Here is a 55,299-nt window from a genome sequence, read left to right on the forward strand (position 1 = left end):
GCGACCAGCATCGCGGCTCCTCCCTCTCTATACCGAGCGCGGCCGCGGATGGACCGCTTCAGGCGGAAGGGTCGCGCAGATCGGGCGGGGAATCAAATGATGTCGGCCGCGGGCGGAACAGGCTGGACCACGGGCCGATCAGCAACGCGCCGGTGACAAAGCCGAAGGCGTGGGCCTCCCACGCCACGCGGGCCCCTTCCGCGCCGGGAGCCAGGCCGATCAGGCCCACCACCATATTGATCGCCATAACGACGGCGGCCATCAGCAGGAAGCGGCGGTCCGTCAGGGCGCGCAACGTCCCGTTCCGTCGCCCCAGCAATCGGAATGCGGCGCCCATCAGGCCGAACACCGCCCCTGACGCGCCCACCAGCGGATCGAAGGTGTCCGGATGGATCAGGCCGTAGCCGGCGGTTCCGACCAGGCCTGTCACAAGATAGAAGCCAAGGAAGCCGGCGACGCCCCTGGCGCCGGCCATCAATCGGGCGACGGGCGGCGCGAAGGCGAACACGCCCAGGGCGTTCATCGCCACATGCCCCCATCCCCCGTGCATGAACATCGAGGTGAACAGCCCCGGCCACCAGTCGCCCCTCCACAGCGACGCCGGCCGAAACGCCAGCGACAGCCCGCCATCCGGCAGCATCGTCTGTATCAAGAACAGAATCGGCAGCGACGCGGCGAGAAGCATCGTCACCGGAGGGGCCGAAAATATCCGCTCGGACGGCTGGTCGGTCAGGGCTGGGCTCCGGGTGTTGCGAAAGGCCGCTCATCGCCGCCGCACGCGATCATCGCAAGCGGTTCTTAATAACCATGATCCAGATTGGCACGGGGGTTGCTTCCCTGCCCGAAGACCATGTTCGCATGTGGAGGTTCGCCTTGCCCACCCGGCTGAAGACCATCGCCGCGCTGACCGGCGTCGCCATTCTCGCCCTGCCAGCCGTCTCGGCGGCCCAGTCGGCAGGCTCCTCCGGCATGGGGACCTACCAGGCGGGCTATGGCGGATCGCGCTACACCACCGCCCAACCGCAGACCGGCTCGACCCGTGATGCGAACGGCAACCGCCTGATCGTCGACGGCATCATCCAGGCCGGCGCCAACACCTATTCCAGCGCCACCGGCGGCGTCTCGTCGACCTTCTCCGGCGCCGGCGGCAACGGCGGCACGGCGATCGGGGGCTCCACCGCGATCGGCAACAGCCTGAACGTCGTCGTCCAGGGCAATCACAACACCGTCATCGTCAACTCGACGCAGATCAACAACGGCAACGTCACCGCCGGAACCAGCCTGAACGGCACCCTGAGGCTTCCATGATTCACGGCCAGAACGCCCGGCGTCTGAAGACCGTCGTCGCCGCGTGCGCCATCGCCGCGCTTCTGGGCGGCTGCATCTCCGCGTCGGCGGGGCCCCAGGGCATGTACGCCACCCCGATCGGCAACGCGCCGGTCACGGCCAACCCGACCCCCTACTCCGCCGCCCTCTACTGCATGGCGGATTACGCCCGCCGGTATGACCTGCCCTCCCCGCGCATCGCTGTGGGCCGGATCAGCGACTACACGGGCACGGTTTCGGCCGACGGCGGCCGCCAGATCACCGGCGGCGCCTCCATGATGGCCATGACCGCCCTGGCCAAGTCGGGCGCCCGGATTCTCGAGCGCTACGACACCTCGGTCTCCGAGATGGAACTGCGCTACGCCAACAACCGCCTGATCGGCGACGCGGGATCCGGCAGCGCCGACGACGTGCAGTACCGCCGCATCCTCGCCGGCTCGGTGCCCGGGACCGACTTCTACATCATCGGCGGCATCACCGAGGTGAACTACAACATCCGCTCCGGCGGGTTCGACATGGCTGCGGGCCAGGCCAGCACGGACACGCCGCTGTCCACCGCCTTCGCCGGCAAGGCCTTCGTGATGAACATCGCCATCGACCTGCGCCTGGTCCAGACCACCACGCTTGAGGTGGTCGACGTGGTCTCGTACCAGAAGCAGATCATCGGCCGCGAGATCTCCGCCGGCGTCTTCGACTTCCTGAACGGCAACGTCTTCGACATCTCGGCCGGCGAGGGCGGGCTCGAGCCGGTCCAGCTGGCGGTGCGCGCGCTGATCGAGCGGGCGACGGTCGAGTTCATGGCCAACCTTTACGGCGCGCCCGGTCCGGAAATCTGCCTGTCGGCCGGTCCCGATCCGCTGGGTGGAACGACCGGCCCCACCGGCGGCTATTACCCGGCTTACCCCAACACGGACACGAACAATGGCGAAACCCGCGCGGATCCGTCTCGCTGGCACGATCGCCGCGACGACGCTGTGCGTCGCAGCCGTTACTGAGGCTGCCGCGCAGACCCCGCCGCCGGGCGGGACCATCGTCCTGAACGAACAGCTGCAGCTGGGCGACGTCTTCTCGCACCAGACGCTGAACGTGGTCGACGCCCAGGAACAGGTCACGGTCAGCACCTCGGCCCAGGGCAACAGCGCCTCGGGCGCGGTCGAGAACGACTCCATCACCGTCCAGTCCAACCAGGACATGCGCGGCGACGCCGTCGCCACCACCGACATGACCCTGGGCGGCGACACCCACGGCCTCGTTACGGCCACCACCCAGGCCGGCGGCAACTATCTGGCGGTCAGCGCCTATGACGCCGATCTGACCGTCGACGCCACCCAGTCCAACACCGGCGGCCTGGTCAGCGCGACCTCGCAGCTGGGCGAGGACGACGCCCGCCTGCTGGGCGGCGCGGTGATCAACGCCTCGGCCATCTCCAACACGGTCGCCATGTACGGCGAAGGCTCGTCCATCGGCGGCTCGATCGACCAGGCCTCCTCGGCCACGGTGCGCGCCTACGATCGCATAGAGACCCAGTACATCCCGGCCGAGGCCAGCGTCTCCAGCCAGGCCATCGTCAACGCGGTCCAGGTGACCAGCGGCCAGACCTCGGGCCAGAATCTGGCCATCGTCCAGACCTCGACCGGCGACTTCGTCGAGGCCGAGTCCAGCGCCAACGCCGGCAACGCCTGGGATCTGGCCGGCCGCGCCCGCGCCGCCGCCAACCAGGCCGTGCTCTACAACGAGGGCGGATCGGTCGTGGTGGACTCCAGCCAGGACAACACCGCCTTCGTCCGCGCCGCCGCCACCACCACCGCCTACGACTACGGCCGCGCCGAGGCCCATGCCCGGGGCGCGGCCAATGAGCTGTCGGTGGGCAACAACGACATCTACGTCGAGATCGACAACAGCCAGTTCAACTCGGGCGGCGTCGACGTGACCGCCACCTTCTCGGGCACGAACGGCTACGACGTCTATGTCGGGGCCGACGCGGTGGGCAACAGCGTCACCGGCTACGCCTGCTCGGAATGCGAAGGCTATCTCGAGGCCCGCAACAGCCAGACCAACAGCGGCGACGTCTCGGCCACGGCCAATACGACGGTGGCCGGCTCGACCCGGGCGGTGATCACCGGCGCCAACGCGGTCGGCAACTCCGCCACCTTCTACGTCTCGCGGCCTTCACATTAACCTTCTGTAACTTGAGCGGCCCTGTCGGGACGCTGAAAGGTTGCAGGGGGCGTGGGCGATCGAAAGATCGCCACCCCTGAACCTTGTCCGGCGCGGCCCTGACCCGGGAGCTTCGCGCCCATCGGAAAGATGCCGAACATGCGGTCTCCTCGTCGTCTGCTCCTGCTCGCCGCCGCCTCCATGGCCGTTCTCGCGACGGCCTCCCCGGCCCTCGCCCAGGCCCGGCCGAACGAGCCATGGGCCCAGAGCGCCAGCGACGTGCCTGCTGACTCCGATGTCCGCTTCGGCCAGCTGTCCAACGGCATGCGCTACGCCATCATGCGCAACGCCACTCCGCCCGGTCAGGCGTCGCTTCGCCTGCGCATCGACGCCGGCTCGCTGATGGAGAACGAGAACCAGCTGGGCCTCGCCCATTTCATGGAGCACATGGCCTTCAACGGCACGACCAACATCCCGGAGAACGACCTGCTCCGGATTCTCGAGCGGCTGGGCCTGGCCTTCGGCGCCGACACCAACGCCTCCACCGGCTTCGACCAGACCGTCTACATGCTCGAGCTGCCCCGAACGAACGACGAGACGGTCGACACCAGCCTGCGGATCATGCGGGAACAGGTTTCGGAAGCCCTGATGGCCCCGGAGGCCGTCGACGCCGAGCGCGGCGTGATCGTGGGCGAGGAGCGGCTTCGCAACACCCCCGGCCTGCGCTCGATCAAGGCCCAGTTGGCCCTGCTTGCCCCCGGCCAGCGCATCTCCCGGCGTCTGCCGATCGGAGATCTGGAGATCATCCGCACCGCCCCACGCGAGCGCTTTGTGGAATTCTATGAGGCCTACTACCGCCCCTCACGGGCCACGATGGTCGCCGTCGGCGATTTCGACGTCGATCAGATGGAGGCCAAAATCCGGGCGGCCTTCGAGAGCTGGGAGCCCAGAGGCGCTGAAGGGCCGGAACCGGACCTCGGCACCGTCGCGCCACGTGGTCCCGAAACCCGCATCCTGGTCGAACCTGGCATCCAGTCGTCGATCCAGCTGAACTGGATCAAGGCCCCGGACACGGATCCCGACACTGTGGCCGAGCGCCGCGACGACCTGCTGCGCAATCTGGGCGTCGCCGTGCTCAACCGGCGTCTGGGCGAGATCGCCCGCGCCGACAATCCGCCCTTCATCTCCGCGGGCGGTGGGCAGTCCACCCTGGCGGAGAGCCTCGACATCGCCTCGGTGTCCGCCCAGTTCAATCCGGGCGAATGGAAGCGCGCGCTCGAGACGATCGAGCAGGAGCAGCGCCGTCTGGTCGAGTTCGGCGTCTCCGACGCCGAGCTTCAGCGCGAGATCACCGACACCCGCGCCGCGCTCGAGAACGCCGTGGCCGCCGCCGCCACCCGCCGGACGCCCGCCCTGGCCAACGGCCTCGTGAGCACGGTCAACGACGAGCGCGTCTTCTCGTCGCCGCAGACCAACCTCGATCTGTTCAACGCCTCTGTCGAAGGCCTAACCGCCGCCCGGGTCAATCAGGCCATCAAGCCGGTGTTCGAGGGCGGCGGCCCGCTGGCTCTCGTCGTCACCCCGGTCGAGATCGAGGGCGGCGAGGCCGCCGTCACCGCCGCCCTGGAGGCCTCCCGTCAGGTTCCCGTCACCGCTCCGGCCGCCCAGGCCGAACTCGACTGGCCCTATGCCAGCTTCGGCCCCACGGGCGCGGTCCGGGACCGCCGCGAGATCGCTGAGCTGGGCGCCACGGTCGTCACCTTCGCCAACGGCGTCCGCCTGACCGTCAAGCCGACCGATTTCCGGGACGAGCAGATTCTCGTCAATGTGCGGACCGGCATCGGCGAACTGGGCCTGCCGACCGACCGGTCGGACCCGCAGGCGCTGGCGCCGTTCGTCTTCACCCAGGGCGGACTCGGCAAGCTGACGGCGGACGAACTCAGCCGCGTGCTGAACGGCCGGATCTATTCGGCGAGCTTCGGCGTCGACACCGACACCTACACCCTGTCCGGCGCCACCCGGCCACAGGACTTCGCGCTCGAGATGCAGGTCCTGACGGCCTACCTGACCGATCCGGGCCTGCGCCCGGCGCCGTTCCAGCAGATCAAGGCCTTCTTCCCGCAGATCGTCGCCCAGCAAATGGCCACCCCGGGCGGCGCCTTCCAGCTGCAGGCGTCCGGCCTGCTGGCCAGCGGCGACAGGCGCCAGTCGTTCCCCGGCCTGGAGGATGTCGCGGCCTGGACCGTCGAGGACCTGCGCGCCGGCGTGACGCGCGGCCTGTCGTCCGGTCCGATCGACGTCGTCGTCGTCGGCGACGTGACGGTCGAGGACGCCATCGCGGCCGTGGCCCCGACGTTGGGCGCCCTTCCGCCCCGCGGCCCGGACGCCCCGCCGGCGCCCGGCGCGACCGAACTCCGCTTCCCGGCGGGCGGCGGCGAACCGGTCCAGCTGACCCACACCGGACCAGCCGAACAGGCCCTCGGCTATATCGCCTGGCCGACCACGGACGCCGTCGGCGACCGCACCGAGTCGCGCCAGGTCGCCATCCTGGCGGAGGTGCTGAAACTTCGGGTTCTCGAGGAGATTCGCGAAAAGCAGGCTCTGGCCTATTCGCCCGGCGTCGGCTCCAGCGCCTCGGACGTATTCGAGGGCTATGGTTCGATCTCGATCACCGCCCAGACGGCCACGGACGCCCTGCCCGCCTTCTATGCGGCGGTCGAGTCGATCGTCGCCGGCCTGAGGGACGCGCCGGTCGAGGAGGACGAGTTGAACCGCGCCCGTCTGCCGGTCATCGAATCGCTGCGCCGAAGCCAGGCGGGCAATGAGTACTGGCTCGCCCAGCTCGCCGATGTCGCGGACAGGCCTGGGGATGTCGAGCAAACCCTCACGCACATCTCGGACCTGGAGGCGATCACACCGGCCGACATCCAGCGGCTGGCCCGCCAGTACCTGCGCTCCGAAACCGCCTGGCGCGCGACGGTGACCTCGTCGCGCCCGCCCGCCGAAGCCGCCCCGGCCGCTCCGGCCGCGCAGTAGGGCAAAAAAGGCCCCGGTCCTTGCGGATCGGGGCCAGTTCGCTTCTCAGGATCGTCGACAGAGCCGACGAACATCACTCTATCCGGGATCGGATGACGCCCGGCTGAACGCCGGCGCCCGGTCCCCTGTCAGAATACCCGGCCGCCGACGCCGCCATCGAGGGTGATGGATGCGCCGGACACCGCGATTCCGGTCTGCTCGACCACTTCCTCGCGGTACTCGGTGTAGATCTCTTCCCGAACCATGGTCAGGATCTTCACCCCGGCGCCGTAGCGGCGCAGCAGCGAGCGTTCGTTGCATTCGCGCTCGGCCTTTTGCGGGCGGCATTCGACCTGGCCGCCACGGCCGTGCCACAGCGCCTCGCCCTTGCGGCAGTCCATCGTCTCGCCGCGGCCGAAGTCGGCCTCGCCCGTATACTCAGCCCAGGTGTATTGCAGCCACGTTCCGGCCAGGCAGCGATACAGCTCGCCCTCGTAATCGCCGTGGACCTCCCGGTCAGGGCGCACCTGCGAGGCGGGGTGGGGCACATTGCGGTCGTCGATGCAGAAGGCGCGGATGACCACCCGCTTCTCCCACCTGCGGCGCGCCTCATAGGGCACACGGATGGTCTGGCGCACGCGCGCGCCTTCGACGGTCAGTCCGTTGATGGTGGTGGGATAGGGCTGGTCCACCGTCACATAGGCCGAGCCGCCGCCCGACACCCAGACGCTGCCGCCGGCCCGCGCGTTCAGGCCCGCGCGACTGCGGGCGCCGGCTTCGGCGCTCACATTCACATTGACGTTGATGTTCCCACCGCCGCCGCAGCAGGGCGGAGGCGGCGGCTGCTGGCAGCACGGCGGGGGCGGAGGCGGAGGGGGCGGCGGGGGCGGCGGGTCGCAGCACGGCGGCGGCGGGGGCGGGCACACGGGCCCGCACTGGGCCTGCGCCTCGTCCGAGACGACCGCCACAACGACGAACGTCGCCACGGCTGGCAACCAGTTCATGATCCGCACCCGCATGGGCCGACCTCCAGGTGAAAACTTCTGCGGCCCGTGCAAGACGCGGGCCGCTCCAGATTGCATCTGAACCGCAAAAGCCTTTCGTTTCCGTTGCGTTTCGCCCGGCCCGACCCTTGCGACAGACGTGTCAGAGGCCAAGGCGATGTTTCACCCTGACACGCAGTTCCTGATCGACCACTGGACGACGCTGTCGCGCCGGCCGGAGTCGCGCGGGGGAATCCCGGACCGGACGGCTTTGGAGCCCGACATGCTGGGCCTGCGCCTGCCGCGCGCGTTCGTCGCCCGCCGAACCGGCGACGACGCCGTGATCCGCCTCGCCGGAAGCTGGATCGAGGGTTTCCATGGCGAAGCCCTGAAGGGCCAGGCGCTGCTGTCCCTGTGGCGCACCGCTTCGCGTCCGCTGATGTTCACCGCCCTGAGCCAGACGGTGCGCGAGGGTCGGCCGGTCGTGGTCGTCGCCCTCGCCGGCAGCGTCGCGGCCCAGATCGAGGTCACCCTGCTGCCGTTGCGCGGTCCGTCCGGACGGCCGGATCGCCTGCTCGGCCTCTATGCGCCGGCCGCCACGCTCACACTCGCGACCGACGAGCCGAGACTGCTCACCGCCCGCGTCTCGATCGGCGTCGGAGACGCGGTCCGCGCCCCGCTCAGCCTCGCCGCGGTCGGCGGTCGCCGGATCGCCTGATCCCTGATGGCCTGATTGCCTGAGCGGCGCGCTTACGCCGGCTTCAGGCCTTCGACATAACGTTTCCAGTTCTGGACATAGTGGGCGGCGGACGCCTTCAACGCCTCGATCTGGCCGGGCTCCAGCTGCCGCACCACCTTGCCCGGCTGGCCCATGACCAGCGAACCGTCGGGGATTTCCTTCCCTTCGGTGATCAGGGTGTTGGCGCCGATCAGACAGTTCTTCCCGATTTTGGCACGACCCAGCACCACCGCCCCAATGCCGATCAGGGTGTTGTCGCCGATTTCGCAGCTGTGGAGCATGACCATATGCCCGACAGTGACGCCGTCGCCGATGGTCAATGGCTCTCCGGGATCGGAGTGCAGCACGCTGCCGTCCTGGATATTGGTGTTCCGGCCGATCGTAACCGGATCGTTGTCACCGCGGACCACGGCTCCAAACCAGACACTGGCGCCGGGTTTGAGAATCACGTCTCCTATGACGGTTGCAGTCGGCGCTACCCAGTATTCGCCCTCGGGCGGAAGCTGCGGTTTCTTGTCACCGAGACTGTAAACATTCATCACGACACCGTCATTTCTGAACAGAACGAGGGCTTTAAGCTCTCGTAAACCACGCTAGCATCATAGTGCAGATGCGATTCGAGGCCGCCATTTCGGCCCCGGATCCGAAGCCGGATCAAGCCCGGTCCGGTCAGACCCAGGAGGACGCGCGTGACGCGTTCCGGTCGGCGGGTGTTCCCGCTGGAAGCCAAGTCCCTGCAAAGGGGACCTTCCTCCGACCCGGGCGGGTGCGTCGCATCCTCCGTCTCCCACCTCCCCCTGTTCGTTCGAGGCGATGCTTTTGCGGCATCGCCTTTTTTCATGCCCTGGAGGCGTCCATGACCAAGCGTGCGGCAATCAAGCGTCAGACCCGCGACATGTCCCGTGAACACGGGGTTCTGGATTCACGGCAGTTCATGGACGACGCCAAGGTACGGCGTCTCCCCACCCACGCCGGCTGGTCCCCCTACCCCTCCAACGACGATCGCGACCAGGCCTATCTGAAGACGCTGAAGCCGAAATCGGACGGCCAGGCCGAGATGATGAGCGCCATCGACAACCACAACATGGTTCTGGCCCTCGGTCCCGCGGGCACCGGCAAGACCTACCTGGCCGTCGCCAAGGCGGTCGAGGCGCTCGAGGCGGGCAAGATCGGGCGCATCGTCCTGTCCCGTCCGGCGGTGGAGGCGGGCGAGTCGATCGGGTTTCTGCCGGGCGATATGGAAGACAAGCTCGCGCCCTATCTGAGGCCGCTCTACGACGCCCTGTCGGACCGGCTGTCGATGAAGCGGGTCAAGACGCTGATGGCCGAGGGGCTGATCGAGATCGCGCCGATCGGCTACATGCGCGGCCGCACCCTGAACAACGCCTTCATCGTCGTCGACGAGGCCCAGAACTGCACCTACGTCCAGCTCAAGATGCTGCTGACCCGGCTCGGCTGGCATTCGACCATGGTGGTCACCGGCGATCCGCAGCAGTCCGACCTGCTGCCCGGCATCTCGGGCCTGTCCGACATCGCCGAACGCCTCGCCCCGGTGCCGGACATCGCGGTGATCAAGCTGGCCGAGCGCGACATCGTCCGCCATCCGCTGGTGGCGTCCATGATCGGGGTGCTCTGAGCACACACGACGGAATCCGACGCAGGTCCATGCCGTTCCTGCACGGGCCTGCGTCAGACCATGACCGGACGCTCGGACTGTAACTCCGCCGGACCAGGTCGCATCAGCGGCCCGCGGCGCCTCCGGGGCCAGGCGCGCGTCGACGCGACACGATTGCCCCTTCGCGCCCGGGGCCGGGGCTGCTAACCGGGACGGCCTCATCTTTCAGCGACCCGAATGAAAATCCCACGCATCGCCCTGGCCGCCTACGGCTTCGCCATCCTCATCGTCATCGTCGACCAGTTGACCAAGGCCTGGGTCCTGGAGGGCCTGGGGCTGCGCTTCGAAGGCCAGTCGCACCCGGTTCTCGATCCGTTTTTCAACATCACGCTGGTCCACAACGAGGGCGTCAGCTTCGGCCTGTTCGGGGACGGCTCGGCGCGATGGATGCTCAGCGCCTTTTCGCTGGTCGTGGCGGGGGTGCTCGGCTGGTGGGCGCTCAAGGCCGACCGCCGGCTGCTGGTGACCTCGTTAGGCCTGATCATGGGTGGCGCGATCGGCAACGTGATCGACCGGATCCGGTTCGGTTTCGTGGTCGATTTCCTCAACTTCGAGGGGACCGGCTTCTTCCCCTGGGTGTTCAACGTCGCCGACAGCGCCATCACCCTGGGCGTGATCCTGCTCATCCTCGACAGCGTGTTGTCCGAAAGGGCCGCCAAGGTTGGCGTCGCCGCCGAAAAGTCGTAATCAGCCGCTTCCTCTAGGGTTTACGCGCGCCTCCGGGCGCGCCCAGCCGAGATTGACCATGCGCCTTACCCGCACCGCCGTCCTGACCCTCGCCGCATCAACCCTGGTGCTCGGCGCCTGCGGAAGCCTGCGGCAGGGCATCGGCCTGACCAAGGTGACCCCGGACGAATTCCTGACTGTCTCCACCGCGCCGCTGACGGTGCCGCCGGAATACGGCCTGCGCCCGCCCGCGCCGGGCCAACCGCGTCCGCAGGAACTGGCGCCCGAATCCGCCGCCCGCCAGATTCTTCTGGGTCAGCGCCAGGCCGTGACCCGTTCGCCCGGCGAGCAGATCCTGGTCGCCCAGGCCGGCGGCGACCGGGCCGATCCCCTCGCCCGCTACGTCGTCGACGACGAGTTCGGCGACCTCGCGCACAAGGAAGAGGGCTGGGCCAACCGCATCCTGTTCTGGCGTCGCGATGACGCGGCCACCCAGGCGCCGACCACGAGCCAGACCGCCAACGGCGCCGTCACCATCGACGCGGCCAGCGAATACGCCCGGCTGCAGGCCCTGACCGGGGGTCAGACCGGCATCGTCATCGCGCCGCGCCGCGACACGGGCTTCAAGCTCCCCGGCCTGTAGGACCAGGACCAGATTTCATGGAAAGGCCCGGATGCGAAAGCGTCCGGGCTTTTTCGTTTCACCTGGCGGCGCCGGCCCTGAGACCGCGTTCTGCCAGGGCGACCACCGCCACGCCGCCGATGGTCAGCGCCGCCCCGGTGAGAATCTGCGGCGTCAGCACGTCGCCCATGAACAGCCAGCCGATCAGGATCGAGACCACCGGCGTGGCCAGCAGATAGGGAGTGACCCGCCCGGCCTCGCGCTTCTGGACCAGCCAGAACAGCATGGTGGTGGCCAGCACCGACGAAGCGAGACCCGCCCAGATCATGCAGGCCCAGACGAGCGGCGTCGCCTGCTGGATCGCCTCGACCTGGCCGCGCTCGAATATGGCCGAGGCGAAGGCGAGGCTGGGCAGCGCGGTCAGGGCCAGCAGGCCCTGCATCTTCAGGGGCGGAATGGATATCGTCCTGCGCGCCACGACGGTTGTCACCGCCCATGCCGCGCTGCCGCCGATGCACACCAGGATGGCCTTCCAGTCGGCGATGGCGTGGGGGTCGAGCGTCATCCACGCCACCCCCGCGAACGCGACCCCCATGCCGATCAGCGCGAAGCGCGAAAGCCGCTCGCCCAGCAGCAGGAAGGCGAAGAGGGCCGTGAACGGCACCCACAGCTGGGCCGCCACCGATACGGGGCTGACGTCCTGGGCCAGCCAGAACGCCAGATAGATGAGTCCGTAATGGATCGGTCCGCCGAGCCCGACGATGATCAGCAGGCTCTTCCAGTTCGGGAATGGTGGGCGCACGAACGGAACAAGGCAGGCGGCGGCGATGGCGAATCGGAGGGCTCCGACCAGCAACGGCGGCACGGTCTCGGTCGCCAGCTTGGCCGCCGCGTTGTTGACGCCCCAGATCACCACGACCGCGACGATGGCGGCGATCTCGATCAGGGAGAGCGGGCTGTGCGGCTTGTCCGGCGTGGTCACGGAAGGGGCTTAGCGCGGGCCATCCTCTTTTGCCCGTCACGATAGGTGACGCCAGGTTTCGCCATCAATCCCACCAGAAGAACCACCAGTCGCTGACCATCAAGATCGCGGCCAACGTCGCCAAGTCATCAGTCCCCTGGTCGACGATGTCCGGACAGTAGGCGAACAGTTCCCGCGCCAGCGCCAACGCAGCCTCCCGATCGGCAGGTCGTCGCGTCACACGGCCCTCAATGATGTCATGACCGACGCAGACCGGCTCGAATCCGAATCTTTCGCGCCAGCTGCGGAACGCAGCCACATGCTCTTCCGGAGGCGGGCAGGCATTCCAGCCGCCATACCGGAGCATGGCGATGGCCTCAGCCGAATCCTGGGCCGGCAAAACGATGATCACCACTTCCGGGTGAGGGGCTTGTGACAGGACGTCCCGCATCAACTCGCCGCCACGGTTGGGATCGACGCGAGATGGCCAAGTCCCCACGCGGAAGGTGTCATCGTAGGGCTGGCCGAACTCGGCCGCGGCCGCCTTCAGCTCGGCGCCATGCCTGTCCAACAGGTCTTGCGGGAAATTCACAGCCTCCGCGGCGGCCAATACGCTCGCGGTCGTTCCTCCGTTCAGCTCGGCGACTTCCGCAACCAGTTCTGCAGAGTCGGGCGGACCAACGATAAGGGGATAGCCGTCACCCGACTCTTTTAGCCGCGCCCACGTCGACAGAGCCTCCGCCCCCGCAACCTTGTAGGTCGGGTAGGGAAAAGATCTGGACGCTAACGGGCCATCGATCACAGACGCCAGCCCCTTCCCCGAGGATCCGAGACCCAACATCGACAGCAGAACGGCCAACCACGAGCGTCGGGTCATGACGCGGACCTAGAACGGGATGTCGTCGTTCAGATCGTAGCTTTCCTTGGGGCCGCTCGGCTTGTTGGCGCCGCCGGTCGAGAAGCCGGAAGAATAGTCGTCGTCACCCCCGCGCGACGCGCCGCCGGCGCTGTCGGCGCGGCCGCCCAGCATGGTCAGTTCGCCGCGGAATTTCTGCAGCACGATCTCGGTGGTGTATTTCTCGACCCCGGCCTGCTCGTATTTGCGGGTCTGCAGCGAACCCTCGATGTAAACGGTCGAGCCCTTCTTCAGGTAGTTCTCGACCACCTTGACGATGTTTTCGTTGAAGATGACTACGCGGTGCCACTCCGTCTTCTCCTTGCGCTCGCCGGTGGCCTTGTCGCGCCACTGCTCCGAGGTCGCGAGCGACAGGTTGGCGACGCGTTCGCCGGAATTGAGCGTGCGGATTTCCGGGTCCTTGCCCAGATTGCCGACCAGAATGACCTTGTTGACGCTGCCCGCCATCATCGAATCCTTTTTGTGGGCCTGCCGTGCGTCGCACTGGCTTGAGGCCGGTTGTTCATGGACCCGGCGCCTGACACCGTCAGGGCCGGGTTGACTTTGTGGTCGCAACCTAGCCGATCGCGGACCGATGTTCCAGTTTTGTTCGCTACTGAGTCGGGGTGGGGGCGGGCGCCGGTTCGACCGGCGCCGCCACGCCGACCGGCCGGCCGGATTCGTCCCTGGTGATCGCACCCGGCACCGCCAGGCGACCGTCGCCGGTCCGGGCCATGAAAATGAAGCGGGAGCCGTCGAGCGACTTGCCGATCCATACGCCCTCCCGGTCGATGAAGATGTACTGGCCATTGTAGGCGCCGGTGACTTCCTGCCGGCTGCCGCCCTGGCGAAGGAAGCGCAGCCGCATCTCCTCAAGCCGCGCCGCGCAATATTCGATCTGCGGCTGGTCCTCGGCCAGCTTGTTGAAGACCGGCGCCTCGCCCGCCTCGCCGACTTCGACGACGAAGCAGACGCCGCGCTCATACGGAGCCTCGACCGCCCGGCTGCAGGCGGCGAGAGCCAGGACGCCGGCGCCGAGGGCCAGTAAAAACGGTACGCGGTTCATCAACGGAGGTCCGGGAACTGGCAGCTGCGGTCCTGTTCGACCAAGGTGCGGAAGCGATCGTTGTCGGGCGACTGCTCGACGCGGCGGGGGACGAGCCGCAGGGTCGTATTGCCCCAACGGCCATACAGGGCGTCGCCTGGCCGGACGCAGGTGCCGGAATAGAGGGCCCGCACACAGGCGTTCAGGCTCATGTTCGACGACAGGGAGCGCCAGTCGGAGCCGGTATGACGCAGGCATTGCGCGCCCGCGGCGGCCTGCGCCTGCGGCTGTTCGGGCTGGCCTGGCTCGACCGTCTCAGGCACGGGCAGCGGGCTGGCGTCCACCACCTCGACCGGCGGTTCGATGACCGGGGCCGCCGGCAAGGCGACCAGCGCGCCGGTTTCGTCGACGCCCACGTCGAGAGCGTCCGTCGCCACCCCGTTGCGGCGCGCGCAGTCCGCCAGCGTCGCCATGCCGACGAACTGGCCGTCGACGTAGCAGCGCAGTTCGCGGGTCGTGCTCAACTCGGGCGCGTCGGCGACATCGACCGTCAGCCCGCCCTGCGCGGCGGGCGGCGGCGCGGGATCGCGGTCGCGGCCGCCGGAGAAGACCAGGGCGATCACCACCGCAGCGACAACCGCGAGGCCGGCGCCGATGGCGATGAGAATGCGGTTGTCCTGGGGCATGAAAGGCTCGCGCGGCTGGAGAGTCCAATAACCCCGCCGGGCCATGCCGCGTCAACGGCCTTCGGCGAGCCTACCCACCCAACCGCGCGAGCGCGGCCTGATAGTTCGCCAACTGGTTCGTCAGATAGGCCGGAACGGGGCCGTTGGCCGACGAGGCGGATGTAGCGGGGTTCAGCGCGCGGTAAGCATCGCGAACCGCCTTCATCGCCGCCTGGATGCGTTCGCCGGCGGTCTTGGCGGCCGCGGCGTCTCCAAGCCGGAGATTCCCCGGCAGGTCGAGACCGAAGGTCTTGCGCACATCGTCGCCGGCCGAGGCGCCGATATAGCCGGACGACAGCCCCAGTCCCGCCAGGGCGTCCCGCCCCGCCTCGCCGGGGGTCAGCACGGCCCCCGCCTTGCCGTCTCGCGCCATGATCGACAGGCGCTGGAAGCCGCCGGTGGTTGTGGTCGTCTCGCCGACCTTGCCCGTCACCGAGCCGCCTTCGGACGCCACCGTGACCTTGAGCTTGCCGTTCGAGGCGATCTCGATCTTGCGCGCCAGCGTGGCCAGGGTGTCCTTGGCGGCGATGGTGACCGACACCGACCGGCCGCCGTCCGCCGGGCTGATATAGAACCGGTCGCCGGCCCGCAGCGAGGTCGCGTCGACCAGACGCTTGGAATCGCTCTGGTCGATCTCGCCCCTGGGCAGGCCCAGCCGGTCCAGCACGCTGGCGCCGCCCGACGCCACCGCCAGGGTCAACGGGCTGGCCTGATCGCCGTCTCCGGACCAGGTCTTCTCGTACTCGACAGCCCCGCTCAGCGGATCGAGCCGCACCAGATAGCCTCTCGTCGGATCCGTCTCGTCCGCCGCCGGGTCGCGATCGGCGACGCCCGTGATCCAGACCTTGCCATCGTGCACCTTGACGTCGGCCGCGCTGTCATCGCCCGCCCCCCCGTACCAGGTCATCCGGTCGGCGGCGGAAGCGGTGAGATCGCCGGACAGGGTCGCGACGAAGACGTCCTTGCCGCCTGAGTGGGCGGTGGTCGTGGTTCCCGCCGACAGGCCGCTGTCGCGGCTCGTGCCGGTCAGGATGACCTGTCCGCCGGAGACCGAGACGCCGGCGATGTCGCCGCTGATCGTCCCGAGGTCGCGCGTTGACGCCAGGGTCGGTACGCCCTCTGCGTCAAGGGTGAAGCGGCGCACGACGGCGCGGCCGTTCTCGACGCCGGCGGTGTAGAGATTCGAGCCGTCGACCGTCATGGCGTCGACACTGTCGTCGCTGATGGAGCCGAACTGGGACGTCGCCGTCGCCCTGGCGACGATGCCGGCGGTCGGATACGGCTCCCCGGCCTTGAAGACCTGGACATAGCCGTCCCAGCCGCCGACCGCGACGCCGCCGGGCACGGCGGATTTCGCGCGGCCGCCGATATAGACGGAGCCGTCGGCGCCGAAACTGACCGAGGTGGCCTCGTCCGCAGCGCGGGCGCCCCGCCGCTGCGTCCAGACTTCCTGGCCGTCCTTGTCGAACACGGTGACGAAGCTGTCGGCGACATCCGCGACGTCGCCGGTCTTTCCGGCGTCCGTGGCCGTCGTGTTGAGCGCTCCGGTGACCGATCCCGCCACGGCGATATCGCCATTGGCGTTGATGGCGATGGCGTAGCCGCTGGCGGTCGATGCGGCCCCCAGCGTCCTCGTCGCCACGAGCCGGCCCACCGAATCGTATTTCATCAGGGCCACGTCCTGGACGCCCTTGATCGGCTGGGTGTCAGGACCCGCCGTGACGTTCGCCACGATCCACAGCGAGCCGTCAGGGCCGACGGCGCTGGCGCGGACGGTCTCGACCCCGTCCGGCAAGGCGTCCTGCGACAGGCGGCCGTCAACCCACTGGGTCTCGCCGACGCCTCCGCCCGTGGGCTGGGCCGCCGTGCCGATGTCGCTCTGGAACTTCAGCAGCTGGGCGCCGCCGGCGGCTCCGGACGACTGCACCACATAGACGGCGTCCGAGGTCTCGGGCGCCGTGAAGCCTACCGTCTCCGTCGACGTGCCGCGGATGGCGAGGGCCCATTTGTCCGGCCCGGCCGGCAGGGTCACCGGCTTGCCGTTCACCTGGATCGTCTTGGCCTCGGCCTTGATCTGCTCGCGGCCGATGCGGGTCTGGAAGCCGGCCGCTTCCAGCTTGCCGTTGATGTGGTTCAGGACGTTGTCGAGCGTGCGGGGCGTGGCCCCCATATCGGCCAGGTCGATCGGCACCGCGGTGGTCTGCGAGTCGGTGACCCCGACGGGCACCTTGATGGTGATGCCGAAGCGGGTGTCGCCCTGGAAGGCGGCGACCGCCGTGTCGACGGAGCCTTCGTGAATCGGACCGGTGATAGACCGGGCGCTGTCCCGCGGCACGGCGGCCGTGGTCTTGCTGGTCATCTTCGACGTGCCCTGCACCATGCGGATGGCGTCGAACTCGGAGCTGGACAGCCACGAACCGACCTCGGTCAGGCCGGAGGTGAAGCGTTTGCTCAGCTGCGTCAGCTCGAGGCTGCTGATACCCTTGGTGGCCGACCGGTTGACGAGGGCGTTCAGGGTATCGAGCCCCTGATAGAGGGCGAAGAGCTTCCGGTAGTCCGCCGAGGCGGACTTGATATCCAGCTGGGCCGCGTCTTCGTTGATGAATTTCCGGCCGCCGAGGGCCGCGCGCACGAGCGCGTCCTGCTTCGGCGGTTCGACGCTGGTGGACCACGGCGGCGTGGGCTGTTTGCGGGCGGCCTGGTTCAGGGCGGCGGCCGTCGTCGAGTCGAGCGCCAGAGGCGCCGCGCCGCCGAACAAACCGAGAAGATAGCTGTTGTTGATCACAGGTCGCTCCCGGCCGCGAGTGTGACGGCGTGACCGTAACGAGGCCTTAACGTCCGCGACCGGAGCGACTCCGAACGCGACTCAGGGAACAATGGCCGTCGGCGATGGTTGAGCCCTCGCCGTTGAAGCAGGAGACGTGCCTCATGTCTGCCTTCGTCGAAGCCCTGAGATCGCTGCTCGCCCTGTACGGATTCGGCCAGCGCGGTCAGCGGCGGCGGCCCGCGCCCGTCTATATCGGCCGCTCCGGAGCCGGGCGAATTTAGGCCTAGCCGCCCCGGAACAGCGACAGGATGATCTGCGGCGCCTGGTTGGCGATCGACAGCGACTGCGCGCCCAGCTGCTGCTGGACCTGCAAGGCCTGAAGCCGGGCGCTTTCCTTGGCCAGGTCGGCGTCGACGAGGTTGCCGATCCCCGATTCCAGCGTGTCGATCAGCTTGGTCACGAAGGTGTTGTGGGCCTCGATCTGCTTGGCCTGGGCGCCGATCTCGCCGAGCGCAGCGTTGAGCTGGCCGATCGAATCGTCCAGGCGCGTCAGGGCCTGGGTCGCGCCGGTCAGCGTCAGCAGGCTGTCCGACATCGTCAGTTCGATGATGGCGCCGCCCAGGCTGAGGTCCTTGGCCGAGAGGGTCACGAACGAGGTGGCGTCGGCGTTGGCCAGGAACTGGATCCCGGTCGTCAGCGACCCGTTGAGGATGTTGCCGCCGTCGAAGGTCGCGTTGTCCACGCCCGAGGCGATGGCCTTCAGCAGGGCCTTGAAGTCTGCGTTCAGGAGCTCGCGCGACTGGGTCTTGAGCGAGGAGTCCTTCGCCGCGGAGACCTTTTCCTTGAGCTGGTTCAGCAGGTCGGAGACCGATTCGCCGGCCGACAGGGCCACGTCGGCGATCGAGGTCGCCCGGTCGAGGCTCTGCTTGACCGCGCTGAGGGCGCCGACATCCGCCCGCTGCTGCTGGGCGATGGCCCAGATGGCGGCGTTGTCCTTGGCGCCCTGGACCTTCAATCCGGTCGAGATGCGGCTCTGCACATCGCCGAGGCGCTCATTGGTGCGCGTCAGGTTCTGCAGCGCGATCGCGGCGGAAGTGTTGGTATGGACGCTGTTCGTCATCCGACTCGGCCCCTTCAAGGTTTGGCCGAAGCTATGGGGCGAACAGTGCACACATGGTTAACAGCCGCTAACCACGCATTTTTACCGCGCGGATCGCTCCTGCGCGGCGGGTCTCGCGGATACGCTGGGCGTCAGGCCTTGGTGTCGATCACCGAGCCGGCGCTGTACTGGGCGGTCCGCATCAGGTCGACGACCTGTTCGCGGGGCAGCTGCTTGACGACTTCGCCGGTGATCCGGTCCAGCGTCTTGTAGATGAAGGACCCCGACTGCGGCCCCTCCTCGATCACCAGACGGTAGCGGGCGGCCTGCTCGGCTTCCTGCGCGAACCTGGAATCGTGGAAATCGCCGCCCGCGGTGGACGCGGCGGCGGGCTGAACGGCGACGGCGCCGATCGCGACTATCCTGGCATTGCTCTGCATCTCTCCTTACGCCGACGTTCGGCCGGCGTCTCCGTTGGGCGGCCCGGATCGGTCGGGCGGGGCCGTGAAGCCCCGCCCTTCCGGTCGATCCTTAGCGGAACAGTCCGAGCAGGATGGAGGTCGAGGAGTTGGCGATCGACAGCGCCTGCACACCCAGCTGTTGCTTGGTTTGCAGGGACTGCAGTCGGGCACTTTCCTTGGCCAGATCGGCATCGACCATGTTGCCGACGCCGGCTTCGATGGTGTCTTGCAGCTTGCCCACGAAGGTCAGGTGGGTCGCGAACGACTTGGAGCCGGTGCCCAGGCGAGCCAGGGAGGCCGAAACCTTGTCGATCGAGGCGTTGACCAGACCCAGGGCCGTGGTGGCCAGGGTCGCCGTGCCGATGGTGGTGGTCGCGGCGACGGTGACGTTGGCGCCGCCCAGCGACAGGTTTTCACCCGCGGCCTTGATGGTGGTGCCGGTCGTGTTCGCCAGGGCCTTGTAGCCATTGGTGGTGGTCGAGTTGTCGAGCAGGTTCACGCCGTTGAACTTGGCGTTCGACACCACGGTGGCGATCTGGTCGCGGATGGCCTTGAAGTCTTCGTTCAGGGCCGAGCGAGCCGAGGTCGTCAGGCTCTTGTCGGTGGCCGCGAGGGCCTTTTCCTTCATCTGGCTGAGCAGGTCGGAGACCGACTCGCCAGCCGAGAGGGCGACGTCCAGGGCCGATTGGCCGCGGTTCAGGCTGTCCTTGACCGCGTTCAGGGCGCCGATTTCAGCGCGCTGTCCCTGGGCGATGGCGTAGATGGCGCCGTTGTCCTTGGCGGACGAGACGATCTTGCCGGTGTTGATGCGGTTTTGAACCGTGGCAAGTTCGTTGTTCGTAACTTGCAGGTTCTGGAGGGCGATCATCGCGCCCGCATTCGTGTTTACGCTGTTCAGCGCCATGACACGTAGTCCTTCTTCAAGGTGTCCGACGCCATTTTGGCTGCCGGGAGCATTCTGCTCGGACGTATCCGCAGCAAGGACGGGACCAGTCGGCGATCGGCCGTGCCAAGGCTCCGCCCATTGATTTTGCTGCGTTAGTTCCTGTTAAGCACGTCGGCCGCCCGGCAGGATTTGCCACCTCCCCGGCAAGAACTGCCCGCCCACCCGGCACAAGTTGCAATCGCGGCTTTGGCGGGTTCGCCAATTCAGGGCGCCGGCCCTGTGAAAACCGGCCAGACCGGCGTCCTCACCACGGCCAGATCCTGCGGCGGGGCGTCTCCATGTCGCGCCAGCGATCCTGCAGCGCCCGTTCGGCCAGCAACGTCTCCACCGCCAGTTCGCGGGCCGTTTCGCAGGCCACCAGGGCGGCGCCCCGGGCGACATAGGCGACCTCGAGATCGCTCTGCGTCGGCGCTTCAGGCAGGCGGTCCAGCACGCACGGTCGCACCGCCGCCTGTGGCAGAACCAGCCGCGGCGGGACCGCAGAGGGCGGGAGCGAGGCGGCACAGCTCGCGATCGTGGCGGACAAGGCGATCGGCGCGAGCCGGATCCAGCGGAATTGATGCGTCATGGGCGCTCCGGGCCTGGACCGTGGCCCCGGCGGTCGCCCGCTCGACCGCCACGGCCTGTTGATGAAGATGGTCGAGACGATGGACCTGATCCGCTAGGCCCCCGGCTTCGAGGCGGCGCGCCAGGGCATCCGACGCAGCGGCGCCGGCGCGGGCTTCGGCGGCTTTGAGGCGTCGTTCAGTCAGGCCGAGCGGATCCCAGCGCAGGCCAAGACCATGGCCCAGCGCGACCGCGGCGACGGCCAACACCACGACCAGCAGACCCCAGGCGCCCGGACTCAGCGCGGGGGACCGACAGCGCCCTCACGGGAACACCTTCCGGTCGAGCTCGAAATGCGGCCCGTCCCGCAGCGTCGGCCAGTCGCCGCCCCAGACGACGGCCGTGCCCTGGCGGACCGCCGCGGCCTTGAAGGCGGCGGCGATGCGGGGATAGAGCGGCCAGTCCCAGCGGATCTGCCCGTCGACCATGGCGGCCACGTCGATCGCGTGGCCGGTCAGATGGCGCGAGTGTTTGGTGCGGCTGGCGCCGGCGCGGATGAGGGCGGCCTGCCGTTGCGGCGTGCGCAGGCCCTCGGTGATCATGAAGTCGACCGGGCTGAGCGCCACGGCCTCGCGCGCCAGGGCGATCAGTCGGGGATGCACCCCGTCCAGCCGTCTCAGCGAGCGTTCGGAGAGACGGAAGCCCATCAGCGTCCCTCCCCGCCCGGCCGGAGCGTGCGCAGGCTGGCGATCAGCTGCTGCGCCGTCGGCGCGACCAGATAGAGAATCATGGTCAGGGCCAGCAGCGCCATCAGCTGCTGCGCCAGCCGGGGCGCCGCCTCGGGCGGCGTCAGGGCGATCAGCCGATCCAGCAGCAGCCACGCCGCGCCGCTGGTGGCGAACACATAGAGCCGGCGCCACAGCCAGCGTCCCTCGGCCAGCGGCGGTGCGCCGGTCAGACGATCGATCGGTTCGGTCATCGCCCGTCCTCCGGATCATCGAGGGGACCGGCGCCGGGACGGCGGTCGGTCCCGGCCTCAAGGTAGAGGTCGTCGGCGGACATCCGGAACGGAGCCTCCCAGGCCTCGCGCTCGAGGAGGGCGCCATCAGGATCGTCGTAGAATCTGGACATGGCCGTCATCCCTGCGCGATCAGCCAGACGAGGCCGCCCGCGCCGGCCCCGCCGACGCCCCCGGCCGCGACTCCGGCCCCGCCGCCTCCACCGCCGCCCCCGGCCGATCCGCCGCCGCCGCCGTCGTGGCCCGTACCGGAAACGACGGCCCCGCCGCCCCCTCCGCCGCCGCCGGCCCAGTACAGCGCCGGCTGGGGCGAGACCGCGCCAGCTCCGCCTGGCGCGCCCGCTCCGCCGGGGCCGCCGATCGCCTTGACCGCCAGCGCTCCGCCGTCACCGCCGGCTCCGCCGGCTCGGGCCGCGCCGGCGCCGTCAAGACCGCCGCCTGCCCCGCCGCCGCCAGGCGCGTCCGGCCGATCGAAACTCTTGCCCGCCGCGCCGGTAGCCGTGACGCTCGAGGCGCCGCCGCCATTGGAGTTGGGCGCGCCGGCGCCGGCGACGCCGGCCGATCCGCTGGACGCGCCGCCCAGACCCCCGCCCCCGCCGCCCGTGGCGACCAGAAGCATCGTCGGGCCGAGATAGACCGCCGAGCCGCTGCCGGCGGATCCCGCCGTCGCCGAGCCGCCGGCGCCGCCCGAGCCGACGGCGATCGTCAGACCCGCCGAGAGCTGATCCGCCGGCCAGATGCCGCGGCTGACGCCGCCCGCGCCGCCGCCACCCCCGCCGAACCGGGATCCGGACGCCCCGAAAGCCCCGGCCCCGCCACCGCCGCCGGCGCCGATGGCCACGACCTCGATGGTCCGGGCCCAGGGCGGAACGGCGTAACCGCCGCCTGCCGCCAGCGCCGTCACCGTCCGACGGGTCGCCCCGAGATCGAAGCTGACCTGCCCGGAGGCGCGGTCCACCGACCAGGCGTTCCGCCACACCGACCCGTCGGCGCTGACCTTCAGCCGCAGGTCGTCGTCGCCGATCAGGCCGAGTTCGGCGCGGCCGCCGTAGGCGCTCTGGAACAGCAGCGACAGCACATCGGCCGCGCCCTCCTTGTTGAAGGTCAGGCGCAGGTCGCCGTCGCCGCCCCCGGCTGTATCGAGCGCGGTCCACAGGGCCTTGTTCAGCCGGGCGGCGAACGGATTGACGGCGTCCGCCGCCGTGCCGAGGCCGAACCTCGACAGGCCCTGGACCGCTTCCAGGCGTGCGCCGAGCGGAACCCAGGCGCCGCCGTCGCGCACGACCAGCTCGCCGGCGTCAGCGATCAGAACGACCAGGCCGTCAGGGGCGTCGACAATGCTCCACCCGCCCGCCTCGGCGCGGATCAGCGTCCCCTCGGGCCGGCCCGCCCAGGCGCCGCCGGTCGCGTCCGCGGGCAGGATGTACAGCGCCCCGTCCGGGGGCGTGGCCGGCTGAGCCGGCTCCGTCCGGCTGACGGCGGTCGTCTGGACCAGGGCGTCGAGCCGGGTCAGCGCCTCGTTCAGCGTCACATGTTTCTGCATCTGGCCCGCCGCCAGATAGGGCAGGCCGAGGCGGGCGGTCTGGTCGTCGCTCATCAGAATCTCTCCGAAACCTTGTCGGAGATCAGTCTGCGGCCGCGCGCTCCTGTGGCGGGTTCAGGACGCTGGGAGTCGAGTCAAAATGAGCTGGATCAATGACTTGGCTTAAAGAAATATGATGGCTGGAGCCGAAAATGTAGCAGTCGATACCGGCGTTCAGTCGTGCAGATAGACGACCCGCCGAAGCCCGCCCTTGCGTCGCATGTCCGCGACATGACGATCGTGGTCTCCGCTGGCGCGCGCCTCGCGCTCGCTGGCCTCGACCCAGTGGGTGGTTTCGATGTCCTTCTGCAACGCCTTGGCCGCCAGCAGATGGCCCGGAAAGAAGAGGTCGACCACATCGGGCGCGAACGGGATCACCTCGCCGACGGCGGTGGTGGCGCTGTCGAGACCGAGATAGGCGAACATCCGCGCCAAAGTGGCGGGCGACGCCTTGACCCGCACGGCCTGCACCAGCAGCCAGCCGGCCGCCCCGACGCTGTAGACCGTGCCCACGACGGGAACCCACGTAAGCAGACCGTCGAGGCCGATGCCGAAGGGGCCGATGCCCACGGCCCGGTCGGAGAGCTTTTTCACCCCCTCGACATTGGACCAGATTTTCTCGATATCGCCGATGGTTCGTCTGGCCATGCCACCCCTCCGAAGCGAGACCGTAACGCGCCATGACGCCCCCCGTTCAACACGAAAGGCAAGGCCCGCGCGCCTGGCTCCGTCAGTGGGCGCCAAAGGGCGTGCTCGACGGGCTGGTTCGACTGGTTCTCGCCATTCCGCTGGGGCTGGCGCTCGTGGCCCTGAGCGGGATCGGCCACCGCTGGTTCGACATCCTGGCCCAGTTCACCGCGCCGGCGCTGGTCGTCACGGCGGTGCTGACGATCCCGCTGGCGCTGACGCGGCTCAAGATGGCGGCCCTGCACGGGCTGATCGCCTGTGTCGCCCTGCTGTTCGCCGTCGCGGCGCAATGGTGGCCGGCCGGACCGCGGGCGGAGGCCGGCGCGCCGGTGGTGCGGCTGTATTCGGCCAATCTCTATTATCTCAATGACGATGTCGGCGCGATCCGGAGTTCGATCGAGGCAGCCGACGCGGACGTGGTGGTGCTGATCGAGCTCGGCCAGGACGCCGCCGGCCGGGTCGACGAGTTGCTGGAGGAGTATCCGCATCGCGCGGCGTCGATGCGGATGGACGTGACCCGGGGACCGTCGCGATCGGTGATCGGCTCGCGCTATCCCCTGACCGCCCTGCCCGATCCGCCGGACGGCTTGCACGCCGTCGCGGCCGTGACGCGAACCCCGCTCGGACGGGTGAACATCGTCGGCGTGCACCTGACCCGGCCGTGGCCCTTCCAGGAACAGTGGGGCCAGGTCAGCCAGACCATGGCCCTGCAGGACGTGGTCGGGGGACTGACCGGACCCGTCGTCGTGGCGGGAGACTTCAACAGCGTGTCGAGCGCCCGCATCGGCAAACAGGTTCGGCGCGACCTCGGCCTGCATCCCGCGCCCGGTTTTCCCGGCACCTGGCCCGCCGCCCTCCCCTCGCCGCTGGGGATGACCATCGACCAGGTCTACGCCTCGCCCGACCTCGCCTTCGTGAAGCGTGGACTGGGCCGGCCCACCGGCTCCGATCACCGGCCGGTGGTGACGGAAATCACCCGGGCGGCGGACTGACCAGGGCCTGAAGCCGTTCGGCGTGGCCGGCGGCGGGAAAGTCGTCGGCGATCCAGCCTTCCTCGAACGCCTTCAGCAGACGGCCGGTTTCGGGTCCCGGCTCTATGCCCAGGCGGGCCAGGTCGCGGCCGCCCACGGGCAGCGGCGGACGTATCCAGGCTTCGGCCAGTTCCAGCAGGCGACCGGCGTCGACGGCCCGGTCGGGCGCCTCGGCCCAGCGCCGGCGCACGGCGTCGGAAAAGGCCTTGGCGCCGTGCCGGTACAGAACCGCGCGCGCTTCCCGATCGCTCATCGACAGGCTCACGGCCGGGACCGCCACGGCCGCGAAGGCCAGCCGGTCGCGCGTGGCGTTGGCGAAGCGCAGCCGGATCGCCGCCCCCCTCGTCATCGCTTCATCGGCCGGGAGCAGCGTCATCAGCCGGACCACGGGGTCGTTTCCCTGCCCGACGGCGGCCTCGAACAGGGGCGACAGGCGCGCCTCCGGCAGGATTTGGGCCAGCACGCCGGCGTCGGCCATGGCGGCCATGGCGGCGCGGGGGTCCGGGGCGGAGAGCATCTTCATCAGCTCGCTCGAGACCCGCTCGGCCGACAGGCGGACCATGCCGGGGGCGAGGGCGCGGCAGGCGGCGAGCGCGGCCGCATCGGGCTCGCCCCGCCCGTACCAGGCGTGGAAGCGGAAGAAGCGCAGGATGCGCAGGAAGTCCTCGCGGATGCGGGTCTCCGGATCGCCGACGAAGATGATCCGCCCCGCCAGGGCGTCGGCTACGCCCTCGCCGATGGGGTCGAACACCCGCCCTTCGGCGTCGGCGTACAGGGCGTTGAGGCGGAAGTCGCGGCGGGCGGCGTCCTCGTGCCAGTCGTCGGTGAAGGCCACGGTGGCGTTGCGGCCGTCGGTGGAGACGTCGCGGCGCAGGGTGGTGATCTCGAACGGCCTGCGCTCGGCCACGGCGGTGACGGTGCCGTGCGCCATGCCCGTGGGCACGGCCTTCAGCCCGGCGGCGCGGACGGCGCGGTCGGTCTCTTCGGGCTTGAGCGTGGTGGCGATGTCGATGTCGGCGACGGGCCGGCCGATCAGGGCGTCGCGCACGCAGCCGCCGACGAAGCGCGCGCAGCCGGGGCCGCCCGCCGCCTCGAGCGCGGCCATCACCGCGCGGGTCGCGGGGGCCGTCAGCCAGGGCTGATCGGAGAGGCGGACGGTCATGCGGCGTCCTCGTCCACGGCCGCGGCAGGTTCGGCCTCGTCGCCGTAGAGCCGGGTCCGCAGCGCCCGCACGATGGCGGCGGTGGCCCCCCAGATGTACCGCTCCCGCCACGGCATGGCCCAGAACCAGCGGCGCGGGCCGCTTTCCGGGTCGTAGAAGTCGCGGCGATGGTTGGCCGGGTCCATCAGGAAGTCCCACGGCGCCTCGAACACCTCCGCCACCTCGTCGGGCGACGGGACGACCACCGGCGGCTCGGCCAGCCAGCCGACCACCGGCGTGACCATGAAGCCGGTCACGGTCTCGTAGCCGTCGCCGACGCCCAGCACCTCGACCGCCGCCGGATCCAGCGCCACCTCTTCCCACGCCTCGCGCAGGGCGGCTTGCTCCGCGGTCTCGCCGGCGTCGAGGCGGCCGCCCGGAAAGGCGATCTGGCCCGTGTGGCTGGTCAACGTGTCGGCCCGGCGGGTCATCAGCACGGTGGCCCCCTCGGGCCGGGCGATGACCGGCACCAGGACGGCGGCGGGGCGCAGGGCGCGGCCGGGCCGGGGCGTGTCGGGGTTCAGGTCGTAGTCGGACCGGTCGGGACCCCCGTCCGGCGTCCAGTCGGACACGGGGCGCAGATGCTGGACCAGGCGTTCGCGCAGGGAGATCAGGCTCATGCGACGCCCGCCCCGACCGGGCCGAGGGCGAAGGTCGCGCCGCCGGAGCGGACCGTCAGCCGGCCCGCCTCGACCGCCGCCATCTCGACCAGTTCGTAGAACACCGGACGGGCTATGCGGGCCCACAGGTCGGCGCGGACGTGCAGGGCCGGCGACGGCTCGCCGCTGGCGGGATCGGTCTCGACCCGGATCGGGTGCTCCGGCCCGGCCTCGACCACGTCCCCGACATCGGTGGCGAAGCGCAGCGCGCCATCCGTCCGGACCATTGAGATTGCGCGGAACGGCAGATCCTCGACCCGGATCGACAGCTTCTCGACCGGCGTAACCAGGCAGTAGCCGTCCGGATCCTTGCGCAGCACCGTCGAGAACAGCCGCACCAGCTCGGGCCGGCCGATCGGCGAGTTCTCATGCAGCCAGGTTCCGTCGCGGCGGATGAGGATGTCGATGTCGCCGCAATGGGGCGGGTGCCACAGGTGGACCGGCGGCAGGCCGGGCCGCGTCGCCGCCTCGGCGACGGCGGCCAGTCCGGTCTTGCTGTCGGCGGGGACGGACATGGATGCAGACTTAAGGGTCCGGACGGCGCTGGCAATGCTCAAAGCGGCCGGCCGGCGATCAGGCGGCGGGAAGAACCACGCCGGTCGGCTGGTCCCCGCCCCGCCAGAGCACCCGGCGCGGATCGACCGGTCCGGGCAGGCGAACATCTTCCGCCCTCGTGAAGCCGAAGCGGCCGAAATAGGGAGAATCGCCTACCAGCAGCACGCCCATCCCCCGTTCGGCGGCCCAGGCCAGGCAGGCCTGGACCAGTTCGCCCCCCAGTCCCGCCTTGCGGTTGTCGGCGGCCACCGCGATCGGGCCGAGGAACACGGCGGGAACTCCGCCGATGGTGATCGACCACAGCCGCACGGACCCCGGCAGCCGCTCGCCGTCCCGCGCCACGAAGCCGGCCGCCACGGCGGCGCGCTCGCGCAGGCGCTCGGCCGTCTTGGCGAACCGGCCCGGACCGAAGGCGGCCAGCACCAGCGCCTCGACGGCGGGCGCGTCGGCCGGGGTCTCGGTTTCGATCCGCAGGGCGGACGCGGGATGGGTGGCGTCGAGCATGGCGCGCGCAGCTAAGGGCCGCGCGTCCCCGAATCAACGGAAATCATCAACCGGATTTCGAGAAATCGGGCGAGCGCTTCTGGCTGAAGGCCATGAAGGCCTCCATCGCCTCGGGGCTGGACATCTGGCTGCCGAAGGCCTCGCCCTCGCGCTGCATCAGCGCCCACAGGGCCTCCGCGTCGCGCATCAGCCGCTTGGTCTTGCGGATCGAGTTCGGCGCCCGCGCCGCCAGTTTCGTCGCCAGCTCCGCCGCCACGGTCTCGACCTGGTCGGCCGGAACAGCCCGGTTGGCGAGCCCCCAGGCGACCGCGGTGCGGCCATCGATCGCCTCGCCGAGCGCGAACATCTCGAAGGCGCGCCGGTGCCCGATGGCGGCTGGCAGGAGCATCGAGGACGCGGCCTCGGGGGCCAGCGCCAGGTTGACGAACGGCACGGACAGCAAGGCGTCCTCGGCCACCACCACCATGTCGCAGTGAAGCAGCAGCGTCAGCCCGATCCCGACCGCCCGTCCGCGCACCGCCGCCACCGCCGGCTTGTCGAGGTCGGCCAGCGCCTTGAGGAAGCGAAACACCGACATGTCCAGCGGCTGCTGGCCCTGCGAGCCGAGCGCGATGAAGTCCGCGATGTCGTTGCCGGCCGAGAAGCTGTCGCCCTGGCTCCGGAACAGCAGGACCCGCACGGAATCGTCGGCCCGCGCCTGTTCGACCGCGTCGGACATGGCGGCGTACATCGCCTGGGTGATGGCGTTCTTTTTTTCGGGGCGGGCGAGGGTGACGGTCAGCACGCCGCCGGAAAGTTCTGTCTGGATGTGATCCGTCACGCCTTCGATCCCTGTTTGACTGAAGTCCACCAGTCCACGCCTTCGGCGTCACGGCGGCGCGCCGCCCGGCCCCGGTGGAGCAGATAGTTGAGGTGCGCCAGACTTTCGCCCGTCGCCATGCCCCGCACGCCGTCGCCGACGGGACGCGCGAACAGGGCGGAGAAGACATCGACGGCCCGGCTGGGCGTCCGCAGGGTCCTCTCCAGCCGCTTCAGCGCGGTCAGGTGGCCCCGGATCAGCGCGTCCAGCCGCGCCTGTACGCCATGGAAGGGCTCCCCGTGCGACGGCAGCACCAGCACGTCGTCGGGGAACACCGTCTTCATCCGCTCCAGGGACTCCAGCCAGTCGCCCAGCGGGTCGGCGTCCGGCTCGGTCGGCCAGATCGACACGTTCGACGATATTTTCGGCAGGATCTGGTCGCCGCCCAGCACGAGCCCGTCGGCTTCGCGCCACAGGCAGGCATGCTCGGGGCTGTGGCCCTCACCGACGACGATCCGCCAGACGTGACCGCCGATGGTCAACCGGCCGCCTTCGCGCATGCGCACGAAACCCGGCGGCATGGGCGAGACGACCTTTCCGAACTGGCCATAGCCCGTGCGGTAACCCTCCACCTGCGTCTCGTCCCAGCCGGCGGCGCGATAGAAGACCGCGCCGGCTTCCGGGGCCGGCTGTCCGGTATCCGCCAGCAGCATGCGGGCGGTGACATATTCCAGCCGGGTCATCACCAGCGGCGCCGCGAACCGCGCGCATAGCCAGCCGGCCAGGCCGATGTGGTCGGGATGCATGTGCGTGCAGATCACCCGGGTGACGGGTCGTCCGCCGAGCGGGCCGGCCAGCAGCCGATCCCATTCGTCCCGGGTTCCGGACAGGTCCAGGCCGGTGTCCACGAGCGCCCAACCCTCGCCGTCCGCGACCGCGTAGACGTTGATGTGGTTCAGAGCGATCGACATGGCCAGCCGCATCCACAGCACGTCCGGCGCGATCTGGACCGCCTCTCCCGTCGCCGGCGGCGCCGCGAACGGATAGGTCAGGCCGCGCTCCTCACGCGAGGCCGCGTCTCCGTCCATCATAACGACGCCGTCCGCCAAGGTCCGTCTCCAATCGAAACTCAGGGCACGATAGGCCGAAGCCGGGATGCCCGTCCAGCGTCCCCGCTGACCCGATGCCTTGACCCCGCCACAACCGGCCGCCAAGGATTTTCGGGAACAGGTCCCCCCCGGAGTTTCACAGTGTTCCACAAGACGTTGCTCACCCTGCTCGGAGGCGCGATGGCGCTGACGTTGCTTTCCGTCCAGCCCGCCATGGCGCAGAGCGGCTACGACGGCGCCGCCACCACGACCGGCCGCGCTGGCGACATTGTTCGCGATGACGACGACGATAATCGCGCACGCCGGGATCGCAACTTGAGACAGACGCGCCGGAACGCGGAACCGTCGCCGGAGCAGAACAGGGCCGCCGCCCAGACCCTGCTGACCGCCGCGGGGATCAGCTGCCAGGTGTCGGAAGCCACGCTTTTGGGCGTGACCGCCGAACAGCATTCGACCTACGAGGCCGTCTGCCCAGGCGGTCCCGGTTATCTGGTCATCGGCTCCACCCCGCCGCAGACCTTCAACTGTATCGAACTGGCGGGACAGGCCGAGACCAGCCGCCTGCGCGATCCGGCCGCCGATGTCGGCCAGCAGTGCACCCTGCCCGTGAATCTCGCCCCGGTGCCGGTCCTGTCGGCCTACGCCCGTGAGGCCGGCATCGACTGCACCGTCGATCAGGCGTCGGCCATCGGCAAGAGCCCCGCCGGCAACCTGATCTATGAAATCGGCTGCACCGACCGCGACGGCTACTGGCTCGAAAAGGCCGACGGCGCCTGGAAGAAGACGCCGTGCTGGGATCTGGCCCTGCAGGACGCTCCCTGCCGATATTCGACCCCCGCCGAGTCGCTGGAAGTCTGGAAGACCATTCTGGCCGGAACCGAGGCGGCGGCGTGCGACGTCCAGCAGGCCCGTCGGGCCGGCCGCGACGCCCAGGGCCTGACGGTCTATGAAGTGAAGTGCGGCGCCGGCGACGGCTATTTCGCCCGGGTCAACGACACCTGGACGGCCCAGCGGGTTCATCCCTGCGCCACCGCCCAGGCCATCGGCGGCGGTTGCACCCTGACGGTCGTCCCCGCGGCGACGGCGCCGACCCAACAATAGGACGGCCCTCGATCTCGACCATGACGCCCCGGAGTTCGCTCCGGGGCGTTTTTCGTTTGGGCGATCGGCGCTTCACAGACGCCCCCGACGCGCCGTAATCATGCGCGATGCGCATCGCCACCTGGAACGTGAACTCCGTCAACGCCCGCCTGCCGACCGTGCTGGCCTGGCTGGAGGCGGCCATGCCGGATGTCGCATGCTTCCAGGAAATCAAATGCGTGGACGAGAAATTCCCGCGCGAGGCCTTCGAGAGCCTCGGCTACAACGTCGAGACCCACGGCCAGAAGAGCTATAACGGCGTCGCCATCCTGTCGAAACATCCGCTGTCGGACGTCCGGCGCGGCCTGCCCGGCGTGGACGGGTCCGGCTATGAAGCCGACGCCGAACAGTCCCGCTATATCGAGGCCGTGGTCGAGGCGGCGCGGCCGGTCCGGGTCGGCTGCATCTACCTTCCCAACGGCAATCCGGTCGGCACGGACAAGTTCGCCTACAAGCTGGCCTGGTGCGAGCGCCTGCACGCCCACGCGCGTGATCTGCTGGCGCTGGAGGAGCCGTTCACCCTATGCGGCGACTACAACGTCATTCCCACGCCCGAGGACGCGAGAAACCCCGCCGCCTGGGTCGGTGACGCCCTGTTCCAGCCCGAGAGCCAGGCCGCCTTCCGGGCGCTTCGCCACCTCGGCCTGTCCGACGCCGGCGAGCTGGGACATCAGCCTCCGGGGACCTTCACCTTCTGGGACTATCAGGCCGGCGCCTGGCAGCGCGACCACGGCATCCGCATCGATTTCCACTTGCTGTCGCCCCAGGCCGCCGACCGGTTCCAGTCGATCGAGACCCACCGCGACGCCCGCGACATGGACAAGCCCTCCGACCACGTCCCGGTCGTGATCGACCTGGAAGACTAGCCGTGACCGAGGCGTTCCGGGTCGTACTGCTGGTGGCCGTGGCGGCGGCGGCCCTGACCACGGGGGCGCTGGTGCTGGCCTGGTGGATGGAGCCCGTGCGTCGCATGCGCCGGGCCCTGCTCAAGTCTCTGGGCGCCACGCCGGAAGCCGAGGCCCTGTCGCCGGCCGAAGGTCGCGCCGCCGGGCTGGATTTCGACGGGGCCCAGGTGGCCGTGCTGTGGAACCGCGGGGCGACCGGGCTGGTCTACGCCTTCGAGGAGATCGACGGCGGCGAGATCATCGTCGACGGCCATGTCGTCGCCCGCGTCCGCCGCGGCGAGACCCGCAAGTCGCTGGACGTTCTGGCTCCCGACGCCGAGCAGGTCGTGCTGCGGCTGATGTTCGGCGACGCCCGGCATCCGGAGTTCGAACTGGCCCTGTGGGACGCCACCCTGCCCGTCCAGACCAGCTCGCCCGGCGAGGCCCTGCGCCTGGGCCGCCGCTGGCTGTCGCATCTCGAGGCGCTGCTGAAGGGGTAGTCCCGCGGTTCGCTGGTCCACTGCCCATTGCTGCGCCCCGGCGAGGAGGGCTAGAAGCCCCCATCCCTGCCGCCTGAGTATCCGGAGCGCCCGCCGTGGCCCGTCTGTTCGACGCCTACATCATCGCCGACTGGACGGCCGCCGAAGGCAAGAAACTGGGCGACCAGTCGGTCTGGATCGGCGTGGCCAAGCGCGATGTCCGCTTCCGCCTGTACACCGAGACCCACAACGTCGCGACGCGGGCCGAGGGCGAGACGCTGCTGGCCTCGCTGCTGGCCGAGCATCGCAAGCGCGGCGACCGTCTGCTGGTCGGGTTCGACTTCAACCTCGGCTATCCGGCCGGAACGGCGGAGCGGCTGAAGCTGGCCGGAACGCCGTGGCAGGCTATGTGGAAATTCATCGCGTCGAACGTGGTCGACAAGCCGGACAACACCAACAATCGCTATCAGGTGGCCGCCAAGATCAACCGGCTGATGACCGACGAGGCCTGGCCGATGTGGGGGGCGCCGGCCAAACAGGCCCAGCGCTGGCTGACCACGACCAAGCCCCCGGCGGGCGCGGGCGCCGACATCCCGGAATTCCGGGCCACCGAGCTGGCCGTCCGCAAGGGCAAGCTTCAGCCCAAGAGCGTCTGGCAGATGCACGGCGCCGGAGCAGTCGGCGGGCAAACCCTGGTCGGCATCCCGGCGGTGCGTCGCCTGCTGGAGAAACTCGGTCCCTCCAGCGCCGTCTGGCCGTTCGGGACCGGTTGGCGCGAACTGAAGGCGGAGGATGTGGAACCCCTGTCCGCCCTGGTGGTCGAGGTCTGGCCGTCGATGTTCGACGGCAAGCCGAATCCGGGCGAGTTCAAGGACCAGGCCCAGGTCCGCGCGACCGCCGAGGCCCTGGCGAAAATGGACGAGACCGGCGACCTGTCGAAGGCCTTCGGCCCGCCCAAAGGCGCGGACGAGGCGCTCATCGCGCGCGTTGAACGGGAAGAGGGCTGGATTCTCGGGGTCTAGATCCCCACCTCCGCTTCCGGCGCAGGGGTCCCCATCCGCCGGTTGAAAGCGTCCGAAGTGTCCAAAGTGTCCCGCGAAATTTCGCGGCCGCGGACACTTTTCCCTCAGTCCGGGAAGAGCGGCGCGGATTCTACCCGATGAGGGCGCGGGCCGCCGCGCGAGCCTCGTCGGAGATGGTCGCGCCGGACAACATGCGGGCGATCTCCTCGCGCCGCGTGGCGTCATCCAGGGCATCGACGGTGGTGGTGGTCAGGCCGGCGTTATCCGCCTTGCGGACCTTCCAGTGGGCGTGGGCGCGGGCGGCGACCTGCGGGCTGTGGGTCACGACCAGCACCTGGGCGCCGTGCGACAGGCGCTGCAGCCGGGTGCCGACCGCCTCGGCCACCGCGCCCCCGACGCCCTGATCGACCTCGTCGAAGATCATCACGGGCTGGCGCTGATCCTCACGTCCGGCCAGCGCCGCCTTCATGGCCAGGGCGAAGCGGGCCAGTTCCCCGCCCGAGGCGATGGCGTCCAGCGGACCGAATTGGGTCCCGGCGTTGGTGGCGATCTCGAACCGCACCGTCTCCACGCCCAGCGGGCCGCGCCGGCCGTCGGCGACGGGCTCGAAGGCGACCCGGAAGCGGGCGCGGTCCAGCTTCAGCGGTCCGAGCTCGCCCATCACGGCTGAGGTCAGGCGGTCCGCCGCCGCTTCCCGCGCGGAAGTCAGCAGCATGGCCGCGACGTCATAGGCCTCGCGGGCGGCCGAGGCCGCGCGTTCGGCGGCGGTGATCGCCTCGGCCCCGTCCTCGATCAGCCTCAGCTGCTCGCGGAACCGGACGCGCAGGGTCGGCAACAGCTCGACCGACGCGTTCAGCTTGCGGGCGGCCGCGCGCAGGGCGAACAGCCGCTCCTCGGCCTTGTCGAGACGGCCCGGTTCGAACTCGAAGGCGTCGGCCGCGGCGTCGACGCAGGCGATGGCCTCCTCGGCCTCGACCAGCGTGCGGTCGATGGCCTCGGCGGCGGCGGACAGCTTCTGCAGCAGGGGGTGTTCGGCGTCGGTCCCCGCCTGCCCGGCCCGCTGGCGCGCATGCTCCACGGCGCGCAGGGCTGCGGCGAGGTTGCGGGACAACTTGTCCCCGCCCAGCGACGTCCGGGCGTCGGCGAGGTCGGCCAGAGCCTTTTCCGCCGCGCCCAGGATGGCCCGCTCGCCGGCCAGTTCGGTCTCCTCGTCGGGGCGGGGATCCAGCGCGTCCAGGTCGGCGAGGTTCTGCGTCAGTTCCTCGGCATGGGCCGCGGCGTCGGCGGCGGCGGCCTTCAGGTCCGACACCGCCCGCTCGGCGGCCTTCAGTCGCTCGGCGGCGGCGGCGACCCCGGCCAGTTGGGGCTGCAGGCCGCCGAAGTTGTCCAGCAGGGCGCGATGGGTCTTCCAGTCCAGCAGGCCGACGGTCTCGTGCTGGCCGTGCACCTCGACCAGGGCCTGGCCGATCTCGCGCAGGGCGGCGACGCCGGCGGGCTGGTCGTTGACGAAGGCGCGGCTGCGGCCGTCGGACGCCAGCGTGCGGCGCAGGATCAGCTCCTCGCCCGCGGCGATCTCGAAGCCCCGTCCGGTGATCATCTCGATCAGGGCGGGGTCGTCCGGGGCGGTGAAGACGGCGGTGGCCGAGGCCTGTTTCGCGCCGGCGCGGACCAGGCCGGCGTCGGCGCGGGCGCCCAGGGCCAGGCCCAGCGCGTCCAGGATGATCGACTTGCCGGCCCCGGTCTCGCCGGTCAGCACCGTCAGGCCGCCCTCGACCTCGAGGTCGAGCGCGTCCACCAGCACGATGTCGCGGATGGAAAGGGCGGTCAGCATGAGGGCGCTGTCGTCCGGATCTGATTCGCCATGGCCGTCAGTCTAGCGGTGATCGCCCGTCATGACCGCCCCCTGCGTCAGAAACGGACGTCAGCCCGGAATGATGCGCCGCAGCCAGCTTTCACGCTGCCCCTCCGGAGCGACGTCGGGCTGCCGGCCTTCCTCGGTCAGCAGGGCGTAGGCCTCGGCGTACCAGGGGCTGCCCGGATAGTTGTGGCCCAGCACGGCGCCGTTGCGGGTCGCCTCTTCCTTCAGGCCGAGCGTCAGATTGACCTCGACCAGCCGGAACAGGGCCTCGGGCGTATGCGAGGTGCGCTGATAGGCTTCGTTGTCGATCACCGCCTTGTAGCGGTTGAGCGCGGCCAGCGGCTGGCCGGCGCGCTGGTAGTAGCGGCCGATGGACATTTCCTTGCCGGCCAGCTGGTCGTTGACCATGTCGATCTTGACCGTGGCGTCGATGGCGTAGGGCGTCCCGGGATAGCGGCGGGCGACGTCGCGCAGGCCGTCCAGGGCCGCCTGGGCGTAGCCCTGGTCGCGGCCGACGTCGGTGATCTGTTCGAAATTGCTCAGCGCCTTCATGTAGAAGGCGTAGGGCGCGCTGGGATTGCCGGGGAACAGCTGGATGAACCGGTCCGCCGCCGCGATCGCCTCGGCGTAATTGTTGTTCTGATAGTAGGCGTAAATCTGCATCAGGATCGCGCGCCGCGACCATTCCGAATACGGGTGCTGGCGCTCGACCTCCTGGAAATAGTCGATCGCGTCGCCCCAGCGCCGGCTTTCCAGCCGCTGGTAGCCGGTGTTGTAGAGCGCCTCGACCGGACGCTCCTCATAGGCGAGGCGCGGGCGGTCTCCGCGGCCGGCGCAGGCGGAAATTGTCAGGGCCGACACGGCCACGGCCGAGAGGATCAGGCCGGTGCGGATCTTGGAAGCAGGCAAGGACGACCTCAACATAACAGGCCGGCGGGCATCCACCCGTCGGCGCCCCCGGAAACGAGACGCGATCTCTACACCAGCGGACAACCCCGCGCCAATGCAGGAAGAAGTTGCCCAAAAAGACTCGCCGCGCCTTGTGGCTGGGCCGTCCCCTGATATGTAGCGCGCCAGCGCCACGGCGGCATTCTCAGCCGGGCGATGACGGCGAAAGGATGACCGGACATGAAGCTGCTCTCTGGCAACTCCAACCGGATTCTGTCCCAGGCCATCGCGGATCACCTCGACATGCCCCTGACCAAGGCCCAGGTGAAACGATTCGCCGACAATGAGGTCTTCGCGGTCATCGAGGAGAACGTCCGGGGCGAGGACGTTTTCGTCCTCCAGTCGACCAGCTACCCGGCCAACGACAATCTGATGGAACTGCTGATCATCACCGACGCCCTGGTGCGGGCCTCGGCGAAGCGGATCACGGCGGTGATGCCCTATTTCGGCTATGCCCGGCAGGACCGGAAGACCGGCGGCCGGACGCCGATCTCGGCCAAGCTGGTGGCGAACCTGATCACCCGCGCCGGAGCCGACCGGGTCCTGACGATGGATCTGCACGCCGGCCAGATCCAGGGCTTCTTCGACATTCCGACCGACAATCTCGTCGCCACCCCCGTGCTGGCCCTGGACATCAAGGAACGCTATCCGCGTGGGGACGACCTGATGATCGTCTCGCCGGACGTCGGCGGCGTGGTCCGGGCGCGCTCCCTGGCCAAGCGGCTGGATGCGGACCTCGCCATCGTTGACAAGCGCCGGCCCAAGGCGGGCGAAAGCGAGGTCATGAACATCATCGGCGACGTCGAGGGGCGTCGCTGCATCCTGTTCGACGACATCGTCGATTCCGGCGGCACCCTGGTGAACGCCGCCCAGGCCCTGATGGACAAGGGCGCGACCGAGGTCTCGGCCTACATCAGCCACGGCGTACTGTCGGGTCCGGCGGTTCAACGCGTGGCGGACGGCCCGCTGAAGGAGCTGGTCATCACCGACTCCATCGAGCAGCCCCACGAAGTTTTGACCTGCAAGAAAATCCGCCGCGTCTCGGTCGCTCCGCTGATCGGAGAGGCCATACGGCGCATCGCCAACGAAGAATCCGTCTCCAAACTGTTCGACTAGCGTCCGGAACTCTATCGGCTCTCGCCCCATTTGCGCCCTCAGGTTGGGCGTTGCTGGGCGCCGGTTATCCGAGGAGTCTAGATGCGTCCGGTTTTCCTGCACCGCGGTCCCTCCGTAGCGGCCCTCGCCATCGCCGCCCTGCTGGCCGGCTGCGCATCCGATGCCCCGACCAAGGCCGAGATCGAAGCCGCCCGCGTGGCCGCCGAAGTCGCCGCGGTTGCGGCGCGAACGCCGCCGCCGATCAACCTCAACCGGGGCGTCGCGGAGGCGGCGGCCGTCTACATGGCGTTCAGCCGCGACATGGCCGCCCTGGAGGGCGGCTTCAGCGACCCGGAACAGATCCAGGCGGCGCTGCGTCGTGGCTCGGCCTATGACCCCGGCCAGATTTCGCGCGGTCTGGTGGCCTACGCCTCCATCCTGGCCCTGCAGTCGCCCGAGTTCGTCTCCGGCGTCCGCTCGCTCGCGGACGACCAGATCACGCGCGAAAAGATCGTCGCCGATATCGTGGCCGATCCAAGCTACGCCTCGACCCTGCCCGGAGCCGAGGCGGCGGCCGGCCTGGTCATGACGACGCTCGCGGCCGACATCAACGCGTTGGGCCGGGCCGCGAATTCGATCGAGAACGACGCCTACGCCATCCAGGCGCTCTACGACCCACGCCGGCCCTGGGGAGTCGCCGAGGTCGCCAATCGCGAGAGTCGCCTGCAAGCGGCCAAGGTCCAGTCGGCCATGACCGTGCCGCCCTCCGCGGACGAGGCGGCGCGCCTGTTCGCGGCGGCGCATAGCGGCGGCGGCGCTCTCCCGGTCACTGGCGATCCCCGCAAGCCGCCCTATCCCCCCGCGGTGGTGAACGCCCTCGCCCTCGCGGCGCTCGCCGCCCTCGGCTACGCGGGGGAGAACGCCCGCGCCAATACCGACGCCCTGCAGTTCGATCGCGTCAGCCACGGCTGCCTCAGCATGTCGAAGCTGAACCTGTTCCAGTGCCTGGCGGCCTCACGCCCGAACTATGAGGATATGTTCTGCCTCGGCCGTCACATCGTTCGTGACCTGGCCACCTGTTCTCGCGGCGCGGCCATGCCGGCGGCGGTCGTCACCGTGTCGGATGTCACACCCGCCGAGCCCATCATCATCACGCCGGCCCGGCCCGCTGCCGCCCAAACGCCGATCACGATTACGCCAACTCCCGCGCCCGCGCCGCCGCCAAGGCCCGCCGAATCCCTGACGGAACGGCTGAATACCCAGCCTGCGCGCGCCCCCGGGGACTAGCGCGCCGTATCGCCGCGGCGCTCCAGCCAAGCTCGCATTAACGCTCGGAGAACCGATTCGGTCGCGTTATAACGGCCTTCAAGGTTCCGGCGCCCAAGGCGACGCCGCGTCCAGGTTGGGGGTTTTCGTATGCTTGAGGCTCGTCTTCGCCGCGGCCTGTCGTTTGCCGCAATCGCCGCGATGGCCGTTCTGGCGGCTTGCGCCACGCCCGAACCCGAGCCCGCTCCTCCGCCGCCTCCTCCGCCGCCGCCGCCGCCGGCCGTCAGCCTGAACGAGGGCGTGGCGCAGGCCGCGTCCATCTATGTGGCCTTCATGCGCGACGCGGCCACCCTCCAGGCCGGTTTCCCGTCCGCTGAGTCGATCCAGGCGGCGATCCGCAAGGGCGCCTCCTACGAGCCCGCGCAGCTGTCGCGCGGCATGATCGCCTACGGCTCCATCCTGGCGCTCCAATCGCCGGAATTCGTTCAGGGCGTCCGGACCTACGCCGTCGATCCGGCCATCCGTCAGGAAATGGTCGCCCGCATCATCGCGGACCCCGCCTACGCCGCCACCCTTCCCGGCGCCGACGCCGCGGCGGGCCTGATCGTGGACACCATCGGCCGCGACTCCGCCGCCATGCTGGCGATCGCTGACGCCGTCGAGGAGGACGCCTACACCATCCAGGGCCGGTCCGACCCGCGCCGCCGCTGGGCCACGGTCCATATCGCCGATCGCGACACCCGGCTGCAGGGCGCCAAGGCGCTGTCGGCGGTTCAGATGCTGCCGTCGGCGGAGGAATCGGCCCGCCTGTTCGCGGCCGCCAACAGCGGCTCAGGCCTGTCCCTGAGCCCGGCCCGATCGGGGCCGCCCTACACGCCCGCGGTGATCCGTTCTCTGGCTCTCGCCGCGCTGGCGGCGCTCGGGGCCGGTGGCGAGGACGCCCGGGCCAACACCGAAGCGCTGACGGTCGAGCAGAACAGCGAGTTCTGCCTGAACATGTCCAAGCTGATGCTGTTCCAGTGCCTGGCCGCCTCGCGCCCCAGCTATGAGGACATCTTCTGCGTGGGACGGCACGTAGCGCGCGACCTGGCCATTTGCACCGCGCAGAACATCACGCCCGTGCCCGTGGCGACCCCCGCGACGGAGGTGGCCGGTTCCGCCCCCGCCGCGGTTCAGACGCCCGTGGCGGCCGAGGCGGCGGCCGCTTCGACCTCCGCGACGGCCGCCCTGAACAGCGAAGGCTGACCCGCCGGCGCGATCCGCGCGCCCAGACGGTTGCGTCATCGGGCGTCTCCGTGTAATAGCCCGCCCTCTTGAATTCGAGGGTTCGAGGACCCCGTCGCGCGGGCGATTACGTCAGCGCGGCGTTTCTGTTTGTTGAGGCGAGCCAGATGGCCGAGATCATTCTGAACGTCGATGTCCGTGATGGCGTCGGCACCGGTGGCGCCCGCGCCGCGCGTCGTGCGGGCATGGTCCCGGGCGTGCTGTACGGCGGCGACAAGGCCCCCGTGGCGATCTCGGTGAACGAGCGCGACTTCCGCAAGTCGCTCTACACCGGCAAGCTGCTGGGTCACCTGGTGACCCTGAAGTACGGCGACGAGACCCAGCCGGTCATCGCCCGCGACGTCCAGTTCGACCCGGTGTCGGACCGTCCGCTGCACTTCGACCTGATGCGCGTCGACACGAAGCAGACCATCAAGATCGACATCCCGGTCCACTTCATCAACCAGGACCAGTGCGAAGCCTTCCGTCAGGGCGGCTCGCTGGAAGTCGTTCGCCACTCGGTCGAAGTGAAAGTCCGCGCCGACCACATTCCGGAAGACCTGATCGTCGATCTGGCCGGGCACAAGCTGGGCGACACCATCCGCTGGACCGACCTGAAGGGCACCAAGGACGTCGAGCCGACCATCACCGACCGTGATTTCGTGATCGCCTCCATCAAGACCTCTTCGGCCGCCATCTCGGCCGCCGCCGACGAAGCGCATGACGCTGAAGTCGCCGCCGAGGCCGCGGAAGTCGAAGCGACCGAACAGGCCGCGACCGACGAGGCCGAAGCCACGGAAGACACTGCCGAGGGCTGATCCTCTCTCGACAAGCTGCTACTGGAACGGCCCCATCCGGAAACGGACGGGGCCGTTTCCTTATCCGGAACCCGCCATGATCATCATCGCCGGCCTGGGCAATCCGGGACCGAAATACCAGGGCAACCGCCACAACATCGGCTTCATGGCCGCCGACGAGATCGCGCGGCGCTGGTCGTTCGGACCCGAGCGGGCCAAATTCCAGTCGGTGATCCGCGACGGCGAGGTCGAAACCGCCTCCGGTCGCGAACGCGTCCTGCTGATGAAGCCGCAGACCTGGATGAACGAGAGCGGCCGGGCCGTGGCCGAGGCGGCGCGCTTCTACAAGGTTCAGCCGTCGGAGGTCATCGTGTTCCACGACGAGATCGACCTGGCTCCCGGCCGGTTCCGCATGAAGGCGGGCGGCGGAGCGGCCGGCCAGAACGGGGTGCGCTCCCTGATCAGCCAGCTGGGCCCCGATTTCCGCCGGGGCCGCATGGGCGTCGGCCACCCGGGCGAGCCGCAGCTGGTGCACGGCTATGTACTGAGCGACTTCCACAAGGCCGATCAGCCTTGGCTCGACGCCATGCTGACGGCGGTGGCCGACGCCCTGCCCTTCGCCCTCGCCGGAGACGACGATCGCTACCAGGCCGAAGTCATGCGTCTGGCCCCCGCCCCGAAATTCAGCCCGCGTCAGGCGGCGCGCGGCGAAGGCTGATCACGCGACACGCCGCCGCCTTGCCGGTGGTCGCCGCGGGCGATAGACCGCGCCACCGTTCAGAAGGTTGTCCAGATGTCCCGCGCCCTTCCCGTCGCCCTCGCCTCGCTCGTCCTGGCCGCCTGTACGCCGGGAGGGCCGGCGAAACACGGTGACGCGGCGACGGCGGTGCAGGTCGCCGACGCCCTGTGCCGTCCCACGCCGGTCGGCCGCCAGACCACCGGCTGCTACCTGACCCTCACCGCCGCCGCCGACGACCGGCTCATGAGCGTCGCCAGCCCCGTCGCGGGCCGCGCCCAGGTCCACGAGAGCCGGATGGAAAGCAATATGATGATGATGCATCAGGTGGAGGGCGGACTTCCCCTGCCGGCCGGGCAGGCCGTCGAGCTGAAGCCGGGCGGCAATCACATCATGCTGCTGGCCGTCGCCGAACCGCTGAAGGCGGGCGACACCGTCGCGCTGACGCTGACCTTCGCCTCGGCCCCGCCGGTCGAGGTCACAGCGACCGTCGGCCAGCCCGCGCTCACCGACTACGGTCACGCGTCTCACTGACGACGAGCGCAAGCCTGACAAACCGGCCGCGACCCGCTAAAGGCTCGCGCTCACCAAGGAAACCCCCGCCCCCATGGCCCTGAAAGTCGCGATTGTCGGCCTGCCCAACGTCGGCAAGTCCACCCTCTTCAACGCCCTCACCAAGACGGCGGCGGCCCAGGCGGCCAACTACCCCTTCTGCACCATCGAGCCGAACACCGGCGACGTGGCGGTGCCTGAGCCGCGGCTTGAGGTTCTGGCGCAGATCGCGGGCTCGAAGGAGATCATCCCGTCGCGCATCACCTTCGTCGACATCGCCGGCCTGGTGCGGGGCGCGTCCAAGGGCGAGGGCCTCGGCAACCAGTTCCTGGCCAACATCCGCGACTGCGACGCCGTGGCCTTCGTGGCCCGCTGCTTCGTCGACGATGACATCACCCACGTCGAGAACCGCATCGACCCGATCTCCGACCTCGAGATCATCGAGACCGAACTGATGCTGGCCGATCTCGAAAGCCTGGAGAAGCGGGTCGTCAACGTCGAGAAGAAGGCCAAGGGCGGCGACAAGGAGGCCCAGACCGCCCTGCGCCTGATCAACATGGCGCTGACGCCGCTGCGCGCCGGCAAGCCCGCGCGCGTGGTCCAGGTCGACAAGGAGGACGAGAAGGCGTGGCACATGCTGCAGCTGCTGACCTCCCTGCCCGCCCTCTATGTCGCCAACGTCGATGAGGCGTCGGCGGACAAGGGCAACGAACTGTCGGATCTGGTGGCGAAGCGCGCCGCGGCCGACAACGCCAAGGCCGTGGTCATTTCAGCGAAGATCGATTCCGAACTGGCCGTGCTCGATCCGGAGGAGCAGGCCGAATTCCTCGAGAGCATGGGGCTCGAGGAGCCGGGCCTGAACCGCCTGATCCGCGAGGCCTACGCCCTGCTCGGCCTGCAGACCTATTTCACGGTCGGGCCGAAGGAGGCCCGCGCCTGGACCATTCCGATCGGCGCGACGGCCCCGCAGGCGGCCGGGGTGATCCACACCGATTTCGAGAAGGGTTTCATCCGCGCCGAAACCATCGCCTTCGCCGACTTTGTCGTCCTCAAGGGCGAGCAGGGCGCGAAGGAGGCCGGGAAGATGCGGGCCGAGGGCAAGAGCTACGTCGTCAAGGACGGCGACGTGATGCATTTCCTGTTCAACGGCTGACCGCCTACTCCGCCGGCGTATCCTCCAGCGTCGTGCATTTGGTCAGGGCGACCACGGCGTTGTCGCGGTTCAACCAGGTCAGGCGCATGGTCTGGCCGGACACCGCCATCCGCACCCGTTCGTTGGAGACGGTCCCTTCGGCGGTGCAGATCAGAGCGGCTTCGTAACCGTCGACGATCTGGTCGATCGCGCCGATGGCGCAGCTGTTCTCATAGCCTTCGAAGCGGGTGGTTGTGATCTCGATCGGGCGTTGCGGCCCGGTCGTGTTCGGACACCAGGACACGTCGGCGGCCCAGCGGCCGACGAAGCTGCGCGGGCCGGTGCCCGGCAGGATCGTCCCTGCGCCCGGAGGACGCGCCGCCGGCGGTGGAGCGGCCGCCTCGGGCGTGTCGATGGGCTCGGCGGGGTCAGTCGGAGGATTGGGCTCCCCGGGACCGCAGGCGGCGACGGCGAACGCGGCGAGCAGGCTGAGGCGAATCCGGACCATGGTCCGCAAACGCGGAAGGGTGCGGTCGGCTCCGTCGCATGCGCCTCGATCACGAATTCGCGGTCACGCTTGCATCCCTCGCCAGTATTTGCGACCGGTTCGCCTGTGTCGAGAACAAGGGGGTGTCCCGAATGACTCAGAACACCAATCCGTGGGCAGCGCAGATCGATCCGTTGGCGCAGGACATCGCCGCAGTGCTCAAGCGAATGGGCGGTTCCGCCCACCAGAAGGATGTCGTCCAGTGCGTGGCGGCGATGAAGCGACAGCGTGGCGAGACCGTTGCGCAGGATCTGGCCAACCGGATCGTCGAGGTGTTCGAGCGCTATCGCGACCTGTTCTTCAAACCGTTCGGCGAGGGGTCGATGCGGTGGGCGCTGCAGCCCGGCGTGGCCTGATCTTATCGACCTGACCAACGAAAAAGGCCCGCGGCGCGCCGCGGGCCTTCGTCGATCGCGTAGAGTCTGCTGTCCCTAGAAGCGACGCACGTAGCTCAGAGACCAGACGTCGGCTTCGCCGTCGTCGCCGAAATCGCGTCGGGTCCAGTCACCCCGGACGCCGTTGTTTTCGTCGAAGAACCAGTTCGCCCCGGCGCCGTAGGCGACGCCGTCGAAGGAGTCGTCCGCTGTGACGCCCGAAGCCGTGGCCTCGAACTCGGTCGTGCCGTAGCCGACGCGACCGAACAGCTCGAGACTGGAGTTGATCGGCAGGTACCCGACCACATAGGCGCCGACATCGTACTTCTGCTCGATGGTCGTGCCGGGGATGCCGATGGCGACCTCCTCGTCGGTGACGCCGAAGGAGGCTTCTCCCTCGATGCCCACGTGCGGAGTGAATTTGGCGCCGATCCGGCCGGTGACCGATCCGAAGTCCAGGCCGTCGGCGTCGAGCTGGCTGTAGCCGACCGTGCCGTAGATTTGCGGCGCCGAGACGCTCTGCGCCATCGCCGCGGGGGCGAGCAGGGACAGGGCGGCGGTCGCGAGTAACAGATTTCGCATGTGTTTTTTGGCTCCAGAAAGTGGCTTTCGCCACCACGCCCCCCTTGGCGAGGAAGGTGTGGAGCCAGCTTCACCGTTACAAGTCATCAGGCGAAGACATAAGCGATGCTGTAGCCGTCGGAGCACACACGCTGGTACGCGAAGTCGCCGAAGGCCCGCGACGCGGGGTCGCGGGCCCGAAGGCGATCAGAAGCGGCGAACGTAGCTGAGGCCGTAGGTGTCGACCTCGCCGCCGCCGTCGTCCTGGAAGTCGCGGCGGGTCCAGTCGGCGCGGACGCCGTTCTGGCCGTCGAGATACCAGTTCGCGCCGGCGCCGTAGTTGATGCTCTCGCCGTCCTCGCTGGCGGTGAAGCCGGCCACGTCGGTCTTGATCGAGGTGGCGCCGTAGCCGAGGCGGCCGAACAGTTCGAGGTTTTCGCTGACCGGCACGCTGGCGACGCCGTAGAGGGCGGCGTCGTATTCATGCTCGAGCGAGCCGTCCACGCCGCCGACGGTGATGTCCTCGTCCTTGACGCCGAAGGAGGCCTCGCCCTCGACGCCGATGTAGCGCGAGACCTTGGCGCCGACCCGGCCGGTCACGGCGCCGAGGCTGCCGTCGTCGGCGTCCAGGTGGGTGTAGCCGATCGAGCCGGTCCATTGCGGATCGGAGAAGCTCTGGGCCAGGGCCGGCGTTGAGAGAAGAGTAAGAGCGGCTGTCGCGAGAAGAACGTTACGCATTGTTTCAGTATCCTCTAGATGTGGTCACTTCTGCGGTGACCAGCCCCATCCAGCGGGAGACAAATGGGCGGACGTTCGAGGCGTTCCAGGGGCAGAAAACAACTTGCGGCCAACTGTGCACGGTGTGGCACAGACATCGATACGCCAATCGTGACCTTCTCGTGACCTTATATCGGCGTTCTGGTTTCTAGCGGTCCTTCTCGCGTTCCGTCCCCGCCCGGGCGTGCAGGGCGGCCTGGGCGGCGGCGAGGCGGGCGATGGGAACGCGGTAGGGCGAGCAGCTGACGTAGCTCAGGCCGACCTCCTCGCAGAAGGCGATCGAGGACGGGTCGCCGCCATGCTCGCCGCAGATGCCCATCTTGATGTCCGGACGCACGGCGCCGCCGCGCTCGGCGGCGATGCGGATCAGGTCGCCGACCCCGTCGCGGTCGAGGCGGACGAACGGGTCCGTCTCGAAGATGCCCTTGTCCATATAGGCCTGCAGGAACCGGCCGGAGTCGTCGCGGCTGATGCCGAAGGTGGTCTGGGTCAGGTCGTTGGTGCCGAAGGAGAAGAATTCGGCGTGTTCGGCCAGGTCGCCGGCGCGCAGGGCGGCGCGGGGCAGCTCGATCATGGTCCCGACCAGATAGGCGATCGTCTGGCCGGTTTCGGCGAAGACCTCGCGGGCGACCCGGTCGGTCAGTTCGCGCAGGTATTTCATCTCGAGGCCGAGGGCGACCAGCGGGTGCATGATCTCCGGCAGCGGCGCCTCGCCGGATGTCGCCTGCACCTCCAGCGCCGCCTCGAGGATGGCGCGGACCTGCATCTCGTAGATCTCGGGATAGGCCACGCCAAGGCGGCAGCCGCGATGGCCGAGCATGGGGTTGGTCTCGTGCAGCTCCCGGGCCCGCCGCTTCAGCTTGGCCGCGTCGAGGCCCTGCGTCGCCGCCAGCGCGTCGATCTCGGCCTCGCTGTGCGGGATGAACTCGTGCAGCGGCGGGTCGAGCAGGCGCACCGTCACCGGCAGGCCGGTCATGATCTGGAACAGCTCGACGAAGTCGCTCTTCTGGAACGGCGCGATCTTGGCCAGGGCCGCCCGGCGGCCGGCCTCGTCGTCGGCGAGGATCATTTCCCGCACCGCGGCGATGCGGGCGTCGTCGAAGAACATGTGCTCGGTCCGGCACAGGCCGATGCCCTCGGCTCCGAAGCCCCGCGCGGTCTTCGCATCGAGCGGCGTCTCGGCGTTGGCGCGAACCCTGAGACGGCGGACCTTGTCGGCCCAGGCCATCAGGGTCTGGAAGTCGCCGGTCAGCTCGGGTTCGATCATCGCAACCGCCCCCTCGAGCACCTCGCCCTTCGAACCGTCGATGGTGATGATCTCGCCGGCCCTGAACGTGCGGCCCCGGGCGGTGAAGGTCCCGGCCTTTTCGTTGATCGACAGTTCGTTGATGCCGCAGACGCAGGGTCGCCCCATGCCCCGGGCGACGACGGCGGCGTGGCTGGTCATGCCGCCGCGGGCGGTGACGATGCCGCGCGCCGCGTGCATGCCGTGGATGTCCTCCGGCGAGGTCTCCTCGCGCACCAGGATTACGGCGTCGCCCAGCTGGGACAGCCGCTCGGCCTCGTCGGCGTCGAAGACGATCTTGCCCGTGGCCGCGCCCGGCGAGGCGGGCAGGCCGGCGGCGATCACCTTGCGCTCGGCGTTCGGATCCAGCGTCGGGTGCAGCAGCTGGTCCAGCGCCGAGGGCTCGACACGGGACACCGCCTCCTCTTCCGAAATCACGCCCTCGGCGGCCAGATCGACGGCGATCTTCAGCGCGGCCTTGGCGGTGCGCTTGCCGTTGCGGGTCTGCAGCATCCATAGTCGGCCCTGCTCGACCGTGAACTCGATGTCCTGCATGTCGCGATAGTGGGTTTCAAGTTTCCCAACGACTTCAACGAACTGGGCGAAGACCTCGGGCATCGCCTCCTCCATCGACGGAGCCGTTTCACCCATCTCCTCGCGGCCCGCCTTCGTCAGCGACTGGGGCGTGCGGATGCCGGCGACGACGTCCTCGCCCTGGGCGTTGATCAGGAACTCGCCGTACAGTTTCGACTCGCCGGTCGAGGGATTGCGGGTAAAGGCCACGCCCGTGGCCGAGGTGTCGCCCATATTGCCGAACACCATCGACTGGACGTTGACCGCCGTGCCCCAGCTTTCGGGGATGTCGTGCATGCGGCGATAGAATTTGGCCCGGTCGTTCATCCAGCTGGCGAAGACGGCCGAGACCGCGCCCCACAGCTGGTCGTTCGGATCCTGCGGGAAGGCGTGGCCGAGATGATCCTCGACGACCCGCTTGTAGTCGGCGACCACCTTCTCCCAGTCCGAGGCCGACAGGTCGGTGTCGATGGTGACCCCGAGGCGATCCTTGTGATCGTCCAGCACCTCCTCGAAGTCGTCGTGGCTGAGACCCAGAACCACGTTGGAGTACATGGTGATGAAGCGGCGGTAGCTGTCGAAGGCGAAGCGGCGGTCGCCGGAGAGGGCCGCCAGCCCCTCCACCGTCTGATCGTTGAGGCCGAGGTTGAGGACCGTGTCCATCATCCCGGGCATCGAGGCGCGGGCGCCCGAGCGGACCGAGACCAGCAACGGGTTCTTCGGATCGCCGAAGGTCTTGCCGACCACCGTCTCGACCTTCCGGAGGCCGGCGGCGACCTGGTCCGCCAGATCGGCGGGATAGCTCTGGCCGTTGGAATAGTAGTGGACGCAGGCCCCGGTGGTGATGGTGAATCCCGGCGGCACCGGCAGGCCCAGCGACGACATCTCGGCCAGGTTCGCGCCCTTGCCGCCGAGAAGGTTCTTCATCGACGCGTCGCCGTCGGCGGAGCCGCCGCCGAAACCGTACACCCACTGAGTCATTCGCCAGCCCCTGAGCCGTTGTCCGTCGCGGAGACTCGCATCCCTCGCGGTGCAGCGCCCCGCTTACCGCGCCGGGGACGGCAAGGCGAGGCTGGGCGTGTAACAAAACGTGAGCGGCTGTGACGGTTCCGGGCCACGCGGGTCGAACGCCCCTGGCATCCAAAAAATCGCGAAACCCTGTCATCCCGACACTCCCGCACCCCGACGCATCTCCCTCTTTCGTGAGGCGAGAGGCGCCCGGCGCGCCACGATGGCGGCGGCGGCGGGCCCTGTCCCCTGTTCCGCAATACAAGCACGCGCCTGCGTCAGAATCGGACGTGAGCGCTCCGGAGAGCCCCTCCGGGTGGATCGGCGAGGGGTGCGGGATGGCAGGGAATGGCCGGGATGTGTCGGGATGGCAGGGTACGAGATGGTCGGGTCGGTTTGCTGTCGCGCGCCGCATCCGGGTGCGCCCGACCCGCCGTCATCCTCGGGCTTGACCCGAGGATGACGGGAAGAGTGAGCCGCAGCCATGACTCCGGTCCGGCCCCTAGATCGGACGGAAGCTCTGGATCGGTCCGATGGGCGGAACCTCCTGGTCCAGCGGGTCGTCCGGGTGGGCGGGCGGGGCGAGGTCGGCGTGGGGCGACAGAAAGGAGCGGCGCCGGGCCGGAGCGCGACTGCGCAGAAGGCGGACGAACTCGGCGAAGTCGCCGATCTGCTCGTTGTAGAAGGCCGCCTTCTCGACCGGGCCCATGTGGCCGGCGTCCTCGACCCGCACCAGCTTGCCCTGCGGCAGGGCGGCGGCAATGGTCTGGCCGGCATCGTCTTTGGTGATGAGGTCGCGGCCGCCGACGAAGACCAGGGCGGGAACGTCGATCCGTGGCAGGTGGTCGGTCACGGACCAGTGCAGCATGGCGACATTGCCGCGTGCCTGTACCGCCGGGGGATTCTTCGTCGGCAGAAGGGCCGTGCGGTCCAGCTGCTCGCGCGTCGGGCGCGTTCCGAACCCCGCGAGACGGACGGCGAGGTGGGTCGAACCGCTGAGCCACGCCTGCCAGTTCATTACCCATAGCGCCGGCGACAGGAGCATATCCAGCTTGCAAGCGAGTTCGACCAATGGCTGCAGAGGCTTGAACACCCGCGAGAGGATCATCGTTTCCAGCGGATTGGTGTGGGTGGTGTTCTCCAGCACGATGGCGGCCACCCGCCGGTTCAACAGTTCCGGATGACGGGCGCAGAAGGTCAGCACGGTCATGCCGCCGATGCTGTGACCGACGAGAATGACCGGGCGCTCTTCCGGCAGGCTGTCGATCACCGCGTGCAGGTCCTCGGCGAAGCCTTCGATCGAGTAGCCGGCCGTGGGCCGACCGGACCGGCCCAGTCCCGGAAGATCCCAGAAGACCAGACCGAAGCGGGCGCCCAGATCGGCGCGGGCCTCGGCCCAGATGCGCGCCGAGAGGCCCCAGCCATGGGTGAAGAGCAGGATCGGCCCGTCCGTCGCGCCCTCCGTCTCGACATGCAGGACGGCGCCGTCGGCGCCGGGCACCGCGACGCTTTCGGCCCGGCGGGCGAGCGCCGTCGTTTCTCCCCTGCCCAGCAGCATCAGGACGGGGATCCGCCCAAACAGGCTGATCGCCATCAGGGGCAGGCCCCACCACAGCCGGCCGTCCGAAGGCTCGGCGAAGCCGAGCGTCTCCGCCACATGATCGGTGTCGTACCAGCTCCACAGCAGCCAGGCGCTGATTGTGAAGAGGCCCAGCGAGGCGACGGCGAGAAGACGCTGGAGAAGGGAAAAAAGGACCATAGGCGACTTTCGGGAGCGTTCGTTTCCAACACCTCCGGCCCCTTGATCGTTCCGTGAAAACACGTGGGCTAACGCGCTCTTAACCGCGATGATTCACCACTCGATCTCCAAGCTGTGCGGGATCGAGTGATATGTCCGGGTTGAAGACCGATGTCGTTCTGAGGGGCGACTGCATCGAAGTGCTGAAGGGCCTGCCCGATGCGTCCTTCGACATGGTCTTCGCCGACCCGCCCTATAACCTGCAGCTGGGCGGCGACCTGCTGCGCCCGGACAACAGCCTGGTCGACGCGGTCGACGACGACTGGGACAAGTTCGACAGCTTCGCGACCTACGACGCCTTCACCCGGGCGTGGCTGACGGAATGCCGCCGGGTGCTGAAGCCCGAGGGCTCGATCTGGGTGATCGGCAGCTACCACAATGTCTTCCGCCTCGGCACGGCGATCCAGGACCTGGGCTTCTGGGTGCTGAACGACATCATCTGGCGCAAGTCGAATCCGATGCCGAACTTCAAGGGCACGCGCTTCACCAATGCCCATGAGACGCTGATCTGGGCGGCGCGGTCGCGCGAGCAGAAGCGCTACACCTTCAACTACGACGCGCTGAAGGCCTTTAACGAGGACACCCAGATGCGCTCCGACTGGACCTTCGCCCTGTGCACCGGCGAGGAGCGGATCAAGGACGCCGACGGCAAGAAGGCCCATCCGACCCAGAAGCCCGAGGCCCTGCTGCACCGGGTGCTGCTGGCCGCGACAAAACCGGGTGACGTGGTGCTGGACCCCTTCTTCGGCACCGGCACGACCGGTGCGGCGGCGAAGCGGCTGGGGCGGCGCTTCATCGGTATCGAGCGCGACGAGGGCTACGCCAGGGTGGCCGAGAAACGGATCAAGGCGGTGATCCCCGCCGCCCCCGAGGACCTGGTGGTCACCGGCTCCAAGCGGGCTGAGACCAAGGTGCCGTTCGGGGCCCTGGTCGAGGCCGGCCTGCTGCGGCCGGGCGACCGGCTGTACTGCCCGAAGGGGGAGCGCGAGGCGCGGGTGCGGGCCGACGGTTCGCTGGTGTCCGGATCGCTGAGCGGTTCAATCCACAAGCTCGGGGCGCTGTTCGAGAACGCCCCGGCCTGCAACGGCTGGACCTACTGGCGTTTCAAGTCCGATCAGGGACTGCGGTCGATCGACACCCTGAGGGCCGAGGTTCGCGCCGGAATGCAGTGACGGCGACCTGCTGTAACGCTGTAAACATCGGCGATATCCGCTGAGAAACCGGCCGTAGGCGAGGAACCCTTCGCAAGTGCGAAGGTTAATCCGGTGTCCAATTCCGACATCGAGAGCGCGCCATGAAGATCGCCCAGGTCACGCCCCTCTATGAGGCTGTTCCGCCAAAACTGTATGGCGGCACAGAACGCGTCGTGGCGCATCTGACCGACGCCCTGGTCGATCTGGGCCACGAGGTGACGCTGTTCGCGGCCGCCGACGCCGAGACGCGGGCGCGGCTGATTCCGGTGCGGGACCAGGCGATCCGGCTGGATCCGAACCCGCTGAAGTCGGACCTGGCGGCGCACATGACCACGCTGTCGGAGGTGCTGAAGCGCGTCGACGAGTTCGACGTGATCCATTTCCACACCGATATGCTGCATTTCCCGTTCTTCGCGCGCCACGCGGACAAGACCGTCACCACCCTGCACGGCCGGCTGGACCTCAAGGATCTGGCAGGCGTCTACGAGCGCTGGGGCGAGTTCGGGCTGGTGTCGATCTCGGACGACCAGCGCCGCCCGCTGCCGCTGGCCAACTGGAAGGCGACGGTCCACCACGGCATGCCGGGCGAACTGTACAAATTCTCGGACGCGCCGCGCGGCTATCTGGCCTTCCTCGGCCGCATCTCGCCGGAGAAAGGGCCGGACCGGGCCATCGAGATCGCCACCAAGCTGAACAAGCCCCTGAAGATGGCGGCCAAGATCGACGCCCAGGACAAGGTCTACTGGGAGACGGTGATCCGGCCGCTGGTCGAGGGCAATCCGCTGGTCGAGTTCGTCGGCGAGATCGGCGACCACCAGAAGTCGGCCTTCCTCGGCGGGGCCGAGGCCCTGCTGTTCCCGATCGACTGGCCAGAGCCGTTCGGCCTGGTGATGATCGAGGCCATGGCCTGCGGCACGCCGGTGGTGGCCTTCCGCTGCGGCTCGGCGGCGGAAATCGTCGAGGACGGGGCGACGGGCTATCTGGTCGATACGGTGGAGCAGGCCATCGCCGCCGCCGGGCGGGCGCATCTGCTGGACCGCGAGGCGATCCGGGCGCGGTTCGAACTGCGCTTCTCGGCCACCGCCATGGCCCGGCGCTATCTGGATGTCTACGGCGACCTGCTGGCCCGGAGGCCGTTCGCGGAGGAGCCGCTGGACCACGTCGTCACGCCGCTGCGCCCGCACGAGGACCGGAGTTTCGTCAGCCGGGCCTGACGCGGGCCTGAACCTCCGGCGGCCTTGTCCATTAGCGTACCAGTGCCGCCATCAACGGTTCGCTTTCCGAGGTTGCGCATGGACGACGCCTATTCAGTCCAGGTCACGGCCGCCGAGTCGCAGGACGCCGACGGCCTTGAGCAGATGATGGCGCTGAAGGACGTGGACACCTTCGTGGTCGCCGACATCTGGGGCGATATGAAGGGGGGCGCCGACGGCCTGTTCGACAGCGACACCCGGCTGCTGTCGCGCTTCGTGATGACGGCGGGGCTGGCGCGGCCCTCGCGGCTCAGCTCGGGGATCAGCCAGGACAACGTCTTCTTCACCGCCCATTCGACCAACCGGCCGCTGCCGCCGATGGGCGGGCGCTCGGCTCCGGCGGGGGTGATTCATATCGAGCGCCGGCGGTTCGTCCATGACCGGCGGATGTTCGAACGGATCCGGATGGTCAACCACGGCGTCGAGGACGTGCTGCTGCCGCTGGCCTTCGACTTCGCGGCCGATTTCTCGGACATCTTCGAGGTGCGCGGCACGGCGCGGCCGCGGCGGGGGACGCAGGAGACGCCGACGCAGGACGGGCGGCGGGTGACGTTCCGCTACCTCGGCGTCGACGGCGTCCAGCGCACCAGTTGCCTGGCCTTCTCGGAGCCTCCCGCCCGGCTGACCGCGTCGCGCGCCGAGTTCATGTTCAGCCTGCCGAAGGCGCGGCGGCTGGACCTCTATCTCGAATGCGGGCTCGGGGCCTGCGAACCGCCCGACGAGGCGCGGTTCCGGTTCCATGCGGTGCAGGCGCGGGTGGCCATGCGCACGCGACGGCGGCGCGGGGCCTCGATCCGGGGACCGCGCAGCCCGCGCTTCAACGACTGGCTGGATCAGTCGCGGGCCGACGTGGCGCTGCTGACCACCGACCTGCCGACCGGACCGTATCCCTACGCCGGAGTGCCGTGGTTCTCGACGCCGTTCGGGCGAGACGGGATCATCACCGCCTGGCAGATGCTGTGGCTGGATCCCAGCCTGGCCAAGGGGGTGCTGAGCTATCTGGCCATGCGGCAGGCGACGGAGGTCTCGGCCTTCCAGGACTCCGCGCCGGGCAAGATCATGCATGAGACGCGCGGCGGCGAGATGAGCGCGCTCGGCGAGGTGCCGTTCGGCCTCTACTATGGCGGCGTCGACACCACCTGTTTGTTCGTGGCGCTGGCCGGGGCCTATCTGAAGCGGACCGGCGACGTCGGGACCATCCGCACCCTGTGGCCCAATCTGATCGCCGCGGTGGGCTGGATGAAGGACTACGGCGACCTCACGGGCGACGGGTTGATCAGCTACCAGCGGGCGGCGGAGACGGGGCTGTCGAACCAGGGCTGGAAGGACTCCGAGGACTCGATCTTCCACCGCGACGGGCGCTTTCCGAAGGGCCCGATCGCCCTGCTGGAGGTGCAGGGCTACGCCTACGCCGCCTGGCAGGCCATGGCCGACATGGGCCGGATGATCGGCGACGAGCGGCAGGCGGAGTGGGCCGGACGGGCCGGGGCCGTGCGGGCGCTGGTCGAGGAGCGGTACTGGATGGAGGATGAGCAGTTCTACGCCATCGCCCTGGACGGGGACGGCGAACAGTGCCGCTCGATCGGATCGAACGCAGGGCATTTGCTGTTCACCGGCCTGCCGTCGCGGGAGCGGGCGAAGGCGGTGACGAAGCGGATGCTGGGGGCGGAATTCCGCTCGGGCTGGGGCCTGCGGACACTGGCCACCGGGCAGGCGCGGTTCAACCCGATGAGCTATCACAACGGCTCGGTCTGGCCGCACGACACGGCGATGGCGGCGGCGGGGATGGCGCACTACGGCGAGCGCCGGGCCGTGGCCCTGCTGCTGGGCGAAATCTATGCGGCCGCGGCCCATTTCCATCTGCGCCTGCCGGAACTGTTCTGCGGCTTCGAGCGCATCCCCGGCGAGCCGCCGATCGCCTATCCGGTGGCCTGCCTGCCGCAGGCCTGGGCGGCGGGCTCCGTCTTCCTGATGCTGCAGGCGGCGCTGGGCGTCAGCATCGACGCGGTCGAGGGCGTGGTGGAGATCAACAAGCCGCTGCTCCCCTCCGGTATCGACCGGCTGCACATCACCAATCTGAAGGTCGGCGACGGGGTCGTGGACCTGGCCTTCCAGCAGCTAGGCGTCCACACCGTCGCGATTCCGAAACGGCATACGGGGCCGGTGACGGTGCGGACGCTCGGCTAGGCCAGCCCGCGCTCCAGGGCCTTGCGGAATACAGTGGGCAGAGACGACAGCGCCTCTGCAGCCGGCAGCCACAGGACATCGCCCTGCCCCGCCCATTGGCCGGTCGCCGTCCGCACGTCCAGCGTCAGGGCGAAATGGGTGAAGACGTGATCCACGGCGCCGGCGTCGCGCCATTCGGCCCGCGCCGGCGGCGCGGCCCCGGCGGGCGCGGCGGACCAGTCGGAGGTCGGCAGCCCCAGCATGCCGCCGAGCAGGCCCTCGCCTGGTCGCCGGACCAGGGCGACGCGACCCTGGTCGTCGTGCAGAACCCACGCCACGCCGTGGCGTCGCGGACGGACGGCCTTTTTCACCTTCAACGGCCAGCGTTCGGGCTCACCCGACTGGAAGGCGGCGCACCAGGCCGTCAACGGGCAACGCTCGCACAGCGGCCGGCCGGGGCGGCAGACGGTCGCGCCGAGATCCATCAAGGCCTGGGCCCAGTCGCCGGGCCGGTCGTCGGCGACCAGCATCCCGGCCAGCCGCTTCAGCTCGGGCTTCGCCCCGGGGAGCGGCGTCTCGACCGCGAACAGCCGGGCCACGACGCGCTCGACATTGCCGTCGACGACGTTGGCCGGGCGGCCGAAGGCGATGGCGGCGACGGCGGCGGCGGTATAGGCGCCGACTCCCGGCAGCGCCAGCAGGCCCGCTTCGGTGTCGGGGAAGACGCCGCCATGCCCGCCGGCGACAGCCCGGGCGCAGGCCAGCAGATTGCGGGCGCGGGCGTAGTAGCCGAGCCCGGCCCAGGCGGCCATGACATCC

The 55,299-nt window shown here is 69.3% G+C and carries 56 protein-coding genes (1 of these 56 only partly in view); 24 read left to right on the forward strand and 32 right to left on the reverse strand.

Annotated features, from left to right (window positions below):
* Positions 1–58: 58 nt before the first annotated feature.
* Positions 59–640 carry a rhomboid family intramembrane serine protease gene (locus VEB62_RS01590; RefSeq protein ID WP_324794765.1) on the reverse strand — a complete coding sequence of 194 codons (582 nt, stop codon included), beginning with the start codon at positions 638–640 and terminating at the stop codon, positions 59–61.
* Positions 641–873: 233 nt separating this feature from the next.
* On the opposite strand from VEB62_RS01590, the gene hfaA reads away from it, so the two are divergent.
* The 4 genes from hfaA to VEB62_RS01610 all read left to right on the forward strand — a co-directional run bounded on the left by hfaA (position 874) and on the right by VEB62_RS01610 (position 6,519).
* On the forward strand, positions 874–1,308 hold the full coding sequence (gene hfaA / locus VEB62_RS01595) for a holdfast anchoring protein HfaA (RefSeq protein ID WP_324794767.1): 435 nt from the start codon (positions 874–876) through the stop codon (positions 1,306–1,308).
* Complete coding sequence (hfaB, locus tag VEB62_RS01600) at positions 1,305–2,321, forward strand: holdfast anchoring protein HfaB (protein ID WP_324794769.1); 1,017 nt, start codon at positions 1,305–1,307, stop codon at positions 2,319–2,321. The genes hfaA and hfaB overlap by 4 nt, the downstream gene beginning before the upstream one ends.
* Complete coding sequence (hfaD, locus tag VEB62_RS01605) at positions 2,248–3,504, forward strand: holdfast anchor protein HfaD (protein ID WP_324794770.1); 1,257 nt, start codon at positions 2,248–2,250, stop codon at positions 3,502–3,504. The genes hfaB and hfaD overlap by 74 nt, the downstream gene beginning before the upstream one ends.
* 138 nt (positions 3,505–3,642) lie before the next feature.
* Entirely contained in the window at positions 3,643–6,519 is a 2,877-nt protein-coding gene (locus tag VEB62_RS01610; RefSeq protein WP_324794771.1) for a M16 family metallopeptidase, read from the forward strand.
* Between the two features lie 128 nt (positions 6,520–6,647).
* On the opposite strand, the gene VEB62_RS01615 is transcribed toward VEB62_RS01610, so the two are convergent.
* A complete protein-coding gene (locus VEB62_RS01615; protein ID WP_324794772.1) occupies positions 6,648–7,517 on the reverse strand; it encodes a hypothetical protein in 870 nt (289 codons plus the stop codon).
* 142 nt (positions 7,518–7,659) lie between these two features.
* Here VEB62_RS01615 and VEB62_RS01620 point away from each other — a divergent pair, with 142 nt between their 5' ends.
* Entirely contained in the window at positions 7,660–8,199 is a 540-nt protein-coding gene (locus VEB62_RS01620) for a PAS domain-containing protein (protein ID WP_324794773.1), read from the forward strand.
* A gap of 32 nt (positions 8,200–8,231) precedes the next feature.
* On the opposite strand, the gene VEB62_RS01625 is transcribed toward VEB62_RS01620, so the two are convergent.
* The gene (locus tag VEB62_RS01625; protein ID WP_324794774.1) at positions 8,232–8,759 is read right to left on the reverse strand and encodes a gamma carbonic anhydrase family protein; all 528 of its coding nucleotides are present in this window, start codon (positions 8,757–8,759) and stop codon (positions 8,232–8,234) included.
* Positions 8,760–9,064: 305 nt separating this feature from the next.
* On the opposite strand from VEB62_RS01625, the gene VEB62_RS01630 reads away from it, so the two are divergent.
* From VEB62_RS01630 to VEB62_RS01640, 3 genes are all read left to right on the forward strand, one after another.
* Positions 9,065–9,856, forward strand: a complete 792-nt coding sequence (locus VEB62_RS01630; RefSeq protein ID WP_324795035.1) for a PhoH family protein — start codon at positions 9,065–9,067, stop codon at positions 9,854–9,856.
* A 216-nt stretch (positions 9,857–10,072) separates the two neighbouring features.
* Positions 10,073–10,582, forward strand: a complete 510-nt coding sequence (gene lspA, locus VEB62_RS01635) for a signal peptidase II (RefSeq protein ID WP_324794775.1) — start codon at positions 10,073–10,075, stop codon at positions 10,580–10,582.
* 58 nt (positions 10,583–10,640) lie between these two features.
* The gene (locus tag VEB62_RS01640; protein ID WP_324794777.1) at positions 10,641–11,204 is read left to right on the forward strand and encodes a DUF3035 domain-containing protein; all 564 of its coding nucleotides are present in this window, start codon (positions 10,641–10,643) and stop codon (positions 11,202–11,204) included.
* Between the two features lie 58 nt (positions 11,205–11,262).
* On the opposite strand, the gene VEB62_RS01645 is transcribed toward VEB62_RS01640, so the two are convergent.
* The 15 genes from VEB62_RS01645 to VEB62_RS01715 form a co-directional block, all read right to left on the reverse strand.
* Positions 11,263–12,165 (reverse strand): DMT family transporter, encoded by a 903-nt coding sequence (locus VEB62_RS01645; protein WP_324794778.1) that lies wholly within the window; start codon positions 12,163–12,165, stop codon positions 11,263–11,265.
* Positions 12,166–12,229: 64 nt separating this feature from the next.
* Positions 12,230–13,003, reverse strand: coding sequence for a DUF4253 domain-containing protein (locus VEB62_RS01650; RefSeq protein ID WP_324794779.1), 774 nt, complete (start codon positions 13,001–13,003; stop codon positions 12,230–12,232).
* 27 nt (positions 13,004–13,030) lie between these two features.
* Complete coding sequence (gene ssb / locus VEB62_RS01655) at positions 13,031–13,507, reverse strand: single-stranded DNA-binding protein (RefSeq protein WP_324794781.1); 477 nt, start codon at positions 13,505–13,507, stop codon at positions 13,031–13,033.
* A 145-nt stretch (positions 13,508–13,652) separates the two neighbouring features.
* Positions 13,653–14,105: a hypothetical protein gene (locus VEB62_RS01660; protein WP_324794782.1), complete on the reverse strand. Its 453-nt coding sequence runs from the start codon at positions 14,103–14,105 to the stop codon at positions 13,653–13,655.
* Entirely contained in the window at positions 14,105–14,770 is a 666-nt protein-coding gene (locus VEB62_RS01665) for a hypothetical protein (protein WP_324794783.1), read from the reverse strand. Before VEB62_RS01665 ends, VEB62_RS01660 begins: the two co-directional genes overlap by 1 nt.
* 70 nt (positions 14,771–14,840) lie before the next feature.
* A complete protein-coding gene (locus tag VEB62_RS01670) occupies positions 14,841–17,594 on the reverse strand; it encodes an RHS repeat domain-containing protein (protein WP_324794785.1) in 2,754 nt (917 codons plus the stop codon).
* Positions 17,595–17,859: 265 nt separating this feature from the next.
* A complete protein-coding gene (locus tag VEB62_RS01675; protein WP_324794787.1) occupies positions 17,860–18,696 on the reverse strand; it encodes a flagellin in 837 nt (278 codons plus the stop codon).
* 131 nt (positions 18,697–18,827) lie between these two features.
* Positions 18,828–19,115, reverse strand: coding sequence for a flagellar protein FlaG (locus VEB62_RS01680; RefSeq protein WP_324794788.1), 288 nt, complete (start codon positions 19,113–19,115; stop codon positions 18,828–18,830).
* Positions 19,116–19,206: 91 nt separating this feature from the next.
* Positions 19,207–20,040: a flagellin gene (locus tag VEB62_RS01685; RefSeq protein WP_324794790.1), complete on the reverse strand. Its 834-nt coding sequence runs from the start codon at positions 20,038–20,040 to the stop codon at positions 19,207–19,209.
* A gap of 286 nt (positions 20,041–20,326) precedes the next feature.
* On the reverse strand, positions 20,327–20,650 hold the full coding sequence (locus VEB62_RS01690; RefSeq protein WP_324794792.1) for a hypothetical protein: 324 nt from the start codon (positions 20,648–20,650) through the stop codon (positions 20,327–20,329).
* Positions 20,651–20,951: 301 nt separating this feature from the next.
* Positions 20,952–21,335 (reverse strand): M15 family metallopeptidase, encoded by a 384-nt coding sequence (locus tag VEB62_RS01695; protein WP_324794793.1) that lies wholly within the window; start codon positions 21,333–21,335, stop codon positions 20,952–20,954.
* Positions 21,335–21,607: a hypothetical protein gene (locus VEB62_RS01700; RefSeq protein WP_324794795.1), complete on the reverse strand. Its 273-nt coding sequence runs from the start codon at positions 21,605–21,607 to the stop codon at positions 21,335–21,337. The genes VEB62_RS01695 and VEB62_RS01700 overlap by 1 nt, the downstream gene beginning before the upstream one ends.
* A complete protein-coding gene (locus VEB62_RS01705) occupies positions 21,604–21,759 on the reverse strand; it encodes a hypothetical protein (protein ID WP_324794797.1) in 156 nt (51 codons plus the stop codon). The genes VEB62_RS01700 and VEB62_RS01705 overlap by 4 nt, the downstream gene beginning before the upstream one ends.
* A gap of 5 nt (positions 21,760–21,764) precedes the next feature.
* Complete coding sequence (locus tag VEB62_RS01710) at positions 21,765–23,243, reverse strand: DUF2793 domain-containing protein (protein ID WP_324794799.1); 1,479 nt, start codon at positions 23,241–23,243, stop codon at positions 21,765–21,767.
* Between the two features lie 159 nt (positions 23,244–23,402).
* The gene (locus VEB62_RS01715; RefSeq protein WP_324794801.1) at positions 23,403–23,876 is read right to left on the reverse strand and encodes a DUF4112 domain-containing protein; all 474 of its coding nucleotides are present in this window, start codon (positions 23,874–23,876) and stop codon (positions 23,403–23,405) included.
* A 101-nt stretch (positions 23,877–23,977) separates the two neighbouring features.
* On the opposite strand from VEB62_RS01715, the gene VEB62_RS01720 reads away from it, so the two are divergent.
* Positions 23,978–24,907: an endonuclease/exonuclease/phosphatase family protein gene (locus tag VEB62_RS01720; RefSeq protein WP_324794802.1), complete on the forward strand. Its 930-nt coding sequence runs from the start codon at positions 23,978–23,980 to the stop codon at positions 24,905–24,907.
* Here the strand turns inward: VEB62_RS01720 and VEB62_RS01725 are convergent.
* The 6 genes from VEB62_RS01725 to VEB62_RS01750 are packed head-to-tail and all read right to left on the reverse strand — an operon-like array spanning position 24,888 to position 29,773.
* Positions 24,888–26,108, reverse strand: coding sequence for a CCA tRNA nucleotidyltransferase (locus VEB62_RS01725; RefSeq protein ID WP_324794803.1), 1,221 nt, complete (start codon positions 26,106–26,108; stop codon positions 24,888–24,890). The genes VEB62_RS01720 and VEB62_RS01725 overlap by 20 nt on opposite strands.
* Positions 26,105–26,767: a CoA pyrophosphatase gene (locus VEB62_RS01730; protein WP_324794805.1), complete on the reverse strand. Its 663-nt coding sequence runs from the start codon at positions 26,765–26,767 to the stop codon at positions 26,105–26,107. The genes VEB62_RS01725 and VEB62_RS01730 overlap by 4 nt, the downstream gene beginning before the upstream one ends.
* Positions 26,764–27,321, reverse strand: coding sequence for a DUF1285 domain-containing protein (locus VEB62_RS01735; protein ID WP_324794807.1), 558 nt, complete (start codon positions 27,319–27,321; stop codon positions 26,764–26,766). Before VEB62_RS01735 ends, VEB62_RS01730 begins: the two co-directional genes overlap by 4 nt.
* A 58-nt stretch (positions 27,322–27,379) precedes the next feature.
* On the reverse strand, positions 27,380–27,865 hold the full coding sequence (locus VEB62_RS01740) for a GNAT family N-acetyltransferase (protein WP_324794809.1): 486 nt from the start codon (positions 27,863–27,865) through the stop codon (positions 27,380–27,382).
* Positions 27,866–27,911: 46 nt separating this feature from the next.
* Entirely contained in the window at positions 27,912–28,685 is a 774-nt protein-coding gene (locus VEB62_RS01745; protein WP_324794811.1) for an enoyl-CoA hydratase, read from the reverse strand.
* Positions 28,682–29,773, reverse strand: a complete 1,092-nt coding sequence (locus tag VEB62_RS01750; protein WP_324794813.1) for an MBL fold metallo-hydrolase — start codon at positions 29,771–29,773, stop codon at positions 28,682–28,684. The genes VEB62_RS01745 and VEB62_RS01750 overlap by 4 nt, the downstream gene beginning before the upstream one ends.
* 141 nt (positions 29,774–29,914) lie before the next feature.
* Here VEB62_RS01750 and VEB62_RS01755 point away from each other — a divergent pair, with 141 nt between their 5' ends.
* From VEB62_RS01755 to VEB62_RS01770, 4 genes are all read left to right on the forward strand, one after another.
* A complete protein-coding gene (locus VEB62_RS01755) occupies positions 29,915–30,874 on the forward strand; it encodes a hypothetical protein (RefSeq protein ID WP_324794815.1) in 960 nt (319 codons plus the stop codon).
* A 107-nt stretch (positions 30,875–30,981) separates the two neighbouring features.
* Positions 30,982–31,779: an exodeoxyribonuclease III gene (locus tag VEB62_RS01760; RefSeq protein ID WP_324794817.1), complete on the forward strand. Its 798-nt coding sequence runs from the start codon at positions 30,982–30,984 to the stop codon at positions 31,777–31,779.
* Positions 31,780–31,781: 2 nt separating this feature from the next.
* Positions 31,782–32,297, forward strand: a complete 516-nt coding sequence (locus VEB62_RS01765; RefSeq protein WP_324794819.1) for a hypothetical protein — start codon at positions 31,782–31,784, stop codon at positions 32,295–32,297.
* 95 nt (positions 32,298–32,392) lie between these two features.
* Positions 32,393–33,298: a cobalamin biosynthesis protein CbiG gene (locus VEB62_RS01770; RefSeq protein ID WP_324794820.1), complete on the forward strand. Its 906-nt coding sequence runs from the start codon at positions 32,393–32,395 to the stop codon at positions 33,296–33,298.
* Positions 33,299–33,428: 130 nt separating this feature from the next.
* On the opposite strand, the gene recN is transcribed toward VEB62_RS01770, so the two are convergent.
* Both recN and bamD read right to left on the reverse strand, forming a co-directional pair.
* Entirely contained in the window at positions 33,429–35,129 is a 1,701-nt protein-coding gene (gene recN, locus VEB62_RS01775; RefSeq protein WP_324794822.1) for a DNA repair protein RecN, read from the reverse strand.
* A 90-nt stretch (positions 35,130–35,219) separates the two neighbouring features.
* On the reverse strand, positions 35,220–36,080 hold the full coding sequence (bamD, locus tag VEB62_RS01780; protein WP_324794823.1) for an outer membrane protein assembly factor BamD: 861 nt from the start codon (positions 36,078–36,080) through the stop codon (positions 35,220–35,222).
* A 204-nt stretch (positions 36,081–36,284) separates the two neighbouring features.
* On the opposite strand from bamD, the gene VEB62_RS01785 reads away from it, so the two are divergent.
* The 7 genes from VEB62_RS01785 to ychF all read left to right on the forward strand — a co-directional run bounded on the left by VEB62_RS01785 (position 36,285) and on the right by ychF (position 42,966).
* Positions 36,285–37,220 (forward strand): ribose-phosphate pyrophosphokinase, encoded by a 936-nt coding sequence (locus VEB62_RS01785; protein WP_324794825.1) that lies wholly within the window; start codon positions 36,285–36,287, stop codon positions 37,218–37,220.
* A gap of 81 nt (positions 37,221–37,301) precedes the next feature.
* On the forward strand, positions 37,302–38,486 hold the full coding sequence (locus tag VEB62_RS01790) for a hypothetical protein (RefSeq protein WP_324794826.1): 1,185 nt from the start codon (positions 37,302–37,304) through the stop codon (positions 38,484–38,486).
* 180 nt (positions 38,487–38,666) lie between these two features.
* Positions 38,667–39,710: a hypothetical protein gene (locus VEB62_RS01795; protein WP_324794827.1), complete on the forward strand. Its 1,044-nt coding sequence runs from the start codon at positions 38,667–38,669 to the stop codon at positions 39,708–39,710.
* A 146-nt stretch (positions 39,711–39,856) separates the two neighbouring features.
* Positions 39,857–40,546, forward strand: a complete 690-nt coding sequence (locus VEB62_RS01800) for a 50S ribosomal protein L25/general stress protein Ctc (protein ID WP_324794829.1) — start codon at positions 39,857–39,859, stop codon at positions 40,544–40,546.
* Between the two features lie 76 nt (positions 40,547–40,622).
* Positions 40,623–41,243 carry an aminoacyl-tRNA hydrolase gene (gene pth / locus VEB62_RS01805; RefSeq protein ID WP_324794830.1) on the forward strand — a complete coding sequence of 207 codons (621 nt, stop codon included), beginning with the start codon at positions 40,623–40,625 and terminating at the stop codon, positions 41,241–41,243.
* A gap of 75 nt (positions 41,244–41,318) precedes the next feature.
* On the forward strand, positions 41,319–41,795 hold the full coding sequence (locus VEB62_RS01810; protein WP_324794831.1) for a copper chaperone PCu(A)C: 477 nt from the start codon (positions 41,319–41,321) through the stop codon (positions 41,793–41,795).
* A 73-nt stretch (positions 41,796–41,868) separates the two neighbouring features.
* A complete protein-coding gene (ychF, locus tag VEB62_RS01815; RefSeq protein WP_324794833.1) occupies positions 41,869–42,966 on the forward strand; it encodes a redox-regulated ATPase YchF in 1,098 nt (365 codons plus the stop codon).
* A gap of 4 nt (positions 42,967–42,970) precedes the next feature.
* On the opposite strand, the gene VEB62_RS01820 is transcribed toward ychF, so the two are convergent.
* A complete protein-coding gene (locus VEB62_RS01820) occupies positions 42,971–43,453 on the reverse strand; it encodes a hypothetical protein (RefSeq protein ID WP_324794835.1) in 483 nt (160 codons plus the stop codon).
* 38 nt (positions 43,454–43,491) lie between these two features.
* Here VEB62_RS01820 and VEB62_RS01825 point away from each other — a divergent pair, with 38 nt between their 5' ends.
* A complete protein-coding gene (locus VEB62_RS01825; RefSeq protein ID WP_324794836.1) occupies positions 43,492–43,848 on the forward strand; it encodes a hypothetical protein in 357 nt (118 codons plus the stop codon).
* A gap of 75 nt (positions 43,849–43,923) precedes the next feature.
* On the opposite strand, the gene VEB62_RS01830 is transcribed toward VEB62_RS01825, so the two are convergent.
* The 4 genes from VEB62_RS01830 to VEB62_RS01845 form a co-directional block, all read right to left on the reverse strand.
* The gene (locus tag VEB62_RS01830; protein ID WP_324794837.1) at positions 43,924–44,448 is read right to left on the reverse strand and encodes a porin family protein; all 525 of its coding nucleotides are present in this window, start codon (positions 44,446–44,448) and stop codon (positions 43,924–43,926) included.
* 186 nt (positions 44,449–44,634) lie between these two features.
* On the reverse strand, positions 44,635–45,165 hold the full coding sequence (locus VEB62_RS01835) for a porin family protein (protein WP_324794839.1): 531 nt from the start codon (positions 45,163–45,165) through the stop codon (positions 44,635–44,637).
* A gap of 187 nt (positions 45,166–45,352) precedes the next feature.
* Positions 45,353–48,043 (reverse strand): pyruvate, phosphate dikinase, encoded by a 2,691-nt coding sequence (ppdK, locus tag VEB62_RS01840; protein ID WP_324794840.1) that lies wholly within the window; start codon positions 48,041–48,043, stop codon positions 45,353–45,355.
* Between the two features lie 529 nt (positions 48,044–48,572).
* Entirely contained in the window at positions 48,573–49,829 is a 1,257-nt protein-coding gene (locus tag VEB62_RS01845; RefSeq protein WP_324794841.1) for an alpha/beta fold hydrolase, read from the reverse strand.
* A gap of 131 nt (positions 49,830–49,960) precedes the next feature.
* Here VEB62_RS01845 and VEB62_RS01850 point away from each other — a divergent pair, with 131 nt between their 5' ends.
* From VEB62_RS01850 to VEB62_RS01860, 3 genes are all read left to right on the forward strand, one after another.
* Positions 49,961–51,040, forward strand: coding sequence for a site-specific DNA-methyltransferase (locus VEB62_RS01850; RefSeq protein ID WP_324794843.1), 1,080 nt, complete (start codon positions 49,961–49,963; stop codon positions 51,038–51,040).
* Positions 51,041–51,162: 122 nt separating this feature from the next.
* A complete protein-coding gene (locus VEB62_RS01855) occupies positions 51,163–52,275 on the forward strand; it encodes a glycosyltransferase family 4 protein (protein ID WP_324794845.1) in 1,113 nt (370 codons plus the stop codon).
* 78 nt (positions 52,276–52,353) lie between these two features.
* Positions 52,354–54,501, forward strand: a complete 2,148-nt coding sequence (locus VEB62_RS01860) for an amylo-alpha-1,6-glucosidase (protein WP_324794847.1) — start codon at positions 52,354–52,356, stop codon at positions 54,499–54,501.
* Here the strand turns inward: VEB62_RS01860 and VEB62_RS01865 are convergent.
* Positions 54,498–55,299, reverse strand: the 3' portion of a protein-coding gene (locus VEB62_RS01865) for an A/G-specific adenine glycosylase (protein ID WP_324794849.1). The gene runs 263 nt beyond the window's last position; the window shows 802 of its 1,065 coding nt (coding positions 264–1,065); the start codon falls outside the window, past its right edge; its stop codon occupies positions 54,498–54,500. The two genes, VEB62_RS01860 and VEB62_RS01865, sit on opposite strands and share 4 nt — an antisense overlap.

Source organism: Brevundimonas sp. (assembly GCF_035626975.1).
GTDB lineage: Bacteria > Pseudomonadota > Alphaproteobacteria > Caulobacterales > Caulobacteraceae > Brevundimonas.

What these genes read in the sequence shown, in the direction of transcription:
- VEB62_RS01590 (WP_324794765.1), bottom strand. Translation starts at nt 640, where the DNA reads ATGCTGCCGGATGGCGGGCTGTCGCTGGCGTTTCGGCCGGCGTCGCTG.
- hfaB (WP_324794769.1), top strand. Translation starts at nt 1,305, where the DNA reads ATGATTCACGGCCAGAACGCCCGGCGTCTGAAGACCGTCGTCGCCGCG.
- hfaD (WP_324794770.1), top strand. Translation starts at nt 2,248, where the DNA reads ATGGCGAAACCCGCGCGGATCCGTCTCGCTGGCACGATCGCCGCGACG.
- VEB62_RS01610 (WP_324794771.1), top strand. Translation starts at nt 3,643, where the DNA reads ATGCGGTCTCCTCGTCGTCTGCTCCTGCTCGCCGCCGCCTCCATGGCC.
- VEB62_RS01615 (WP_324794772.1), bottom strand. Translation starts at nt 7,517, where the DNA reads ATGCGGGTGCGGATCATGAACTGGTTGCCAGCCGTGGCGACGTTCGTC.
- VEB62_RS01620 (WP_324794773.1), top strand. Translation starts at nt 7,660, where the DNA reads ATGTTTCACCCTGACACGCAGTTCCTGATCGACCACTGGACGACGCTG.
- VEB62_RS01625 (WP_324794774.1), bottom strand. Translation starts at nt 8,759, where the DNA reads ATGAATGTTTACAGTCTCGGTGACAAGAAACCGCAGCTTCCGCCCGAG.
- lspA (WP_324794775.1), top strand. Translation starts at nt 10,073, where the DNA reads ATGAAAATCCCACGCATCGCCCTGGCCGCCTACGGCTTCGCCATCCTC.
- VEB62_RS01640 (WP_324794777.1), top strand. Translation starts at nt 10,641, where the DNA reads ATGCGCCTTACCCGCACCGCCGTCCTGACCCTCGCCGCATCAACCCTG.
- ssb (WP_324794781.1), bottom strand. Translation starts at nt 13,507, where the DNA reads ATGGCGGGCAGCGTCAACAAGGTCATTCTGGTCGGCAATCTGGGCAAG.
- VEB62_RS01660 (WP_324794782.1), bottom strand. Translation starts at nt 14,105, where the DNA reads ATGAACCGCGTACCGTTTTTACTGGCCCTCGGCGCCGGCGTCCTGGCT.
- VEB62_RS01665 (WP_324794783.1), bottom strand. Translation starts at nt 14,770, where the DNA reads ATGCCCCAGGACAACCGCATTCTCATCGCCATCGGCGCCGGCCTCGCG.
- VEB62_RS01675 (WP_324794787.1), bottom strand. Translation starts at nt 18,696, where the DNA reads ATGACGAACAGCGTCCATACCAACACTTCCGCCGCGATCGCGCTGCAG.
- VEB62_RS01680 (WP_324794788.1), bottom strand. Translation starts at nt 19,115, where the DNA reads ATGCAGAGCAATGCCAGGATAGTCGCGATCGGCGCCGTCGCCGTTCAG.
- VEB62_RS01685 (WP_324794790.1), bottom strand. Translation starts at nt 20,040, where the DNA reads ATGGCGCTGAACAGCGTAAACACGAATGCGGGCGCGATGATCGCCCTC.
- VEB62_RS01690 (WP_324794792.1), bottom strand. Translation starts at nt 20,650, where the DNA reads ATGACGCATCAATTCCGCTGGATCCGGCTCGCGCCGATCGCCTTGTCC.
- VEB62_RS01695 (WP_324794793.1), bottom strand. Translation starts at nt 21,335, where the DNA reads ATGGGCTTCCGTCTCTCCGAACGCTCGCTGAGACGGCTGGACGGGGTG.
- VEB62_RS01700 (WP_324794795.1), bottom strand. Translation starts at nt 21,607, where the DNA reads ATGACCGAACCGATCGATCGTCTGACCGGCGCACCGCCGCTGGCCGAG.
- VEB62_RS01705 (WP_324794797.1), bottom strand. Translation starts at nt 21,759, where the DNA reads ATGTCCAGATTCTACGACGATCCTGATGGCGCCCTCCTCGAGCGCGAG.
- VEB62_RS01710 (WP_324794799.1), bottom strand. Translation starts at nt 23,243, where the DNA reads ATGAGCGACGACCAGACCGCCCGCCTCGGCCTGCCCTATCTGGCGGCG.
- VEB62_RS01715 (WP_324794801.1), bottom strand. Translation starts at nt 23,876, where the DNA reads ATGGCCAGACGAACCATCGGCGATATCGAGAAAATCTGGTCCAATGTC.
- VEB62_RS01725 (WP_324794803.1), bottom strand. Translation starts at nt 26,108, where the DNA reads ATGACCGTCCGCCTCTCCGATCAGCCCTGGCTGACGGCCCCCGCGACC.
- VEB62_RS01730 (WP_324794805.1), bottom strand. Translation starts at nt 26,767, where the DNA reads ATGAGCCTGATCTCCCTGCGCGAACGCCTGGTCCAGCATCTGCGCCCC.
- VEB62_RS01735 (WP_324794807.1), bottom strand. Translation starts at nt 27,321, where the DNA reads ATGTCCGTCCCCGCCGACAGCAAGACCGGACTGGCCGCCGTCGCCGAG.
- VEB62_RS01740 (WP_324794809.1), bottom strand. Translation starts at nt 27,865, where the DNA reads ATGCTCGACGCCACCCATCCCGCGTCCGCCCTGCGGATCGAAACCGAG.
- VEB62_RS01760 (WP_324794817.1), top strand. Translation starts at nt 30,982, where the DNA reads ATGCGCATCGCCACCTGGAACGTGAACTCCGTCAACGCCCGCCTGCCG.
- recN (WP_324794822.1), bottom strand. Translation starts at nt 35,129, where the DNA reads ATGCTGACCGCCCTTTCCATCCGCGACATCGTGCTGGTGGACGCGCTC.
- bamD (WP_324794823.1), bottom strand. Translation starts at nt 36,080, where the DNA reads ATGTTGAGGTCGTCCTTGCCTGCTTCCAAGATCCGCACCGGCCTGATC.
- VEB62_RS01785 (WP_324794825.1), top strand. Translation starts at nt 36,285, where the DNA reads ATGAAGCTGCTCTCTGGCAACTCCAACCGGATTCTGTCCCAGGCCATC.
- VEB62_RS01790 (WP_324794826.1), top strand. Translation starts at nt 37,302, where the DNA reads ATGCGTCCGGTTTTCCTGCACCGCGGTCCCTCCGTAGCGGCCCTCGCC.
- VEB62_RS01795 (WP_324794827.1), top strand. Translation starts at nt 38,667, where the DNA reads ATGGCCGTTCTGGCGGCTTGCGCCACGCCCGAACCCGAGCCCGCTCCT.
- VEB62_RS01800 (WP_324794829.1), top strand. Translation starts at nt 39,857, where the DNA reads ATGGCCGAGATCATTCTGAACGTCGATGTCCGTGATGGCGTCGGCACC.
- pth (WP_324794830.1), top strand. Translation starts at nt 40,623, where the DNA reads ATGATCATCATCGCCGGCCTGGGCAATCCGGGACCGAAATACCAGGGC.
- VEB62_RS01810 (WP_324794831.1), top strand. Translation starts at nt 41,319, where the DNA reads ATGTCCCGCGCCCTTCCCGTCGCCCTCGCCTCGCTCGTCCTGGCCGCC.
- ychF (WP_324794833.1), top strand. Translation starts at nt 41,869, where the DNA reads ATGGCCCTGAAAGTCGCGATTGTCGGCCTGCCCAACGTCGGCAAGTCC.
- VEB62_RS01820 (WP_324794835.1), bottom strand. Translation starts at nt 43,453, where the DNA reads ATGGTCCGGATTCGCCTCAGCCTGCTCGCCGCGTTCGCCGTCGCCGCC.
- VEB62_RS01825 (WP_324794836.1), top strand. Translation starts at nt 43,492, where the DNA reads ATGCGCCTCGATCACGAATTCGCGGTCACGCTTGCATCCCTCGCCAGT.
- VEB62_RS01830 (WP_324794837.1), bottom strand. Translation starts at nt 44,448, where the DNA reads ATGCGAAATCTGTTACTCGCGACCGCCGCCCTGTCCCTGCTCGCCCCC.
- VEB62_RS01835 (WP_324794839.1), bottom strand. Translation starts at nt 45,165, where the DNA reads ATGCGTAACGTTCTTCTCGCGACAGCCGCTCTTACTCTTCTCTCAACG.
- ppdK (WP_324794840.1), bottom strand. Translation starts at nt 48,043, where the DNA reads ATGACTCAGTGGGTGTACGGTTTCGGCGGCGGCTCCGCCGACGGCGAC.
- VEB62_RS01845 (WP_324794841.1), bottom strand. Translation starts at nt 49,829, where the DNA reads ATGGTCCTTTTTTCCCTTCTCCAGCGTCTTCTCGCCGTCGCCTCGCTG.
- VEB62_RS01850 (WP_324794843.1), top strand. Translation starts at nt 49,961, where the DNA reads ATGTCCGGGTTGAAGACCGATGTCGTTCTGAGGGGCGACTGCATCGAA.
- VEB62_RS01855 (WP_324794845.1), top strand. Translation starts at nt 51,163, where the DNA reads ATGAAGATCGCCCAGGTCACGCCCCTCTATGAGGCTGTTCCGCCAAAA.
- VEB62_RS01860 (WP_324794847.1), top strand. Translation starts at nt 52,354, where the DNA reads ATGGACGACGCCTATTCAGTCCAGGTCACGGCCGCCGAGTCGCAGGAC.